The following is a 56425-nucleotide window of genomic DNA, read 5'->3' on the forward strand; positions in this document are numbered from 1 at the left end:
TCGGCGTCCTTCTGGGAGGCGGCGGCGGCGGCGTCGAAGACGACGGCGACCTTGACCTGGCCGGTCAGCGGCGGGGTCGTGAAGCCGACGGTCTTGGCGATGACCTGAACGTCCTTCGCACCGACATCGGCCCAGGCAGGAGCACTGGCCAGCACTCCCAGGGCAAGTAAAAGAGCAGCAGCTTTTCGCACGGAACCCTCCAATTCGGCAATCCGGCGGACGTAACCGGCCGAACATCGACGGCATTCATCTATTACTGCATCGCAATGTAATCAATATTAACGTGTGTTTACTTATAACTCCCCGAACTGCTGCGGCAAATTTGCATCATTAATGATGTCATAATTCTGCGATATCGATCTGCGCTTTCGGGCCGCGGCGCTTCGCAAAATGGCTGAAGCCAGCATGCAAGGCAGCCGCGCCCTGCATGCTGGCTTCAGGCGTGCTCCCGCTCCGGCCGTCCGCTTTAGACGGCCGGAGCGAGGTTCCCTCACCCGCGCACGCGCATCAGGAAGGCATCGACCTCGCGTCCCAGGGAGGAGGACTGCTGCGTCAGGTCCTCCGCCGCGGTCAGGACGTGGTCCGCGCTGTCGCCGACCGTCCGGGCCGCATCGCGGACCTCCGCGATCGTATGCGACACCGCGCCGGTGCTCGCCGCCGCCTGCTGCACGTTCCGGCTGATCTCCTGCGTCGCCGAGGACTGCTGCTCGACCGCGGACGCGATGCCGCTCGCGATCTCGTTCATGTGCGAGATCGTCTCCGTGATCTCGCGGATCGATTCCACCGACTGCTTCGTACGCGTCTGGATCGCTTGGATCTGCCCGCCGATCTCCTCGGTCGCGCGCGCCGTCTGGGTCGCCAGGTTCTTCACCTCGCTCGCCACGACCGCGAAGCCCTTGCCGGCCTCGCCGGCACGTGCCGCCTCGATCGTCGCGTTCAGCGCCAGAAGGTTCGTCTGCCCCGCGATGCCCTGAATGATCGCCACAATGTCGCCGATCCGCTCCGCCAGCTCGGCCAGCTGGCCGATATCGTCGTCGGTCCTGCGGGCGCGCTCGACGGCATCGCGGGAAATCCGGGCGGAATTCTCGACCTGGCGCGCAATCTCGCCGATCGAGGCCGACATTTCCTCGACCGCGGTCGCGACGGTCGTGACGTTGCTGGTGACCTCCTGCCCGGCATTCGCGACCTCGCTCGACTGCCGGTACGCATCGTCAGCCGCTCCGCGCATGGTGCTCGCGCTGGCCTTCAGACCGGCCGAGGCCTCGGAGACCGTCTGCACCACGCGCTTCACACTGGCCTCGAACCCCTCGGCCAGCTCGCTCATGGCGCGCTGGCGCTCGGCCTCGCTCTCGGCGCGCAGCCGCTCCTGCTCGGCCTGCATCTCGCGGACCTTCACGATGTTCTCGCGGAACACCGAGAGAGACCGCACGATCGCGCCCAGCTCGTCGCGCCGGCCCAGCCGGTCGATGTCCACGTTGGTGTCGCCGTCGGCCAGCTTCAGCGTCGCGCTGGCGATCGCCCCGACCGAGCGGCTGGTGTTGTGCCCGATGAGCCAGGTCAGCAGCGCAACCAGCGCCGTCGCGATCGCCGTGATCACGACGAAGGCGGTCACGGTGCTCTCGGCCTGGTCGGCCGATGCGGCGGCACGGCTCCGCGAATCCGCGACGGATGCCGAGACGATCTTGCCCGTAAGCTTGGACAGGTGGTCGAAATTGGCTTCGAACGGCTTCATGAAGGAGACGACGCTGGCGAAGTCGATCTCCATCATGGCCGCGACGAAGGCGGTGGCCTCCTTGTACTTCGTGAGCTCGGCGGTCACGCTCTCGACGTCGGCGACCTGGTCGGGCGAGGCGTAGCCGTCCCGGTACTGCTGGAGATCGGCGATGATGCCGTCCAGCCGCTTCGCCAGCGCGGCGATCTGCTCGGCGCCCTTGCCGCCGGAATCGTTGGCGGCCTGATGGCTGAGGATGCTGAACAGAGCGCCGTTGGCGGCCTGGATGCGAGCCGCGATGTCCGAGAGCCGGATCGCGCCTTCCATGTTGCGGTCGACGATCGTGCGCGACTGCTCGACCTGACCGTTGAGCTGGAGGGTGCCGAAATAGGCGAGCAGGCAGGTGAGCGCGATCGCAACGCCGGGAGCGACGGTGAACTTGAGCGCGAAGCCCCAGCTCGAGAGTTTCAGGCGTTCGAGTGACATGGTTTTCCTCGTCACGTCTCTAGGTCCACCGGACGCCCGGGTGCCGGATTGCACCCGGGCGCCTCCCGGTCTGATCAGAAGTTCGAAGAGAGCGAGAACAGGATCCGCCGCTCCTCGGGGTAGCCCGAGGTCAGGCGCTGCGAGTCCTGGGTGATGTTGAAGCCGGTCGCGGCGAGCTGCACACCCTCGGTGATCTCGTAGCCGACCCGCGCCGCCAGGGTGAGCGAGGACGGGATGTTGGAGCTGCCGACCGTGAGGAAGTCGGACGAGCTCCTCAGCATGTCGGTGCTGGAGATGTACTGGCCGAACAGATTGGCCTCCCACTTGCCGTGGGTATAACCGAGCTCCGCACTGAGCTTGTGCCGCGGCGTGCTGTCCTCATGGTTCACGGCCGTGGCGGCGAAGGCCTCATAGTCGTCCTTCACGACCTCGAAGGCGTAGCCGACCTTCCACGACCAGTCGGAGCCGATCTTGCCGCGCAGCGAAGCCTCGGCGCCGACGGCCTTGGAGTCGCCGACGTTGTCGGTTTCCGAGACGATGGCGAGGGGGCTCGAGACCAAGGGCCGCGAGGCCGAGCGCACGTCCTCGTTGGTCTGGTAGTAGACCGAGGTACGGAGGCCGCCGCCGATTTCCTTGATGGCTCGGTCATAGGCGAGCTCGTAGTTCGTGACGATCGTCGGATCGAGCCTCGGGCTGCCGTAGCTGCCGAAGAAGAAGGGCCCGAAGAACGACGCCTGCATGTTGCCGAACTCGAAGAGGCTCGGCACGCCCACGCCGCGGGCCACCGACAGGCGCACGGTGTCGATGTCGGTCGCCTTGTAGACGAGGCCGCTGTTGAAGCTCGGCTGCGTCAAGCTGCGGTCGTAATCGTCGTTGGTGAAGGGCGCGCTGGCGCCTCCCTGGAACGGACCCGAGCGGTCCAGCCGCAGGTGATCCAGGCGAAGGGCGTTGACCAGGTTCCACTTTTCCGAAATCGCCCAATCCCACATGCCGCCCACGGAGTAGACGTCGTAGGAGACCTTGGCGTCGGTTCCGCTGATATCCTTCAGCTGGTTGTTCCGCCACTCCGCCGAGACGCGGAAGCTGTGGTCGGTGCCGACCTTGAAGAGATCCTGGATTTTGGCGACGCGGACCGTGTTGTTGAAGGCCACGTTGAGGTTGGAGGTGAACGCGTCGACATCGGCCACGTTTTGGTAGGCGGTCGCCTCGACCAGGCCGATACCCGTGTTCGCGGTATAGGTCAGCTTGCCCGACCAGAGTTCGTAGTCGCCATTCGCGTAGAAGTAGCTGTTCACCATTTCGGTGCGGCGCTCATGGACGCCCGTGAACTCCGCGCCGAGCTGCGAGTCGGGCGTCACCTGGGCCAGCACGTTGGCCGCGAGCGAACGCCGCCGGGGCGACAGCGAAAGGGTGTCGCGCTCGCCGGGATCCGTGACGTTGGTATCGAAGTTCTCGGCGTTGTAGCCGCCCGTCGAAAGCCGCACGCCGACCTTCTCGCCGAGCTTGAAGGTCGTGACGGCCGACCCCTCGCGGTAGCCCTGGGTGCCGGTGCGGACGGTGACGTTGTCGACGTCGTCGTAGAGCGGGCTGTAGGTGATGATGTTGACGACGCCGCCGACCGCGTTGAAGCCGAACAGTGCGGTGTTCGGACCCTTCACGACCTCGATCTGGCGGATTTCAGCCATCTGGACCGGCAGCGCGTCCCAGTTCGTCATGCCGTAGTGGTCGAGATAGACCTGGCGGCCATCGACCAGCACAAGCAGGCGCGGATTGAAGGAGCTGTTGTAGCCCCGGACCGAGACTTCCGACTGCGAGACCGCGAAGCGGGCGACATCGAGGCCGACGACGCGCTGCAGGATGTCGGGGATGTTGGTGGCGCCGGTGCGGCGGATGTCGTCGGCGGAGATGATCTCCATGCTCACCGGGGCGTCGCTGGCGCGCTGCGGCTTGCCGGTGGCCGAGGTGGTCACGGGCTCGCCGAAGAGCTGCTCGAGGGAGCCGTAGTCAATGGTCTGGGCGGCCGCCGGCAGGGCGAGCGCGATCGCCGTCGCGGTGCCGAGGACACCGCCGAGGAACTTGTTCATCGAAGTCACCTTCAGGGAATTGGGTGTGGTTCGGAGGGACGCGGCGGCGCCTCAGATCTCCGAGATCATCATGCGGAAGGCCGGGGCGAAGGCGACCGAGGAGGCCTCGGCGGCGGCCTTGTTGACCAGGATCTCGACCTTGGGCTCGCTCTTGACGCCCATCACGCAGCGCCCGGCCTGCACGCAGGCGGCATCGGTCGAGACGCTGAGGACCTTCTTGGCCTTGGCGGCGGCGAAGACCTTGTCGTAATGGGCCGAGAGGCCGGTGGTGACGAAGGCGATGGCGGCGCCGTCGAGCCCGGCCTCGACCTGGTCGACCGGCACCATGACCGGGACCAGGGTGGCGGCCCCGGCGGCGAGCCCCGCGCCGAGGATGCCCTTGAGGGCTTCGGCGTCCTTCTGGGAGGCGGCGGCGGCGGCGTCGAAGACGACGGCGACCTTGACCTGGCCGGTCAGCGGCGGGGTCGTGAAGCCGACAGTCTTGGCGATGACCTGAACGTCCTTCGCACCGACATCGGCCCAGGCAGGAGCACTGACCAGCGCTCCCAGGGCAAGCAGCAAGACAGCAGCCTTCTGCACTGTATTTTCCTCTTTGGGTTACGCCGACCTTTGCCGGCCACGGTTCCACCTCCACCTTTTGTAGTAGCCAATCCGGCTTATTTCAATTTCTATTAAATATTCTGCTTATTACATTCGAAGATTTCTTTGCGAACAGCCCTGTTCTACGCCGTTTCATTGAGCTGGTTTCTTTCCGTCGGCGCCTATTCGCGATTATTTCACCTTTCGCGAAAGGGCGTTTCGGATCGCATGCGCCGGGACGCCGAGGACGGCAGAAGGAAGCAGAGTGGCGACGCCGCCCGGCTGCGTCAGTCCGTGTGGCCGGGCCGCGAGCGGGTGATCGCTTGGCTGAGCAGGATCACCGGCAGGATCCCCACGGCGACGATGGCAAGCGCCGGGGCCGCCGCTTCGGCCAGCCGCTCGTCCGAGGCCAGGCGGTACACCTGGACCGCCAGGGTCTCGAAATTGAAGGGCCGCACGATCATCGTGGCCGGCAGCTCCTTCATCACGTCGACGAAGACCAGCAGGGCCGCCGTCAGCAGGCTGCCCAGCATCATGGGGGCGTGGACGCGCGCCAGGGTCCGCCCCGGCGTGTGGCCGAGAACCCGGGACGCGTGATCCATGCTGGGGCGGATCTTCGCCAGCGAAGCCTCGACCGTGTTCAGCGACACCGCCAGGAACCGCACGAGATAGGCGAAGACCAGGGCGGCGATGGTGCCGCTGAGCACCAGCCCGGTCGAGATGCCGAACTGGCCGCGCATAAGGGCGTCCACCGCATTGTCGATGCGCGCGAAGGGGATCAGCACGCCGATCGCGATCACCGAGCCCGGGATCGCATAGCCCATGGCGGCGACCCGCACCGCCGCCTTCAGCGCCGGCGAGGGGTGCAGGCGCAGCCCGTAGGCGAGCACCAGGGCCAGCAGCACCGCCAGCGCCGAGGTCAGCGCCGCCAGGGTCAGCGTGTGGCGCGCCATCACCCAGAAATCGGCCGGAAGGATGGCTCCCTCCTGCCCCAGCGCAAGCCGCAGGAGAGCCCCCGCCGGGACCACGAAGCCCAGCAGCAGGGGCAGCGCGCAGGCCGTCAGCGCCAGCATCGCGCGGGCGCCACGGAGCGGCTGGCTGGGCAGCCGGCGATAGCGCCCGGTCGTGTGATGATAGCGCGCCCGGCCGCGCGACCAGTGCTCCAGCAGCACCAGCGCCAGGACGAACAGCATCAGCACCGAGGCAAGCTGGCTGGCGGCCGTCGGCGCGCCCAGGGCGAACCAGGTCCGGTAGATGCCGGTGGTGAAGGTGTCGACGGCGAAGTACTGGACCGTCCCGAAATCCGCCAGCACCTCCATCAGCACGAGGGCCAGCCCGGCGACGATGGCGGGCCGGGCCAGCGGCAGCGCGACGCCGACGAAGCTCCGCCAGGGACCGCGCCCGAGGGTGCGGCTGACCTCCAGCACGCAGACCGACTGCTCCAGGAAGGCCGCGCGCGCCAGCAGATAGACATAGGGATAGAGCACGAGCGACATCACCGCGACGGCCCCGCCGAGCGAGCGGATGTTCGGGAACCAGTAGTCCTGGCGGCTCCATCCGAACAGCGCGCGCAGACCGGTCTGCACAGGCCCGACGAACTGGAGCAGGTCGGTATAGGTATAGGCCATCACATAGGCCGGGACCGCCATCGGCAGCAGCAGCGCCCATTCCAGCATCCGGCTGCCGGGAAAGCGGCACATGGTGACGAGCCAGGCCGTGCCGGTGCCGATCACCAGCGTGCCGAGGCCGACCCCGGCGACCAGCAGCGCCGTGTTGGCGACATAGCGCCAGAGCACCGTCGAGGCCAGATGGCTCCACATGCCGCCGCTGGGGGCGAACAGGGTTCCGAGCACCACCAGGACGGGAAGGGTCACCAGCGCCGCGATGGCCAGGGCCGCGAGCGTCCATCCGCTGGGCAGGCGGCGGCGCGGCAGGGCTGCGGCAGGTCCGGGCAGGGTCTCGGTGCTCACCGGCCCAAGGTGGGCCAGGTGAAAACCATTCTCAATGGTGAAATCGCCGCAGCAGGACCCTTCCCGCACCCATGCCGGCAAGCAGTCGCGCCGGGACTTCGAAGTACATCGAAGTCGGCACGCCCGGCCGCCCCACTTTTGTCACGTCGTTTGTCCCCGCCCCGTAAAAGTCCGGAAAGATTTCGGCGGCACCGTCACAACCGGTGCGGGTTTCGCAATCGCCGAGCTCGCGCCGCGATCCCTGACAGTCGAAAGAGAAGATGATGCCGATAGCAAAATACCGGATCGATATCGAAGTTGCGGGCCAGCAGTACCAGGGCTCACCCGTCATGGAGATCTATGCCGACGGCCGGAAGATCGCGTCCGAAGCCGTGACGGGCAAGTTCGTGTGGTGGGACGACCCGGCGAACGCATGGCAGACCTTCTCGTACGACCTGGACGCGCCGTCCCTGGGCCGTATCGAGGTCCGCTTCGTCAACGACCTAGCAGGCATCGACGGGGACCGGAACCTCTTCATCTCCAAGGTCAGCGTCAACGACGTGGTCGTGGGCGGCATGCGCGAGCTGTGGAGCGACGGATCGCGCAGCTTCGACGCCTCGACCGTGCCCCCGCTCGGAAGCGCGCCGCCCACGGACCCGCAGCAGCCCGTGCCCGCCCCGGTCGAGGTGACCCCGACCAATCCGGCGCTCGGCCTGTGGGTCGGCCCCAACGAGCAGTACAAGACCCTGGCCGAGGCGGTCGCCGCGTCCAAGGCCGGCGACACGATCCTCCTGCGTGCCGGTACCTACGAGAACGACTGGATCAACGTCGACCATGCCCTGAGGATCGTGGGCGTCGACGGCAAGGCCCATCTGAAGAGCACCGACCAGATCGACAACGGCAAGGCCATCATCGTGGCCCGCGCCGACCTGCAGATCGAGAACCTGGAATTCTCGGGCGCCTCCGTCTCGGACGGCAACGGCGCCGGCATCCGCTACGAGGCCGGCCAGCTCGTCGTGCGCAACTCGGTCTTCCGCGACAACGAGAACGGCGTCCTCGCGGCCTCGAACAAGACCGGCACGATCACCATCGAGGGATCGAGCTTCCTGCGCAACGGCGCCGGCGACGGCTACACCCACGGCATCTACGTCAACGAGATCGCCAGGCTGACCGTCCGCGACAGCGTCTTCGAGGGCAACCGGATCGGCCACTCCATCAAGAGCCGCGCACTCGACACGCTGGTCGAGGACAACAGCATCAAGGATGGCCCCTTCGGCAGCACCAGCTACGGCGTCGACATCTCCAACGGCGGCACGGCGGTGATCCGGAACAACGAGTTCCACAAGGGCGTCTCGGCGGACAACAGCGCGTTCATCGGCTTCGCCATGGAAGGCAGCCGACCGACGGATTCGCTCCTGGTCGAGGGCAACGTCTTCCGCAGCGACTTCGAGGGTACGACCGCCGTGTTCTCGGGCTCGTCCAGCACGGTGCGGCTGGTCGGGAATGACTGGAACGACCCGGAGATCACCCGCATCTCGAACGGCGCCCATGCCGTCGAGGCGGGCCCCACGCCGAACCCTGGCTCCAACCCCGGCCCCGGCACCGATCCCGTCCCCGGCCCCATTGAGGAGCCCAGCACCTCGACCATCGTGCTGCGCGTCGCATCGGACCACTATCTCGGCGCCGCGCAGTTCAAGGTGACCGTAGACGGCCAGGTGGTGGACCAGGTGTTCACGGCCACGGCCGACCACCGCGCGGGCCAGTGGGGCGAGGTCACGCTCACCGGCGACTTCGGCGCCGACGGCCCGTCGCAGGTCGAGGTGACCTTCCTGAACGACAAGTATGCCGGCACCTCGGCCAAGGACAGGAACCTCTGGGTCGACAGGATCACCGTCGACGGCAGGACCTATGAGGGCGAGTCGGCGCTCAAGAGCCGGGCGGGCCAGGCCATGGACTCCTCCGAGATGCTCGGCCAGACCGGCACCAAGCTGCTCTTCGACCTGACCTCCGTGACGCGGCCGGTGCCGGGCTTCAAGGCGGTCGCGGACTGGGCGTCGGGCGGCGCCGTGGCGCGGACCTTCACCGGGACCAGCCGGGACGATGTCATGAAGGGCACCGATGGCAACGACCGCCTGAATGGCGGCACGGGCGCCGACACCATGACCGGCGGCAAGGGCGACGACACCTACCGGGTCGAGCGCGCCACCGACAGGATCGTCGAGAAGGCGGCCCAGGGCATCGACACGGCCGAGGTGCAGACGACCGCCTACACCCTCCCCGAGCACGTGGAGAACCTGGTGATCGTGACCAGTGCCGGCGCACGCGTCGTCGGCAACGCGCTGGACAACGTGATCCGGGGCGGCTCCGGGGCCGACCGGATCGAGGGCGGCGCGGGAGCCGACCTGCTGTCCGGCGGGGCGGGTGCCGACCGCTTCGTGATCAAGGACGCGGCCCATGGCGGGGACGTGATCCTGGACTTCGAGCGCGGCAAGGACACGCTGGACCTGACCGGCGCCATCAAGGGCCGAGCCGGCGCGTGGATCGACCTGGTCCAGGTCGAGCGCGGCACGGCGGTCGTCATGCGCTCCGGGCACGATGACCTGGGGCTCGCGCTCCTGGAGGGCGTCGATGCGCAGGACCTCAGCGTCTCGGCCGGGCTGGTCGTCTAGAGCGGATCGCGCGGATCCGCTCCGACGCCGCCGGGCCGGCCGGGACCTGACCTCAGCCGTCCGTCGCCCTCGTGATGCCGGCGCTGCGGGAGGTCGGGGCCGGGGCCGCCTCGGAAACCGGCGCCGGCGTCGGCGCCGGCTGCTGGCCGAGTTCGCCCGGGCGCGGCTCGTAGAGCCGTGTCCGCGGTGCCTGGTCGGCGTCCGCGGCCTGGGCGGACTCACCGCCGGGGGCAGCCCCCGCGGCCCGCATCCCGGCCGCGGCGGCGGCCAGGGGCCCGACCGGCCGGGTCCGCAGCCGGTCGTCGGAGATCTCGACGACGCCGAAGGAATCCGCCGCCTCGTCGAAGCGCGTCAGGCCGAGCTCCAGAACCTCGGCCGCCGCGCGCCCGACATCCTCGGCCCCGTGCCGGTCCAGGACATCGGCCAGCTCCGCCGCCGAACCGGCCGGGACACGGGCCACCAGCAGGGTACCGCCGCGCAGGACTCCGTCGGCGTAGACCAGGGCGCGCTCCTCCGGGATGCCCTCGGCCGCCAACCCGCCGAGGAGCCCGCCCGGGGCCGCTCCGACGGGGACGGCGTTTGCGGGTCCCTCGCGCAGGGTCCCCTCCTGCCTCGCGGGCAGCGGGTCGCCGGGGTGGGCGTCGCCCGAGCCCCGCTCCTGGCCGGAGGCCATGCGGAGCGGGGCTTCGGCCATGTCGGCACGGGTGAACAGACCGACCCCGTCGGCACCGAGGCCGAGCGCGCGCAGCGCCTCGACCGCCGCCCGGGCATCCTCGGGCCGCGGGAACAGCGCGGCGACGGTCACATGCGGCGCATCTGGGGTCATGGCGGATCTCCCCTGGGTCTGTCTCGTGGCCATCAACCGGGCCGCCCGGGCGTGGTTCCGGCACGGCGGGCGGACCCTTAGGTCCTGAACCCTCAGGCTGCCCCACCTTTCGGCTCCGAACCCTTAGCAGGCCATGGATCGTGTTGACTTGGCGCGCGCGGTACGAACACCATCGCCGCTGCAAGGCGGGGCACGACCTCCGCCGGAGAACAGGGAGATACCAATGAAAAGCTGGTCCGCCGCCTTCGTCGGCGGCCTGATGGCCGCAACCGCCCTCGCCTCGTCGGGTGCCCTCGGCGCCACACCGCGCGACACCGTGGTGATGGCGAAGCAGATCGACGACATCATCTCGCTCGATCCCGGGGAATCCTTCGAGTTCTCCGGCAGCGAGGCGGTGGGCAACATCTACGACAAGCTGCTGACCTTCGACCTGGCGAACGTCTCGGACATCCGCGGCCAGCTCGCCGAGACCTGGTCGGTCTCCGATGACGGGACGACCTACTCCTTCAAGATCCGCAAGGGCATCAAGTTCCACTCCGGCAACCCGGTCACCGCGAAGGACGCCGCCTGGTCCTTCCAGCGCGCCGTGATCATGGACAAGCAGCCGGCCTTCATCCTGAGCCAATTCGGCTTCACCAAGGACAACGTGAAGGAGCGTATCCAGGCCGTCGACGACGACACGCTGGTGATTCGCACGGACAAGGCCTATGCGCCGACCTTCTTCTTCTACTGCCTGACCGCCTCCGTCGCGTCCGTCGTGGATTCGAAGCTCGCCATGCAGCACGAGAAGAACGGCGATCTCGCGAACGAGTGGCTGCGGACCAACTCGGCCGCGTCCGGCGCCTACAAGCTGCGCCGCTGGGAGCCCAAGGAAAGCTACACGCTGGAGGCCAACGAGGCCTATTGGGACGGCGCGCCCAGGAACAGGCGCGTGGTCGTCCGCAACGTCGGCGAAGCCGCCTCGCAGCGCCTGCTGCTCGAGAAGGGCGACGTCGACTTCGCCCGGAACCTCGAGAAGGACCAGATCGTCGGCATCTCCGGCAACAAGGACCTGAAGACCACCCAGGGCGTGAAGGGCTCGCTCTTCTACATCAGCCTGAACCAGAAGAACGAGCAGCTGCGCAAGCCCGAGGTCATCGAGGCGATCAAGTACCTGATCGACTACAAGGGCATCGAGGAGAACCTCCTGAAGGGCCGCTACCAGGTCCACCAGGCCTTCCTGCCCAAGGGCTTCATGGGCGCGAGCGAGGCGGCGCCGTACAAGCTGGACATCGCCAGGGCCAAGGACCTGCTGGCCAAGGCCGGGCTCGGCAACGGCTTCCAGGTCACGATGGACGTCCGCAACATCTCGCCCTATACGGACGTGGCCCAGGCGATCCAGGGCAGCTTCGCCCAGGCCGGCATCAGGCTCGAGCTGATCCCCGGCGACGGCAAGCAGACCCTGACCAAGTACCGGGCGCGCAACCACGACATCTACATCGGCGAGTGGGGCCCGGACTACCAGGACCCGCACACGAACGCCCAGACCTTCGCCATGAACCCCGACAACTCAGACGAGGGCAAGACCAAGACGCTGGCCTGGCGCAATGCCTGGGACATCCCCGAGATGACCAAGGCGACCGAGGCCGCAGTTGTCGAGCGCGACGCCGGCAAGCGCGCGCAGATCTACAAGGACCTGCAGGCGCAGCACCAGAAGGTCTCGCCCTTCGCGATCATGTTCCAGCAGATCGAGGTGGCGGCACACCGCGCCAATGTCGACGGCCTCGTGATCGGGCCGAGCTTCGACAACAACTACTACAAGAACATCGTCAAGAAGTAGGAAGCCGGCCGCCTTGTCCATCGGACAGAGCCTGCCGGGGACGGGTGCCCTCGCATCCGCCCTCGGCGGCTTCCGCCGGGCCTACGGCCTCGTCGGAAGCGTGATCCTGACCCTGCTCGGGCTGCTCGTGATCACCTTCGTGATCGCGCGCGTGGTCCCGATCGACCCCGTCCTCGCGGTGGTCGGCGACCGCGCGACGCCCGAGCTCTACGAGCGCACACGGCTCGAGCTCGGCCTCGACCGGCCGCTCTACGTCCAGTTCTACCTCTACCTCCGCCAGGTCCTCTCTGGCGACCTCGGCAATTCGGTGCTGACTTCGCGCCCGGTGATCGAGGACGTCGCCCGGTTCTTCCCGGCGACGCTGGAGCTCGCGACCGCCGCGACCCTGCTGGGCGTCGTCGTCGGCGTCCCGATGGGCGTCCTGGCCGCCGTCCGCCGCGGGAGCTGGCTGGACCATCTCGTGCGCGTCGTGGGGCTTGCGGGATATTCGATCCCGGTGTTCTGGCTCGGCCTCGTCGGCCTGCTGCTCTTCTACGCCGAGCTGGGCTGGGTCGAGGGGCCGGGGCGCCTCTCCGTGGGCTACGAGGACATCGTGGACCCCGTTACGGGCGTGATCCTGCTCGATGCCGCGCTCGCCGGGGAATGGGACGTCTTCCGGGACGCCTTCGCCCACCTGATCCTGCCGGCCTCCGTGCTCGGCTACTTCTCTCTGGCCTATATCAGCCGCATGACGCGGAGCTTCATGCTCGACCAGCTCAGCCAGGAATACGTCACCACGGCCCGGGTGAAGGGCGTCAGCGAGGCCCGCATCATCTGGCGCCACGCGTTCCGCAACATCACCGTGCCGCTCGTCACCGTGATCGCGCTTTCCTACGCCCACCTGCTCGAGGGCTCGGTGCTCACCGAGACGGTCTTCGCCTGGCCGGGCCTCGGCGCCTACATCACGAGCTCGCTCCTGAACGTCGACATGAATGCCGTGCTCGGCGGGACCCTCGTCGTGGGGCTGGCCTTCGTGGGCGTGAACCTGCTGTCCGATCTGCTGTACCGGGTCCTAGACCCGCGCGCCCGATGACCGCGGCGGCGAACCGGCCTGCCGGCCTGCGGGCCTGGCTTCGCGAGGAGGCGCCCTCCTCGCGCCTGCAGGCCAACCTCGTCCAGCTCTATGCGGGCTGGCGGGCGCTGCGCCGGAACCCGCTGGCCATGATCGGGCTGGCGATCATCCTGGTGCTGCTGGCCGTCGCCGCGCTGGCGCCCTGGATCGCCCCCTTCGACCCGCTGCACCAGGATCTCGCCAACCGACTGACGCCGCCCGGCGGGGCGCATCCGCTGGGCACCGACGATCTCGGCCGCGACATCCTCTCGCGCATCCTGCATGGCGCCCGCATCACCCTGACCATCGTCGTGCTCGTGGCGGTGGCTGTTGCCCCGCTGGGCCTCGCGATCGGGTGCCTCGCGGGCTATTTCGGAGGCTGGGTGGATTCGGTCCTGATGCGGATCACCGACGTCTTCATGGCCTTCCCGCGGCTGATCCTGGCGCTGGCTTTCGTGGCCGCGCTGGGCCCGGGCATCGAGAACGCGGTGCTCGCCATCGCGATCACCAACTGGCCGCCCTACGCCCGCATCGCGCGGGCCGAGACCCTCACGATCCGCCGCAGCGACTTCATCGCCGCCGCGCGCCTGCAGGGCGCCTCCTCCCTGGGGATCATCTGGGGCCATGTGGTGCCCCTCACGATCTCCTCGGTGATCGTGCGGGTCACGCTGGACATGGCGGGGATCATCCTGATCGCGGCGGGCCTCGGATTCCTGGGCCTCGGCGCGCAGCCGCCCTCGCCGGAATGGGGCGCCATGATCGCGGGCGGGCGCAAGTACATCCTGGACCAGTGGTGGGTCGCGACCATGCCGGGCATCGCGATCTGCGTGGTCAGCCTGGGCTTCAACCTGCTGGGCGACGGCCTGCGCGACGTGCTGGATCCGAAGCAGCGATGACCGCAACACCCCTCCTGGAGGTCGAGGATCTCCGCGTTCGCTTCCACACCGACAGCCGTACGGTCGAGGCCGTGCGCGGCATCAGCTTCGCGCTCGGGCGCGAGAAGCTCGGAATCGTCGGCGAATCCGGCTCCGGCAAGTCGCAGACCGGGCGCGCGATCCTGCGGCTGACGCCGCCCTCGGCCGAGGTGACGGCGCGCCGGCTCGCCTTCGACGGCATCGACCTGCTGGCTGCGACGCCGCGCGCCATGCGCCGGATCCGCGGCGCGCGCATCTCCATGGTGATGCAGGATCCCAAGTTCTCGCTGAACCCGGTGATGACCGTGGGCGAGCAGATCGCCGAGGCGCACCGGGTGCACCGCCGCGCCGGCCGGCGCGAGGCCCGGGAGAAGGCGCTGGAGATGCTGGATGCGGTGCGCATCCGCGATCCGCGCCGCGTCTACGACCTCTACCCGCACGAGGTCTCCGGCGGCATGGGCCAGCGCGTGATGATCGCGATGATGCTGGTCCCCGACCCCGACCTGCTGATCGCCGACGAGCCCACCTCGGCGCTCGACGTCACGGTCCAGATGCAGGTGCTGGCGATCCTGGACGACCTCGTGAGCCGGCGCGGCATGGGCCTGATCTTCATCAGCCACGACCTCGACCTCGTGGCTTCCTTCTGCGACCGGGTGCTCGTGATGTATGGCGGCCAGATCGTCGAGACCTGCCGCGGCGGCGCGCTGCACGAGGCGAGCCATCCCTACACCCGCGGGCTGCTCGCGGCCCTGCCCCAGGTGGACCGGCCGCCGCGCGACCTTCCCGTCATCGCGCGCGACCCGGCATGGCTGCTGCCGCTTCCACCGGAGGGCCGGCCATGATCGAGGTCCGGGACCTGGAGGTCGGCTTCGGCACGGGGAATGACCTGATCCGGGCGGTGCGCGGCGTCTCGTTCCGGGTGGGCGAGGGCGAATCCTTCGCGCTGGTCGGCGAATCTGGCTCCGGCAAGTCGACGGTGCTGCGCGCGATCTCGGGCCTGAACCCCGACTGGTCCGGGGCGATCGCGGTGGCCGGCGAACCACAGGGCCCCCGCCGCAGCCGCGCGTTCCACAAGCACCTGCAGATGGTCTTCCAGGACCCCTACGGCTCGCTCCACCCCCGCCACACCGTCGACAGGATCCTCGCGGAGCCCGTGGCGATCCACCGGCTCGGCGAGGCCGACCGGCGCATCGAGCGCGCCTTGGCGGATGTCGGCCTCGGCCAGGGCTTCCGCTACCGCTACCCGCACCAGCTCTCGGGCGGGCAGCGCCAGCGGGTGGCGATCGCCCGCGCCCTGATCCTGGAGCCGCGCGTGCTGCTGCTGGACGAGCCCACCTCGGCGCTCGACGTGTCGGTGCAGGCCGAGATCCTGAACCTGCTGCGGCGCCTGCGGGCGGAGCGCGGCTTGACCTTCCTGCTGGTCACCCACAACCTTGCCGTGGTGAACCAGATGTGCGAGCGGCTGGCCGTGATGAAGGGGGGCGAGATCGTCGAGGAGATGACGGCCGGCGACCTGCGCGAGGGCCGGACGCGCCATCCCTATACGGCGCAGCTCCTGCGGGCGAGCCGGGGCTATTCCCGCGCCGCGGCCGCGGCGGTCCTGGATGCATGACGGACGTCGTCCAGACCTTCCTGCTGGCCTTCTCGGCGCTGTTCTCGATCGTGAACCCGATCGGCGCGGCGTTCATCTTCAGCCAGGCGACGACCGGCCGGACCCATGACGAGCGCAGCCTGCTCGCACGCAAGATCGCGATCTACTCGGCGCTGATCCTGCTGGGCGCCCTGTGGGGCGGCACCTACATCCTGGCCTTCTTCGGCATCAGCCTGCCCGCCCTGCGCATGGCGGGCGGCCTCGTGGTCGCGACCAGCGCCTGGAGCCTGCTCTACGCGCCCGAGCAGACCGAGGCGCGCAAGGAGGAGCAGGCTTCCCATGCCGAGGGCCTGAACGACGTCGCCTTCTTCCCGCTGACCATGCCCTTTACCACCGGGCCGGGCTCCATCTCGGTGGCTATCGCGCTGGGCGCCAATCGCCCGACGGGCGGCGACCTGGTGCCCTTCTTCGCCGCCACCTCGGCGGCGGCGCTGGCGGTCGCGGCGCTCGTCTGGCTCGCCTATACCTGGGCGGGCGACGCGGTCCCGTTGCTGGGGCGCGCCCGGGCGCGCGTGTTCACGCGCCTCTCCGCCTTCATCCTGCTGTGCATCGGCTTCCAGATCGGGCTCAGCGGGCTAACGGACTACGTGCAGAGCCTGCGCTGAGGCCCGCCGGCGCCGGTCGCCCGCGTTGCTGTTGCAACACATATTCGTCAGCCTGAAAAGCTGATGTAACCGCGACGCCCTATGATCGCGCCCGGAACCATCAAGGGGCGCGCCATGCAGCCCATGGCCTGTCGGATCAGACCTGCGAAGCGGTACGAGATCCCCGAGATCGAGCAGTGTTGCGTCGAGGCCAATCTCCAGTATGGACGCGATGTCTCGCCAGATCTGTTCGACCCCTTCATCAAGGGGATGGAGAACCTCAACCACTACTGGAACGATACGCAGGTCCTCGTCGCCGAGACGTCGGGCCGGATCGTCGGCAGCATCCAGTATTGCCGCGACGCGAGCACCGAGGGACTTGGCTGGCCGCCGCACTGGGCGGGGTTCCGCAAGCTCGCGGTGCGTCCTTCGGCCCGCGGCCACGCGATCGGCCGCATGCTGATCGAGGGATGCCTGGCCCTGGCGGCCGAGGACGGGGCTTCGGCGATCGGGGTCCATGCCTCGTTCTTCATGGCGGCCGCCCGCCACACCTACGAGAAGATGGGGTTCCAGCGCTGCCCCGAATACGACGTCCGGGCCTCCGTCATGAGCGGGAGGAATGCCAACTCCGCGGACTTCATCATCTTCGCATACGGCAAGGAGATCCGGGCCCGGCTCTGAAGGCCGCGCCGGGGCCCGCGGCGCGGGGGCGGGGTGCTTCTAAAACGCGTAGCGGATGCGGCAGTACGGCAGGTCCCGGGCCAGCAGGTCGCGGAAGACCGCGATCATGCGGGCCTTGGCGGCGGCGCGATAGCGCAGGTTCACGGCGCCGTTCCCAGAGACCTTCGCCTCCTGCCACCGGGGCGTCCACAGCACGTCCTCTGCCCGGGGGTGCCAGCGCAGGTTCACTTCGTGCAGGGCCTCGTTGTGGGTCAGGAAGATCACCTCGGCGGCCAGCTGGGCACGCGCGGGCCCGTCCAGCGCCGCATCGACCTGCCGGAAAAGCTCCGCATAGTCCGCGGTCCAGCCCTCGTAGACCACCACCGGGCTGAAATTCAGGTGGACCTCCCAGCCCGCGCGTACGAAATCGGCCACGGCGGCGATCCGGTCGGACACCGGGCTCGCGCGGACGTCGAGCAGGCGCGCGAGCCGCGCCGGCATCAGGCTGAACCGGATGCGCATGCGGCCCGCGGGGTCGTAGGACAGCAGGTCGCGGTTCACGTATTTGGTCGCGAAGCTGCCCTTGGCGCCCGGCAGGCGACGGAACAGCGCCGTCAGGTCGCGCAGGTTCTCGGAGATCAGGGCGTCGACCGAGCAGTCGCCGTTCTCGCCGATGTCGTAGACCCAGCACGAGGGATCGACCTGGTTGGCCTCCGCCTTGGGGCCGAGCCGACGGGCGTGGCGGTCGATGGAGGCGGCGATGGCCTCGATGTTCACGAAAGTCGTGATCGGGTTGGCGTAGCCCTTGCGCCGCGATACGTAGCAGTAGGCGCAGGCCATGGCACAGCCGTTGGAATGCGAGGGCGCGATGAAGTCGGCGCTGCGCCCGTTCGGCCGGCAAGCCAGCCCCTTCTTGATCCCGAGCACGAGGACCGTGCGCTTGTTGCGCACCCAGGCGTCAACGGCATCCGTGTCGCCGTGCAGCGCCGGGATGTTCCAGTGCGAGGCCACGGGAACGCGCTCGGCCTCCGGGAAGCGCTCCAGGATGGCACGGCCGCGCGGATGGGCCGCGGCCGCCTCCTCGACGAAGATGCGCGCGACCTCCAGTGGCGGGGGCGCCGGACCGGCGCCTTCATTGGACAGGGGCAGTAGCATCGGGAATGGGTTGCGATCGTCCTAACGCTGTCGCGCGGCATGCAAGGAAGTGGAGGCTACGGCCCGGATGTCCAGGCCGGACCGCCTGTAGGTGACATTCCGAACAATCATCGGTTTGCTCATTCTTTCGTCTGTATGCGATATTCGCCGTTCGGGACCGACACCGCACAAACTCTGCAAAGGGCGTTCATGCCAAACCTCATCGTCCCGTCACGGCCGGACCGCCGCCCGTCGCATGGCTGAGCGGCACGGCCGGAGGATCGCGGCAGCATGACCGTGACGCCCGCGGGCGTGGACGAGACCAGCGCGGCCTGGATGCGCCACGAGCGGATTGCCGCCATCGCGCGCTTCACGCCTGCGCTGGCGCTGGCCCATGTCGTCAACAGCGGGCTCGTGGTCGCGGCGCTTTGGGGCCATGTTCCCGCCGCCGCCGCCCTGGCATGGCTGCTCGGGCTATGGGCGCTGGTCGCGCAGCAGGTGCGGCGCTGGTTGCGCCGGCGGGGCGGCAATGCGCCACCGCCGGCCGGGCCGGGCTCGCTCGGAAAGGCGCGTCGCTATGCCGGCCTGTACGGCGCCTGGTGGGGCGGGGGATCGATCCTGTTCCTGGGCGACGCGACGGATTCCGCGACCTTCTTCATGCTGACGGTGCTGGCCGGGATCGGCGCCGGCGCGGCCGCGGCGCTGGCGCCGGTGCCGAGCGCCGCGGTCGTCTTCATCATGGTCAGCGGCCTGCCCACGGTGGCGCGGCTCGCCTTTACGGGCGAGATCACCCAGCTCGCCTTGGCCGGCATGGTCCTGACATACATAATCGTCCTGCTGCTGGTCGTCCGAACCCTGCACGAAGGCTTTCGCGAGGATGCCCGGCTGAAGGTCGAGAACCGCCGGCTGGTCGCCGAGCTGCGCATCGCCCAGTCCGAGGCGGAGCGGGCCGCCGCCGCGAAGGACCGGTTCATCGCCATGGCCAGCCACGACCTGCGCCAGCCATTGCAGGCCATGGCCCTGATACTGCCGCTGCTGCGCGGGCGCCTGGACGATCCAACCGCCAGCGGCCTGCTCGACAGCGCCGAGACGTCGCTTGGCAACGCCATCGGGCTTTTCGACGCGCTGCTCGACACGGCTACGCTGAAGCAGGGCGAGATCCGGCCCGACCTCCAGCGCATCTCGGTCGAGGAGCTGTTCGAGCGGCTGCGGGCCGACCTGGAGCCGATCGCGCGCGAGCGGCGGCTGGAGCTGCGCTTCGTGCGCTGCCGGCGCGTCGTCTTCACCGATCCGAAGCTGCTGGAGCGCATGCTCCGCAACGTCGTGCTGAATGCCCTGCGCTATACCGAGGCCGGCCGGGTGGTCGTCGGCTGCCGCGGCGCCGGCGCGGCGCTGCGGATCGATGTCTGCGATACCGGCCCGGGCATCGTGGAAACTGACCGGGACAGGGCCTTCGAGCCCTTCGAGCGGCTGGGACGCTCGGACCGGACGGACGAGGTCGGGCACGGCCTTGGCCTCGCGGTCGTCAAGGCGACGGCCGAGCTGCTGAGCTATCCGATCGCGCTGCGCTCGCGGCCGGGACACGGCACCTGCTTCTCGGTCCAGGTGCCACTTGCCGCGGGTGCGGAGCGCGCTTAGCCGGCGCGGCCGTCCGCGTGAGGCCGCGGCCTCGGCCCGGGGAAATGCGCACAGGAAAATGGGGAAGAATGCTGCCGGGACATGGGGCCCGGCGCGGCCGCCTCAGGCGACAGCCTCTTCGACCCGGCGATCGGCCAGGCACTGGGCCGTCGCCAGCAGGACGCGGGAGAGGCGCTCGTGGGAAACGGGCTTCACAAGGACGGCTGCCGCGATGGATTTCGCGGCATCACTCAGCAGGTCGGGCGTCCCGGTGACGAACAGCGGCACGACGCCGAGCTCGGCGTGAAGGGTCAGGGCGAGCCGGTCGCCCGTAGGCCCGTCGGCGAGCCGCAGGTCGATGATCGCGATGGCCGGTGGGTTCGCCCGCGCAAGGCGCAGCGCGGTGACCGAGTCCTCCGCGCTTTGGGACACCTGCAGACCGCACTCCATGGCAACCAGACGGTAGGCCATGGCGATCAGGGGCTCGTCTTCCACGATCAGTATCATGATCCGGCTCCAAGTCAGCGGCGACCGTTCGCAAGATCGCGCCGAACCATCACCCGCATTGATGTATACATTGGACAGCTGTCCCGTACACCGGGCTATGCGCGGTGGGCCCGAGTTGTCACAACCGTGTCCGGATCCTGGCGGGCGCGCCCGATTCCCGGCGGGAAGACGGCAGGAGCACCGGGCGGGGCCGGCCGTGCGGCGACGGCCGGCCCCGCTTTGGTCAGAAACCGTACCGGACGGTAAGGACGACCTCGTGGACGTTCAGCTTGCTGTCGATGTCGCCCAGGGGCGAGGTCGCCTGCACGTCGCCCAGCCGCGCATAGCGGTAGCCGACATCCGCGGAAAGGTTCGGGGTCACCTGATATCCGACACCGAACATCGCCTGCCAGGCGAAATTGTACTCGTCGTCGCCGAAGACGCCGTCTTCCGGCGTGATGAGCTGGTCGTTGACCTCGACCCGGCTGAGGCCGACGCCCGCGCCCACATACGGCTTGAAGCCCGCCGGAAGAGAAACGACCGGGAGCTGCTCCAGGTCGTAGTAGACGTTCAGCATGAACGCCTTGTTGTCGATCTTGGAATCGAAAGTGTCGCCTTCGACGATGTAGCGGTCACGCCAGTCGATGGTGACGTCGGCGCGCAGGTTCCGGTTGAGCCGATATCCCACGCCCAAGCCCCAGAGCGGCGAATAGTCGATCTCGTCCTGGGCGGACCAGGAATAGCCAAGGCTGCCGCGGACGTAGATGCCCGCGCTGGCGTCGGGGCTGGTCAACGTGGTCATGGTTGACTGGGCCTGGGCCGCGCCAGCGGCACCGAGCGCGATGGCACCGGCGGCGAGGGCGAGTGAGATACGGTTCATCGGTTCCATCCTCTTCTAAACTCTGCGCGCCGCGGAGCGACGACATGCGGAGGATGAAACCCGCGCCGGCCCGGCGCGAGCCCTTCCATGATCCCCATGGTTAAGGAATAATTAACTGTTGCGGATCTGCAACGATCCTGGACTGCCGCGCCACATCCCGGCCAGCCCCGCCAGAAGCCCCGGGCCCCTGCCCCACCGTCCCGCCCCCGGCCCTCACCCCAGGACGAAGGGCTCCAGCCGAATCGAGCCTTCAATCCGGCCGCCGGCAGGGAGCACCGTGCCGCCGACGCTACCGGGGCCAAGCTGGCGCAGGTTCAGCCAGTCCGTGCAGTTGCTGACGGGCTCCACCACGAAGAGATCCTCGTCCGCGGGGGTATAGGCGACGAGGAACCGGAACGGTTCGCCCGCGCTCAGGCGCAGCCCGGCGCGGCGCTCGGGCCACCGGATCTCCGCCCGTCCGTCCCATCCCGTGAAGTTGTTGTCGAGGACCCAGGCCGCGACCGGCAGCCCGTGGCCCAGCCGCTCCACCACCTCGTTGCGTTCGAGCAGCGTCGGCATCACCTCGGCATCGGTCGACCAGATGGCGTCCACCGACGCTGTCACGCTCGCCTGCGGCGTACGCGGGAAATAGGGATGATGTCCGAAGCCCAGGGGCATGGGCCGGTCTCCCCTGTTCTCGACGGCGAGGCCGATGTTGAGCCCGTCAGGATCCAGGGCGAATGTCTGGCGCGCGCGAAAGCGCCAGGGCCAGGCGCCGGGCGGGTGGTCCAGGACGAGTGCAAGCCGGCCCGCCGCCGCATCCTCGACCGTCCATGGCATCTGCCAGGCCTGCCCGTGGATGGCATGGGGCGAGCGCGCGAAGTTGCGCGGCAGGTGGACGCCCAGCCCGTCGAAGTCGAAGCGGCCGTCGCGGATGCGGTTGCAGAATGGCACCAGGGGAAAGCTCGCCATGCTCAGCGGGTCGCCCCGGGCGAGGCCTGTGGCCGTCACGGGGCGCAGCCAGTCCATGCGCCGCCCCGCGACCGATCCGTGAAAGGCGGCGATCGAGCCGCCGATCGCCGGCGCCACCTCGACGGTCAGGGGACCGGCCGCGATCGTGACGATCGCGGCCCCCTGCCCCGTCCCCGGCCCGGCCCCCTCGGGAGCGCCGGTCAAAAGGCGAAGGCCTGGTAGCTTTCGTCCTTGCCGACCTCGTCGAGGGTTTCGACGACACGGTTGTAGCGCAGCAGGTGCCTGGCCCGCGGGGACAGGCGCTCGTGCACCTCGCGCGGGATCGTGATCGACACCTCGGGCCGGAACAGCCAGCGCCGGCTGTAGCCGATCACCACCATGGGACGGGGATTGTCCGTCACGTTCGGCGTGCCGCGATGCAGGTGCCGCACGTCGCGGATCATTACGTCGCCCAGACGCATGGTGTAGGGCTCCAGCGCGATCTCGCCGGACTGGATCCGGCGCAGGCCCTCGTCACGGGTCATCATGTGGGTACCGCGGGCGATCTCGATGGGCCCCATCTCGGGCGGCACGTCGCAGAGCGGGAAGTTCACGGCGAGCTGGTAGGATGGCGTCTCCGCCTCGATCTCGGGGAAGAGCGGCGGCGTGTCGCGGTGGACCTCCTGGTAGTCCGAGCCCTTGAGCGGCGTGTCGGTGGCGAGCTGGCACATCACGGGGTCCTTGCCCACGATGCGCTCGACGAGCCCCAGGACGTCCTCGTCCTCGAAGATCGCGGGATCGGCGAAGATGCCCTGGAAGGGCAGCGTCACGTAATAGCGCGCGCTGCCGCGGTTCTGCAGATGCCCCTCGCGGGCGATGTGCTCGTCCAGCAGCGGTCGGAAGGCCTCGGCCCAGGCCTTCAGCTTGTCCACAGGGAAATGCTCCCTGAGGATCACGAAGCTGTCGCGCCTGAAGTCCTCGGCCAGGCGGTCCAGGGCAGCGGCGTCGTAGCGTCCGGGCATGGTGCGCACTCCATTGGTATCGGGCATGGGTTCAGCTCGCCCGCCGTCCCGTCAGCCTGCTCTGGAGCACGACGACGACCAGCAGGACGAGGCCGCGTACCACCGACTGCCAGTAGGCGCTCAGGCTGATGGAGCCGCGGCCGTTCTCGAAGTTCAGGATGTTGAAGATCAGGCCGAGCAGCAGGACGCCCGAGAGCGTCGCGCCGACCGAGCCGACGCCGCCCGTCAGCAGCGTCCCGCCCACCACCACCGCGGCGATGGCGAAAAGCTCCCAGCCGATGCCCTCGGTAGGTTGGCCCGCGCCGAACTGGGAGGCCAGCACGACGCCGGCAAGCCCGGCCAGCGCCCCCGACAGGGCGTAGACGCCGAGCTTCACGCGGTCGACCGGCAGGCCCATCAGCCGCGCGGCCTCCTCGTTGTCGCCGATGGCGAGGACGGTGCGCCCGAAGCCCGTGTAGTTCAGCATGACGGAGCCCAGAGCGAAGGCTGCGGCTGCGAGCAGCGCCGGAATCGGCAGGCCCAGCAGGTCGCCCTGCCCGAGCTCGACGAACAGCCCGTCCCAGGAGACGGAGACCGACTGGTTGTCGGCCAGCAGCAGGGCCGTGCCCTGGGCCGCCAGCATGGTGGCCAGCGTCGCGATGAATGGCAGGATGCCGAGCCGGACGATCACCAGGCCGTTCAGGAGGCCGGCCAGAAGCCCCGCCCCGACCCCGCCCAGCAGCGCGGGCGTCAGGCCCAAGGGGCTCAGCAGCGCCGAGACGACGCTGGCCATGGCGGCCACCGCCCCGACCGAGAGGTCGATGCCCCCGGTCATGATCACGAAGCACATGCCGAGCGCCACCAGGGCGAACATCGAATTGTAGCGCAGCACGCTCAGCACGTTGTAGGCGCCGAGGAAGTTCTCGTAGCGCAGCGCCCCGAACAGGATCAGCAGCAGCAGCGCGGCCAGCACGCCCTGCCGTGCGAGCCCGCTCCAGACGCGCGCGCGCCGGTCGGCGCCGGGCCGGCGCTCCATCGCATCGGCGGTCATCGTCCCTCCCCCTGGCGCTGAATCCATACGGCCAGCAGGATCGCCGCCGCCTTCACCACCAGGGCCGCCGCGTCCGGCACGCCGTTGGCGAGCAGCGTGTAGCGCAGGAGCTGGATGATCAGCGCGCCCAGCAGGGTGCCGACGACGCTGGCCCGGCCGCCGGTCAGCAGCGTGCCGCCCACCGCGACCGCGGCGATGGCGTCCAGCTCCATGCCGAGTCCGATCAGGTTGGCGTCGGACGAGGAATTGATGGCGATCACCACCAGCCCCGCGAGGCCCGAGAGCAGGCCACTGATGGCATAGACCGCAAGCTTGACGCCCGTCACCGGCACGCCGGCCAGGCGCGCGGCCGGCTCGTTCCCGCCGGTCGCCAGCACGTGGCGCCCGAACACGGTCCGGCGCAGGATCCAGGCCGCCAGGGCCACGATCGCCACCATCAGCACGGCCTGGACCGGCAGGCCGAGGATCCGCCCGAGGCCGATCCACTGGAAGGACGGGTTCGAGAAGGTCTGCAGGTTGCCGTTGGTCATCACCTGGGCGATGCCGCGCCCGGCGATGAACAGCACCAGCGTCGCGACGATGGGCTGGATCGCGAAACGCGTGACCAGCACCCCGTTGAAGAGGCCGAAGAGCCCCGCCGCCAGCACCGGCAGCACGAAGGCCAGCGCCACCGCGAGGCCCGGGTCCAGAGGCCCGGTCAGCGCCCCGCTCAGGATCAGCGGGGCGAGCGCCCCCGCGATCGCCATCAGCGAGCCGACGGACAGGTCGATGCCGCCCGTCGCGATCACCAGGGTCATGCCGGTCGCGACGATCACGATGGTCGCGACCTGGGTCAGGTTCACGAAGAAGGTCTGCCAGGTCAGGAAGTTGGGCGTGAAGAGCACGTTGAAGGCCAGCAGCAGGACCAGCGCCAGCGGCGCCCCCCAGCCGCGGGCAAGCGCCTTGATGCGCCGCCGCGTGCGCACCGCCGCCGCCTCGCCGGGCCGTTTCTGCAGCGTGATCTCAGCCACCGCGGGCCTCCGCGCCGCCCCCGGATACGCCCCCGGATCCGGTCCCCGATCCGGCCGCGGCTGCCGGGGCGCGCCCCGGCGCCGGCTCGCCCCCATCGGCCATGGCGTGCATCACGGCATCCTCGGTCAGCGCGTCGCCCTCCAGCTCGGCAACGCTGCGGCCATCGCGGAGCACCACGACGCGGTCGGCCCCCTGGACGAGTTCCTCGAGCTCCGAGGAGATCATCAGCACTCCCAGCCCGCCATCCGCGAGTTCCTCGACCAGGGACAGAATCTCGGCCTTGGCGCCGACATCGATGCCGCGGGTCGGCTCGTCCAGGATCAGCAGCTCGGGATCCGTGCACAGCCAGCGCGCCAGCAGCACCTTCTGCTGGTTCCCGCCCGAGAGCTCGCGGATGCGCTGCTCGGGCGAGGCGCATTTGATGCCGAGGCGTCGCACGAACTCGTCCGCGATGCGCTGCTGGCGCGCGGTGTCGACGACCCCGGCCCGCGCCAGGTGCGGCAGCAGGGCGAGCGTCATGTTCTCGCGCACGGACATGTCGGGGATGATCCCTTCGGCCTTGCGGTCCTCGGAGCTGAAGCCGATGCGCGCCCGGATGGCCTCGCCGGGTGCGCGAAAGCGGGCGGGCGCGCCCTTGTGGCGGATCAGGCCGCCCTCGGGCGCATCGGCGCCGAAGAGCATGCGCGCGACCTCGGTCCGTCCGGAGCCCAGCAGCCCGGCAAGACCGACGACCTCGCCCCGCCGCACGGAGAGCCCCGCGTCGCGCACGCGGTGGCCGCGGCGCAGCCCCTCGACCTCCAGCAGCGGCGCGCCGCCCGCGCGCTCGGTTCCGTGGATGCCGCGTGCCTCGCTCTCGGTGAGGCGGCGGCCGAGCATGGCCATCACCAGGTCGAGCTTGCCGAGCTCTCCCATGCGGCTCTGCGCGACCGTGCGACCGTCGCGCATCACCGTGACCCGGTCGCAGACGGCATAGAGCTCGTCCAGCCGGTGGCTCACGAAGATGACGGAGACGCCGCGCGCCTTCAGGCGCCGGATCACGCCGAACAGCACCTCGACCTCGCGGTCGTCCAGGGACGAGGTCGGCTCGTCCATCACGACCAGCTTCGCATCGGTCGAGACCGCCCGGGCGATGGCCACCATCTGCTGGACCGCGATGCTGCAGCGCCCGAGCGGGAGCGTCACGTCCACGTCGATGTCGAACTGACGGAGCAGGGCCGCGGCATCCGCGTTCATGCGCGACCAGTGGATCAGGCCCAGGCGGCGCGGCTCACGCCCGAGGAAGACGTTCTCGGCCACCGAGCGGTACCGCACCAGGTTGATCTCCTGGTAGATCGTGCTGATGCCCAGGCGCTGGGCCTCGGCCGGGCTCGCCGGGGCGATCGCCGAGCCGTCGAACTGGATGGACCCGGCGTCGGGCCGGTGGGCGCCGGTCAGGATCTTGATGATGGTGGACTTGCCGGCGCCGTTCTGGCCGATCAGGGCGTGGACCTCGGCCCGGCCGACCGTCAGCTCGGCGGCGGTGAGCGCGGGAACCCCGGAGAAGCTCTTGTCGATACCCCGCATGGCCAGCAGGGGCGCGGCGTCCACCACGGCGGACCTCGAATTTCCGGAAAGGGGCGGGCGGGCACCTGGACGCCCACCCGCAGTTTCACCAGAGAAGCTCAGTAGGCGCTCGCCACCGACTCCGCGGCGTTCGAGGCCTCGTAGAAGTTGTCGGGAACCTTGATCCAGGGATCGATCTTCTCCCCCGCGGCATAGCGCCTGGCGGTCTCGAAGGCCTTGGGCCCGAAGCGCGGGTTGCTCTCGACCACCGCCCCGATCTTGCCGTCGACGATCCCCTGCAGGGCATCCCGGGTGCCGTCTATCGAGACGACGGTGATGTCCTTTCCGGGCTTGCGGCCGGCGGCCTCGAGGGCGGCCAGGGCGCCGATCGCCATCTCGTCGTTGTGGGCGTAGACGGCCGTCGCCTGCGGGTTCGCCTGCAGCAGCGTCTCCATCACCTGCCGGCCCTTGTCGCGCACGAAGTCGCCGCTCTGCGAGGCGACGATCTGCATGCCGGGATTCTTGGCGATCACCTCGGCGAAGCCCTTGCGCCGGTCGTTCGCCGGCGAGGAGCCCACGGTGCCCTGCAGCTCGATGATCTTGGCATTGCCGCCCGTGGACTTGACCAGCCACTCGGCCGCACGGCGCCCCTGGTCGATGAAGTCGGAGCCGATGAAGGTGACGTAGTCGCGGCCGGGCTTGGCCTGGGTCTCGTCGACGCGGCGGTCCAGCAGGATCACCGGGATTCCGGCCCGCTTGGCCTTCATCACCGCGGCCACCAGGGGCTTCTCCTCGCGCGGGGCGAGAAAGATCAGGTCGACGCCCTGGGCGATCATGCTGTCGACGTCGGCGACCTGCTTGGCGGCCGAGCCGGCGGCGTCGGTGTAGACGAGCTGCCAGCCCTGCTTCTGCGCCTCGGCCTTCATGCTCTCGGTCTGGGCGATGCGCCAGGGATTGTTGCTCTCGGTCTGCGCGAAGCCGACCTTGTAGGCCTGCTTCTGCTTCATCTTCGGCAGGTCCTGGGCGGCGGCGGCGGCGAGCGTCGCCGCCGTGAGCGCCAGCCCCATGGTCAGGATGCGCAGCGGATGCTTGATCATCGGGTGGATCCTCCTGTGCGAGACCGCGTCTCCGCCGGCTTTTGCCGGTCTGCTTGCGCGACTGACTGTCGCTGCAGCGAACGCTTGCACAGCTAATTTGAGCAGTCAATAGTTGCTAAAGTGATTTGCAGGCCCAGCCACAGGGCCACGCAAACTCTTGTCCGGCGGCTCATCCGAACGTGGAGGGGCAGGTGCTAATTATTAGCAGGGAAGCCGGGATGACGGGATCCGCCGCCTCCCCTAGAATCGCGGCCGTGAACGTCGAGGGAGGACACGGGAGTTGAACGATGATCGCCGCCGCCGGCGGCCGACCATGATCGACGTCGCGAAGCTGGCCGGCGTGTCCCAGTCCAGCGTCTCCCTCGTGCTGAACAACATGACCGGCGCGCGCATCTCGGAAGCGACACGCCGGCGAGTCCGGGCCGCAGCCCAGGAGATCGGCTACCAGCTCGGCCCGCGCGGGCGCGAGCCGCTCCCCCCGTCGGGACCGGTCGCGAGGACGCTGATCGGCTATCTCGTCGACGAGATCTCCACCAGCCCCCATCCGGTCCAGTCGGTGGACGGCGCGCGCGACGCGGCCTGGGAGCACGACTGCGTGCTCGCGGTCTTCGCGACGCGGGGCGATTCCGAGCTGGAGGAGCAGGTGCTGCGCGCCCTGGTCGCCAACCCGGCTCTGGTCGGCGTCGTCTACTCGACGATCTTCACGCGCAAGGTGGAGGTGCCGGCGCTCCTGGGCGCTGTGCCGACCGTGCTGCTGAACTGCTACGACGGCGCGCGCGCCCTTCCCTCCGTCGTCCCGGGCGAGGTCGCGGGCGGCCATACCGCGACCGAGCACCTGATCCAGGCCGGCCACCGGCGCATCGGCTTCATCAACGGCGAGCCCTGGATGGACGCGGCGCGGGACCGCTTCAAGGGCTACCGCCAGGCGCTGGCGACGGCCGACCTGCCCTTCGATCCCGCGCTGGTGCGCGACGGCGACTGGTCGCCCAGCACCGGCTACGCGCACACCCTGTCCCTGATGCGCGAGAAGCGGCCGCCGACGGCGATCTTCTGCGCCAACGACCTGATGGCCGTGGGCTGCTACGAGGCGCTGAAGGAGCTGGGCCTGCGCATCCCGACCGACGTCGCCGTGATGGGCTACGATGACCAGGAGATCGCCCAGCACGTGCGTCCGGCCCTGACCACCGTGCTGCTGCCGAACTACGAGATGGGCCGCTGGGCGGTGGAGCATCTGGTCGCCGATGCGATCCACGGCCGCGCGCCGCGCCTGCTGCAGGTGAAGATGGACAGTCCGCTGGTCGCACGGGACTCGGTCCGCCCGGTGGCCCAGCGCCCCGCGGAGGACGCGCCGCCGGCGGAGGCGGCGCGTCCGGACCGCTCTCTGCCGGACCGCCCGCTCGAGGCCGGGCGGGCCTGAGGTACGGCCCCGCCACCCGGGGACGAGAGGCCGAGCGCGAGGACGCCGGAGCGGCAGGAGTGCCACCCGCATGGCCGGCATGGACTTCCGAAGGCATGCCCCGGCCGAGCGCCCCGCGGATCCGGCCCTTACAGAAGACCATCAGCGACCAGATCGGGCCGGCCCGGCGCAGCAGGGCGGGGGCCGCAGCCGTCGCGCGGCCCTGAGCGCAGGGCGCCCTGGCCCGCCCCCTCGGCCCCTCCTTGAGCGCCCCCCTCAGCGGCCCGCTCAGCCGCCCCAGGTCCGCTCCAGCACGGAGACCCAGTTCTCCCAGCAGAGCTTGCGCAGGCTCGGCTCGTCCCAGCCGTGGCGGCGCAGCGCCTCGACCACGGCCGGAAGGCCTGTCACGTCCTGGATCTCGTCGGGGACCGTGGCGCCGTCGAAGTCGGACCCGAAGCCGACGCCATCGATTCCGACCTTCTCGACCAGATGGTCGAAATGGCGCAGGAGCTGATCGAGCGGCGTCGCGGCATCCATGCGTCCGTCGGGGCGGATGAAGGAGGTCGCGAAGTTGACGCCCACCATGCCCCGGCTCTCGCGGATCGCGGCGAGCTGGTCGTCCGTCAGGTTGCGGGCGTGCGGGGACAGCGCATGGGCGTTGGAATGGGTCGCCACCAGCGGCGCGTCGCTGATGCGCGCCACGTCCCAGAACCCCTTCTCGTTGAGGTGCGAGAGGTCGACCAGGATCCGCTTCTCGTTGCAGGCCCGGACCAGCCGCACGCCCGCCTCTGTTAGGCCGTCGCCGGTATCGGGCGATGAGGGATAGCGGAAGGGAACGCCGTGGCCGAAGGCCGTGGGCCGGCTCCAGACCAGCCCCAGGGAGCGCAGCCCGGCCGCATGCCAGACCTCCAGCGCGTCCAGGGAGGTGTCGATCGCCTCGGCGCCCTCGAAATGCAGAACGGTGGCGAGCACGCCGTCCCGGATGCTCTGCCGGATCTCGGCCGCCGTGCGGCAGATCCGGACGGCGCCGGCCGCCTCGCGCTCGATCCGGAACAGGATCGCCGCCATGGCTTCCGCCACCGGCCGCGCGGCGGCGGGGTCGAGCGGCAGCGGCAGCGGCACGTCGTAGGTCGCCTGCCGCATCAGGTGATCGACGTGGCCGAAGTCCGGGGAAGGCAGGAACACGGCGAAGAGGCCGCCGGCGAAGCCGCCCTTGCGCATGCGCGGCAGGTCCAGATGCCCTTCGCCGTCGCCCGCGACGAAGGCCCGGGCCGCCCCGCCTCCCTTGGGCAGCAGGCGCAGGAGCACGTCGTTATGGCCGTCGAAGATCGGGAATGCGGTCATGATGGCTTCCGGGCGGGGTTCCGGTCGGGGTTCCGGTCGGGGATCCTGGCTGGCGGGCCGGCACGTGACCGACCCGGCGGGCAGACGCCAGCGTTATCCCATCGCAGAGCCGCCGTCATCCCTCCTCCTGCGCCGCTCCTGCCATGCCGGCCTATGCCGGACGGGCCGGCGCAGCACCCCGGTCCGGCCCCTGTTGTCCGGAGGCACGAGGAATGCCGGGGAGCAAAGGACTGCGCATGCGGACGGAGCGGGTGGAGAACCTCGTCGACTATGTGGAGCTGATCGCCGGGCTCGCCGAGTACACCGTGAACTTCCGCGGCGCCAAGGATCCCGTTGAGGACATGAAGCCCAGCATCGTGCGGTCCTGGGAACGGAACCGGCGGATCCGCGCCGACCAGGGCCTGGAGCAGCGCCTGTCGCTCTGGGACTACGAGGAACGGCTGGTCGAGGCCTTCAAGCGCCAGGCGCTTCCCTTCCTGGAGGCCGTGCCCCAGCAGCACCTGAACTGGCTTGCGGTGGCCCAGCACCATCACCTGCCCACGCGCCTGCTGGACTGGACCCGCAACCCGCTGATCGCGCTCTATTTCGCGGTCAGCCAGCGCAGGACCTACCAGCCCGTGGCCGATTGGTGCGACGCCTACGTCTTCGCTTGGCAGGTCAGCGACAACCCGGATTCGCCGCGCCTGACCCTGCCGCTGGACGCCATCGCGGCCATGCGGCCCCAGGGAGAGGGGATGATCGGCGCCGACAGGCCATCCGAGCCCGACACGGTCATGCTGTTCAGCCCGCCCATCATCTCGTCCCGGATCTCGTCCCAGGAGGGGCTGTTCAGCTTCCAGGCCCGGCTCTCGCCGACCTCTTTCCCCGACCTCGCCGAGAAGGCCGGCCTGAACGTGATCCGCATCCAGATCCGCGGCCCCGCGCGGCTCGGCATCCTGAAGCACCTGAACCGGCTCGGCGTCGAATCGGGAAAGCTGTTCCCCGACCTGCCCGGCCTCAGCGCCCATCAGCGATGGGTCGCCGAATGGCTGTGGTAGCGCGCGGCTACTTCGTCCCGAACATGCGATCGCCCGCGTCGCCCAGCCCGGGGACGATGTAGGCCATCTCGTTCAGGTGGCTGTCCAGCGAGGCGCAAAAGACCTTGACCTCGGGATGCGCGGCGCTGAAGACGCGCGCGCCCTCGGGCGCGGCCACCAGCGCCATGAAGCGGATGTTCTGGTCCTCGACCCCGTGGCGGTTCAGCACGTCGCAGGCGTGAACGGCGGAATGGCCGGTCGCCAGCATCGGGTCCACCAGGATGAACAGCCGCCCCTCGGCCTCCGGCAGCTTGACGAGGTACTCGACGGGCTTCTTGGTCTCCTCGTCGCGGTAGAGGCCGATATGTCCCTCGCGGGCCGAAGGCATCAGCTCGTGCAGGCCCTGGGCCATGCCCAGCCCCGCCCGCAGCACAGGCACCACGGCCACCTTCTTGCCGGCGATCACGGGCGCGTCCAGGGGCGCCAGCGGGGTCTCGATCCGCTCCGTCGTCAACGGGAGGTCCCGGGTGATCTCGTAGCCCATCAGCAGAGAGATCTCCTTCAGCAGCGTGCGGAACCCGTTGGTCGAACGCTGCCGGTCCCGCATATGCGTCAGCTTGTGCTGAATCAGCGGGTGGTCGATCACGTACAGGTTGGGATAGTCGGGATGCTTCTTCATGGCCGGCCGCATGGTGCAAGGGAACGCGGCGCGAGCATACCGGCGCCCGCCGGCCGAACCAAGGGCCGAGGGTGGGGTGGGGCGTGGCGGAGGCACAGGTTCACGGCCTGACCGCGCAGGCGTCCGGATATGCGAAAGCGCCCAGCCGGAGGCCGGGCGCTTCGCTGAAAACCGGAAGCGATCCCAGGACGGCCCGAGGGCCGTGCGGGGTCAGGCCGTGGCGCGGGCCGCCAGGCGCTTCTCGATCGCGCGCTTCACCTTGCGGGCGTCGGCCGAGAGCTCGACCGCCTTGGCATCCGCCATGAAGGCGTCGAGGCCACCCTTGTGCTCGATGGTGCGGATCGCGTTGGTCGACACGCGCAGCCGAACCGAACGGCCCAGGACCTCGCTCAGGAACGAGGTTTCCTGAAGGTTGGGTTCGAAGCGGCGGCGGGTCTTGTTGTTGGCGTGGCTGACGTTGTTGCCATACATCACGCCCTTGCCGGTCACGGCGCAACGTCGTGCCATGGGAAAGGTCCTTGTCACAATGAACCGGTTGCCGGACGGGGGCCCGGCCGGCGGAGCCGCGTTTATAGGGAAGGCCGGGCACGCCGTCAAGGCGCCCGCGACAGGGAATGCGCACCTGTCGCGGTTCCGTCCTCTCCCGGTCACGCGCGGCCGGTCGCTCCCTGCCGTCCCTATCTGAAGGCTTCGGTCACGAGACGCAGGCCGAGCAGCCCCAGCACCGCCGCGGCCGCGCGGTCGAGCCAGGTCTTGGCGCGGAGATAGACCGCCTGGGGCCCCGCCGCCGAGAAGGCGACGGCCACAAGCGTGTACCAGCCGGCCTCGATGGCGAAGACCATCGGCAGAAGGACCGCCCAGGCCCAGGGGGGCGCGCCGACGGGCAGCAGGGCCGCGAAGATGCTGGCATAGAAGATCGCGGTCTTGGGGTTGCTGAGCTGGGTTCCCAGCGACAGCCAGAAGGATTGCAGGACCGGAACCGGAGGGCCGTCACCGCCGCCCGCCATGCGCAGCGGCTCGCCCGCGCCCTGCCAGATCCGCCAGCCGAGATACAGCAGATAGGCGCCGCCGAGCAGCCGAACCCCGAGATAGAGCCATTCGACCCGCGCCAGCAGGGCCGTCAGGCCGAGCACCGCCAGCGTCGCGAAGACGACCCCGCCGGTTCCCATGCCGAGCGCGGCGGCGATCCCGTGGCGCCGGGAATGGGCGACCGACGTGCGCGCGACCATCACGAAGCTGGGCCCCGGGCTCGCGGCGCCGATCGCGAGCGTCGCCAGAACGCCCGCCAGCGAGAGCCAGACCTCCATGCCACCCTCCCCTGATGCGGTCAGGGATCCACGCTAACACGGCCGGGCGGCCCCGCCCTACGCCCTGCGCGACCTATCTCACATCCGGACAACTGGCATAGGATCTCCAGGCAAGCGGCGAGGGGCGGCTGGGTTCGGGCAAGGGATTCCGGGCCCGAACCCTGCACCCCCGGACAGCCGCCCGAAGAGAAACGACCTCGACATTCAGGGAGCCACGTCATGAGAACCCTTGCAGCGGCCGCACTCGGTCTGGCCTGTCTTCTTGCCGCGCCCGCGGCCGGATCCCAGGACCTCGTGAGGCGCGGCGAATACCTCGCCCAGATCATGGATTGCCAGGGCTGCCACACCAGCGGCGCCATGGCCGGCATGCCGGACCCGAAGCTGCACCTGGCGGGATCGCCGCTGGGGTTCGGCATCCCGGATCTCGGGATCTTCTACCCGCCCAACCTGACGCCCGACGCCGAGACCGGGCTCGGCTCCTGGACCGAAGCCGACATCGTGCGGGCCGTGCGCACCGGCATCCGCCCGGACGGGCGGCAGCTCGCGCCGGCGATGCCCTGGCGCTCCTACGCCGCGCTGACCGACGGCGACGCAGAGGCGCTGGCGGCCTATCTGAAGAGCCTGGCGCCCGTCAGCCACAAGGTCCCGCCGCCGACCGGGACCAAGGACAAGCCCCCTGCCCCCTTCCTGGGTCTCGTCGTCCCGCAGTAGATCCCGCGGAACCGCCTTCCCCGGGCGACAAGCCCGGGGAAGGCTTGCGCGGGGCCGGGAGCCGGCAGTTCGGCGACCTGCATTCAGCCCCGATGCGCCGGGGACAGAATGGTCTCGGGGGACGTATGATGTTCGCCCGAAATCTGGCAGGCATCGATGGCCTGGGGGTGCTCGATGGCCCCATCCGAGACCGCGATCCAGCAGGCTGCGCGTCACGTCGCGGAGGGCGAGGCCCGGGTCGCCCGCCAGCGCGAGATCATCGCGGAACTTGTCCGCGACGGCCATGACGAGGCGGCCGCACGTGCCGAGAGGGTCCTGACCAACCTGCTCGAGACCCTGCGTCTGGCGCACGAGCATCTGGACAGGGAGCGTGGACAGGCGCGCGAGGCTCCCTGATCTGGCTGGCGTGAGCCATGGATGCCTTCGTGCCGATCGATCGCGATGCGCGTGCCGAAAGACTGAATGGCACAGCGCCCGGATCCGACCTGAAGACCCTCCTGGGGCAATCCAGGAGACTCATCCTTCCGCGCTGGGACGATCGGCCGGGGCCGCTGTTGGCGGACGAGGTATCAACCAGGCAAAGGACCCGGCGCGAAGGCCCCGGGCTAGCTCGTCCAGGGCGTTCGGACGGCCCCGACAGGGCCGGTGCGCCGATTTCCGGGCCATGACAGAATCGCTCCCTGACGAGGCGTCCGGGTCCAGGACACAGACGGCCCGCCTGCGGACCCTGGTGGCCCAGCGGAACCGGACCATCCTGAAGCTGACGGCGCGCCTGCGGCCCCTGCAGGACCGCGTCCGGGAGCTGGAAGCCGAGGCTGCCGGCCTGCGCCGCCAGCTCGCCGAGGCGGCACGGCGCGAGAACGAGCTTCGACGGACCATGGGCCGCGCGGACAGCGAACGCGGGGAGGCGGAGCAGGCCCTGCACCTGTCCTACGAGGAGCTGGAGGGACTCGCGGTGCAGGTCGAGGAGCAGAACTCGCAGCTTCTCGCGGCGAACGCCCGGATTGCCCAGATCCTTCGCGACAACCAGGCCCTTCTGGCCGAGGTCCACCATCGCGTCAGGAACAACTTCCAGGCCATCGTCAGCTCGATCCGCCTCAAGCTGCGCCGGGCGGATCCGGCGGCCCGGGCGCCGCTGATCGATGTCCTCGGACGGATCCACGCCATGGCCCTGGTCCACGAACTGCTGTTCGGCGAGGGAGCTCCCTCCACGGTCCAGCCGGGGCGATATCTTTCCTCGCTCTGCCGGCGCCTGGCTGATCTCGCGCGGGCCGATCTCCTCGTTTCGGTGGAGGCTGACGACATCGAGCCCGTCGACCCCGAGACGGCGCTGTCCATGGGCACCATCGTCACCGAACTGGTCGTCAATGCCTTGAAGCACGCGTTTCCGGAGGATCGGCCCGGAACCGTTTCCGTCGCCCTCAGGGGGCGGGGGATCTGGGATGAGATAATCGTGCACGACGACGGCATCGGCCTGAGCGCCGGAAGATGCGACTCCAGGGCCGGCGTCGGACTGGTGCTGGTCCGCAAGATGGCGTGGCAGATCGGAGCCGATGTCACGATCGAGGAAGGCAATGGGACGACCGTCTCCATTTGCCGACAGGGCGGGCGAAACCATGGACTAGCCAGCCCGGCCCAACACCGGCCGAACGGAGATCGCCGGCCGCCGCGACGAGAATGACCATCCTGGGACCGGGGCCGGAGAGACACTTCCGAGACGGGCCGCCCCTTCCCGCTCCCGATTCCCGGCCGCCAGGCCTCAGCCCCGTGCGGCGAGGAATTCCGCAAGCAGGCGCCGCGCGGCGGCCGCGGGCGCCAGGCGGCCGTCCCCCACCTGAACCTCGATCCCGGCGAGATCGGCCCGAACGGCGGGTTGGGCTCGGAAGGCCTCCAACAGCGTCTCCTGGATCTCGGACCACATCCAGGCCCGGGCTTGGCCGGCGCGGCGCTCGGCGATGGCGCCCGAGGCGCCGAGCTGGGCGCGGTAGCGCTCCACCGTCTCCCAGACCTCGGCGATGCCGCGCCCCTCGGTCGCCGAGCAGCTCATCACCGGCACGCGCCAGCCCGAGACCGGGGGGCGCAGCAGGGCCAGCGCGTGGCGGTACTCGGCCACCGCGTGGCGGGCCGCCGATTCCAGCGCGCCGTCGGCCTTGTTCACGACGATCAGGTCGGCCAGCTCGACGATCCCCTTCTTGATGCCCTGCAGCTCGTCCCCGCCGCCCGGCAGCAGCAGCAGCATGAAGAGGTCGACCATGTCGGCCACCGCCGTCTCGGACTGGCCGACGCCGACGGTCTCGACCAGCACCGCATCGAAGCCCGCGGCCTCGCAGACCAGCATGGCCTCCCGCGTGCGGCGCGCGACGCCGCCCAGCGTCCCGCCCGAGGGCGAGGGGCGGATGAAGGCGGCCTCGTGCCGGGACAGGTTCTCCATGCGCGTCTTGTCGCCGAGGATCGACCCGCCCGTGCGCTGGGACGAGGGATCGACCGCCAGAACGGCGACACGGTGTCCGCGGCCGATCAGGTGCAGGCCGAAGGCCTCGATGAAGGTGGACTTCCCGACCCCCGGCACGCCCGAAATGCCGAGCCGGACCGAGTTGCCGGCATGGGGCAGCAGCTCGGCCAGCAGCGCCTCGGCAGCCGGCCGATGGTCATGCCGCGCCGATTCCACCAGCGTGATGGCGCGCGCGAGCGCCCGGCGGTCGCCGGCGCGCAGGCGCGATGCGAGGGTGGAGGGATCCGGTGCCGTCATCCCCGGCACCCTACAGCCGGCGCGGGTGGCGCGGAAGGCCCGGCGCTCGCGGTTTCAGGGCGCCGCCACCCGCTCGATCTCCAGCGGCGCGCCGCTGCCGGGGCCGGCGGCACGCCGCAGGGCCTCCTCCATCGCGCGCTCGCCGGCCCGCCACCGGCGGGCGACCGAGGCCGCGACGAAATCGAAGCTGCGGGGTGCCCCCTCCTCGCCCCCGGGCGGGCAGGTCATCAGCATCACCCGGTGCCGGCCCGCGCCATGTGCGCGCGCGGCGAACAGCCGGCCGTAGAGGTCGAGCACCGTGCGCGTCTGGTTCGCGAAGAACAGCTCCTGCCTGCGGTTGGCCGCCGCCATCAGGGAATCCGGCCGCGGCGCCTCGGCCGGGAACAGGTCGAGCGCGAAGCACAGGCGCGTCTCGTCGCCGGGATCCTCGTCAAGGACGATGTCCACCGGCAGGTTCGCGCTGAAGCCGCCATCGCCGAGCAGCCGGCCCTCGACCTCCACCGGATGGAACTCCGGGATGAAGGCGGCGCTTGCCATCACGTGCTCGGGGCCGATAGGACGCCTGCGGCTGTCGAACAGGACGCGCTCGCCGGTCTCCAGGTCGGTCGCGACGATGGTCAGGCGTACGGGCCCCGCGTTCAGCAGATCGAAATCCACGAGGTCCTCGAGCGTGCGCGCCAGCGGCGCCAGATCGAAGTACCCGACCTGCCCCGCGGCCGAGGACGGGATCGCGGGCCAGGTCGCAAGGCGCGGAACGAAGGCGGCGGGCCGCCCGAGCAGCGCCGTCCGGGCAAGGCCGCCGAGCCGCGCCAGCGCGTCCGGGACGGGCCAGAGCATGGCGCCCTCGGGGCCGGGGGCCGGCTGGGCCAGCAGCTCCCACAGGCGGCGCAGGCGCGGCACCCGGTCCTCCGGCCGGTTGCCGGCGATCACGGCTCCGTGCACGGCCCCGATCGAGGTGCCGACCACCCAGTCGAGCGAAATCCCGGCCGCGTCCAGCGCCGCGTAGCCGCCGCCCTGGAAGGCGCCGAGCGCATTGCCGCCGGCCAGCACCAGGTTCACGCCCCGCTTCATCGTCCCGCCCGCCGGTCCATCCGATCCCCGCAGCGACGCCCCTTCTTCAAGGGGAGAACGGGCCGGCGGCCGGCATCAACGCTTGCCCTATGCCTTTGGGACAGATCCCCTGCCCGACCGCGGGGTAGGGACGTGGCGGCGGCGTATCCCGCGTGCCCTTCGTCCGCCCGAGCTGTTGCGGCCTTGGCCCCGCTTGGCGGGCGCGACCGCCCACGGGAACGACCATGCCGACTCCGCCCTCGAAGCCTGCCGCACGCCTCGCAGCCCTTCCGGCCCGCGCCGCCGGTGCGATCCTCGCGGCCGGCCTCCTGGCCGGCGGCGCGACGGCACAGGTGGCCCCGCCGGGCGCGCCGCCGCCCGCGGTGACGGTGGCCCCGGTGGAGACGGGCTCGGTCGCGCCCTCGGCCGAGTTCGTCGGCCGGATCGAGAGCGTCGCCACCTTCGAGGCGCGCCCCCGGGTCGAAGGCACGGTGCAGCAGGTCGCCTTCCAGGAAGGCGCCGATGTGGCCGAAGGGCAGCTTCTCTACGTGATCGACCCTGCGCCCTACGAGGCCCAGCGCACCGCCGCCAGGGCCCAGCTCGCCCGTGCCCAGGCCCAGCTCCGCGAAGCCGAGCAGGCTGCCGCCCGGGCCGAGGCGCTGGGCGCCCGCGGCAACGTCGCGGAGGCGACGCTCGAGCAGGCGCGCGCCGCACAGGCCTCGGCCGAGGCCGACGTGCTGGCCGCGCAGGCCCAGCTCCAGCAGGCCGAGCTGAACCTGTCCTACACGCGGATCACCAGCCCCATCGCCGGGCGCATCGGCGCCACTGCCATCACGCCCGGCAACCTGGTCACGCCGCAGACCGGCGTGCTGGCCACCGTCATCCGCCTGGATCCCATTCGCGTGACCTTCGCGGTCAGCGACCGCCAGGTCCTCCAGATCATGCAGGAGACAGGCGCCAGCGCCCCGGCCGAGCTGGTGGAGCGCTTCGTGCCGACGCTGCGGCTCGCCACGGGGGATCTCTACGGTCATCCCGGCCGGGTCGAGTTCCTGGACAACCGGGTCGATCCCCGCACCGGGACCATCCAGGTCCGGGCGCTGTTCCCGAACCCGAACCGGCTGCTGTTGCCGGGCCAGTATGCGAGCGTCATGGTTCGTCCCGAGCGCGTCGCGCGCAGTCCGGTGGTGCCCGTCAGCGCCGTCCAGCGCGACCGCGAGGGCGCCTACGTGCTGGTTCTGGGTCCCGGCAACGTGGTGCAGCCCCGGCGGCTCACGCTCGGCGCGCAGTCCGGCGGCGTCTTTGCGGTCGAGCAGGGCCTGGCCGCGGGCGAGACCATCGTCGTCGAGGGCCAGCAGAAGGCGCGCGCCGGGGCGCCGGTGACCCCGGTGCCCGCCCAGCCACCCTCGACCGCCGCGGCGGGCGCGACCGAGGGCACCCAGGCCGGACCCGCCGCGACAGGCGGCGCCGGCCCGCAGAGCCCCCCGGGCGCGCTCGGCAATGCCGAGACGGCGAACCCGCCCGCGAACCCGCAGCAGGACGGCACCGGGACGGGCTCGGGCACCAGCGGCGGCGCCCAGCCCGGCGGCGGCAGCGGCCCGGGCACCGGCGGCGCTGGCGGCGCGGGCGGCGGAACCGGCGGGTCGGGCTCCAGCGGCGGCGCGGGCTGAGGCGGATCCCATGTTCTCGCAGATCTTCATCCGCCGGCCGAACCTGGCCATCGTGATCTCGCTGGTCCTGGTGGTCGCGGGGCTGCTGGCGCTGCGCGTGATCCCGGTCGCCCAGTTCCCGCCGATCACGCCGCCCGCGGTGCAGGTCAGCGCCTCTTACCCCGGCGCCAACGCGCAGGTGGTGGCCGAGACGATCGCCGCCCCGATCGAGGCGCAGGTCAACGGCGTCGACGGCATGCTCTACATGTCCTCGACCAGCTCGGATGCCGGAACCTACAGCCTGACGGTCAGCTTCGAGGTCGGAACCGACCCGGATCTCGCGTCCATCAACGTGCAGAACCGGGTGCAGCTCGCCAATGCGAGCCTTCCCTCGGCGGTTGCGCGCCAGGGCGTCACGGTGCGCAAGCAGTCCTCGAACATGCTGCTCTCCGTGAACCTCTACTCGCCCGACGACCGGTACGATGCGCTGTTCATCAGCAATTACGCCAACCTGAACATGCGCGACGCCATCACGCGCATCGCGGGCGTGGGCGAGGCCCAGGTGCTGGGCGCGCAGACCTACAGCATGCGCGTGTGGATGTATCCCGACCGTATGGCGGCCCTGGGCGTCACCGCGGACGATCTGATCGCCGCGCTGAACGCGCAGAACGTCCAGGCGCCGGCCGGGCAGATCGGCGCGCCGCCCATCGGGGACGACCAGCGCCAGCAGCTCACCGTTCTGGCCCAGGGTCGGCTGGACGACGCCGAATCCTTCCGGGACGTGGTGGTGCGCGCGGGCGAGGGCGGCGCCCTGGTGCGCGTACGCGACATCGCCGACGTGGAGCTGGGTGCGCAGACCTACACGGCCTCGGCCAAGCTGAACGGCCGCCCCTCCGCGACGCTGGTGGTCTACCAGTCGCCGGATGCTAACGCGCTGGACGTCGCGAACAGCGTCAGGGCCGAGGTCGAGCGGCTGGCCCAGCGCTTCCCCCAGGGGCTGGAGCACGCGATCGTCTTCGACACGACGCGCTTCGTGGTCGCCACCATCGAGGAGATCGTGCTGACGCTGGCCATCACCTTCGTCCTGGTGGTGGCGGTCACCTACCTGTTCCTGCAGGACCTGCGCTCGACGCTGATCCCGACGCTGGCGATCCCCGTCTCGCTGATCGGCACCTTCGCGGTGCTGCTCGTGATGGGCTACAGCGCCAACACGATCAGCCTCTTCGCCCTGGTCCTCGCCATCGGGCTGGTGGTGGACGACGCCATCGTGGTGGTCGAGAACGTCCACCGCGTGATGGAGGAGGAGCCCGGGCTGGACCCCGCGGGAGCCGCCTCGCGCGCGATGCAGCAGGTGACGGGCCCCATCGTCGCGTCCACGCTGGTGCTGGCCGCCGTCTTCGTGCCGGTGGCCTTCCTGCCGGGCATCACCGGCCAGATCTACCGCCAGTTCGCGGTCACCATCACGGTCAGCTTCCTGATCTCGGGGATGGTCTCGCTGACGCTGAGCCCGGCGCTGTGCGCGCTGATCCTGCGGCCGGGGCACCAGCCCTCGCGCCGCGGGCCGCTGGGCGCCTTCAACCGGCTGGTCGAGCGGACGCGTGGAGGATACGGGCGCCTCGTCGGCCGGCTGGCACGGCGCATGGGCGTCGTGGCCGGCGCCCTGCTGCTGGTCTTCGCGGGCTCGGCCCTGGCGCTGCGCACGCTGCCGACAGCCTTCCTGCCCTCCGAGGATGCCGGCTACTTCTTCGTCAACGTCCAGCTTCCCAGCGCAGCCTCGCTGAACCGGACCGAGCAGGTCCTGGACCGGGTCGCGGGCATGCTGCACGAGACGCCCGGCGTCTCGGACGTGATCACGGTCGCGGGGTTCAGCCTGCTCGGCGGCGGCGGGTCCAATTCGGGCCTCGCCATCGTGGTGCTCGACCCCTGGGGCGAGCGCGGGGACGAACGCGGCGTGCAGGCCATGATCGCAGGGCTGATGCCGCGCTTCTTCTCGGTGCCCGAGGCGAACATCGTCGCCTTCAACCCGCCCTCGATCCCCGGGCTGGGCGCGACCGGCGGCTTCGACCTGCGCCTGCAGGCGCTGGCCGGCCAGTCGCCCCAGGACCTCGCCGCGGTGTTGCGCGGCGTGCTGATGGCGGCGAACCAGGATCCCCAGCTCCAGGCGGTGTTCTCGACCTATGCCTCGGACGTGCCGCACCTCTTCGTCGATCTCGACCGCACGCGCGCGGCGACGCTGGGGGTGGCGCCCGCCGACGTCTTCGGCGCGCTGCAGGCCCATCTGGGCTCGGCCTATGTCAACGACTTCAACCTGTTCGGCCGCGTCTACCAGGTGCGGGTCCAGGACGCGGCGGCCTATCGCGAGCAGGCCAGCGCCATCCAGCGGCTCTACGTCCGCTCGCAGGCCGGCGACATGGTGCCGCTTTCCAGCCTGGTGACCGTCAGCACCACCCTCGCTCCGGATTCGGTGGGCCGGTACAACCAGTTCCTCGCCGCCTCCGTGAACGGCCAGGCGGCGCCGGGCGGCACCTCGGGCGATGCGATCGCGGCCATGACCCGCGTGCTCGACCAGGCCCTGCCCGAGGGCTACGGCTACGAATGGTCCGGCCTGTCCTTCCAGGAGGTGCAGGCGGGCGGCCAGACGGCGCTCGTCTTCGCGCTGGCCCTGCTCTTCGGCTTCCTGTTCATGGTCGCGCAGTTCGAGAGCTGGACGCTGCCTGCCGCCGTGGTGCTCTCGGTCTCGGTCGCCCTGCTGGGGGCGCTGGGCTCGCTGCTGATCACGGGCACGGCGCTCGATATCTACGCGCAGATCGGCCTCGTCCTGCTGATCGGCCTTGCGGCCAAGAACGCGATCCTGATCGTCGAGTTCAGCCGCACTCGGCTCGAGCACGGGCTCGGCATCGCCGAGGCGGCGGTCGAGGGCGCGCGCGCCCGCTTCCGCGCCGTCCTGATGACCGCCTTCGCCTTCATCCTGGGGGTGGTGCCGCTGCTGGTCGCGCACGGCGCGGGCGCCGCAAGCCGCTGGTCCATCGGCGTCACGGTCTTCGGCGGCATGGTGCTGGCGACGGTGGTCGGCATCGTCTTCGTGCCCCTGCTCTTCGTTCTGGTCGAGCGGCTGGTGGCGCGGTTCAGGAGGCGCGCTCCGGCAGCCACCGCGGGGCAGCGCTCGGAGGGAGCCGGCGCATGACGGGCAGTGAGGCCATCGCGGGAAAGGTCGTGGTGATCACCGGCGCCAGCAGCGGCATCGGCGAGGCCACGGCGCGGCATCTGGCGGGGCTGGGCGCGAAGGTGGTCCTGGGCGCGCGACGCCGCGACCGGCTGGAAACCGTGGCGGCCGATATCCGCGCGGCTGGCGGGATCGCCGAGGCGCTGGTCACCGACGTGGCCCGGCGCGAGCAGGTCGTGGCGCTGGCGGCCCTCGCCGAAAGCCACTTCGGCCGGATCGACGTGATGGTCAACAATGCGGGGCTGATGCCGCTCTCGACCCTCGACCAGCGCCGGGTCGAGGACTGGGAGCGCATGATCGACGTGAACCTGAAGGGTGTGCTCTACGGCATCGCGGCGGCGCTGCCGGCGATGCAGCGGCAGGGCGGCGGCCATATCGTCTGCGTCTCGTCCACGGCCGGGCTGCGGGTGCGGCCGACGATGGCGGTCTACTCGGCCACCAAGTTCGCGGTCCGCGCCATCGCCGAGGGGCTGCGCCAGGAGGCGACGGCCCACAACATCCGCAGTACCGTGATCTCGCCGGGACCGGTCGACACCGAGCTGCCGAACAGCGTGACCGACCCAGAGGCCGCCGAGGCGACGCGCGCCGTGCATGCGCGCATGGCGATCCCCGCCCTGTCGGTCGCCCAGGCGATCGCCTTCGCCATCGCGCAGCCGCCGGAGGTGGACGTGAACGAGATCGTGCTGCGCCCGACCCTGATGTCCTGAGCCGCGATGCGCCGCCCATGAGACCGAGCCGTCCCGCCCCCTGCGCCCTCGCCTTCCTGGCCGCCCTGGCGATCGCGCCGCTGCCGTCGGCGGCCCAGACGGCAGCGGCTCAGGCCGCAGCATCCCGAACCGCAGCATCCGAGACCGCAGCCGCCCAAACGGCCCCGCAGGCAACCTACGGGCCGGAGCTCCAGGGCTTTGAGTATCCCTTCCCGGTCGAACGCTTCGCCCTGCCCTCCCAGGGGCAGGAGCTGGCCATGGCCTACATGGACGTGGCGCCCGAGCGGCCCAACGGGCGCACGGTCGTCCTTCTGCACGGCAAGAACTTCTGCGCGGCGACATGGGAGGGGACGATCCGGGCCCTCCTGGCCGCCGGCTACCGGGTGATCGCGCCGGACCAGATCGGCTTCTGCCGGTCCAGCAAGCCCCAGCGCTACCAATTCAGCTTCCACCAGCTCGCGGCCAACACGAACGCGCTTCTGAAGGCGCGGGGCATCGAAAGGGCCACCGTCGTCGGGCATTCCATGGGCGGCATGCTCGCCGCGCGCTATGCCCTGGCCTATCCCGGGGCGGTCGAGCGGCTGGTCCTCGTGAACCCGCTGGGGCTCGAGGACTGGGGCGCCAAGGGCGTTCCCTATGCCAGCATCGACGAGACCTACCGGACCGAGCTGCGCACGAGCTTCGAGAGCATCAAGGCCTACCAGCAGAAGTTCTACTACGCCGGCGGCTGGAAGCCGGACTACGACCGCTGGGCCGGCATGCTCGCCGGCATGTATGCCGGCCCCGGCAGGGAGGCCGTGGCCTGGAGCCAGGCGCTGACCTCGGACCTGATCTACACCCAGCCCGTCGTGCACGAGTTCGGGCGGATCCGGACGCCGACCCTGCTGCTGATCGGCATGAAGGACCGAACCGCCCCCGGCGCGAACCGCGCGCCGCCCGAGATCACCGCAGGCCTCGGCGACTATCCTGTTCTCGCGCGCGCGGCGGCGCAGGCGATTCCCGGCGCAAGGCTGACCGCCTTTCCCGATCTCGGCCACGCACCGCAGATCGAGGCGCCGGACGTCTTCCACGGGGCGCTGCTGGAGGGGATCGGGCGCGGCGGGTGAGACGCGCGCCGCAGGGACGCCGTGAGGGCGCCACGGCGGGATCCTCACGCTTCCATGACGGCGTCCTTACGCCCCGCTTATGCCGGCGGCGGAAATCCGCGTGGAGCCCTTACGGCCCCCGGGCCGAAGATCACGGCATCGGAAACCCCCTGGGTACGCAACGATGCTCGATATCGCCTTCATGGGACTGGCGCTCGCGTTCTTCGCGGGATGCTGGGGCCTCGTCCGCGCCTGCAACCGCATGTGACGGGAGGCACGGATGAGTTTCGACCTGATCCTCGGCGGGATCGCGGCCGCGGGCCTAATGGCCTATCTCGGCTACGCGCTGATCCGCCCGGACCGCTTCTGAGAGACGCCGATGGATGCCAACGGCCTTCTCCAGATCTTCGTCTACTGCCTGCTGATCGTAGCGCTTGCGCCCTTCGTCGGACGCTATCTCGCGACTGTCTTCGCTGGCGGGCGGACGCCCGCGGCCGCCATCCTCGGCCCGGTCGAGCGCGGCATCTACCGCCTGTGCGGGATCCGCGCCGGGCTTGAGCAGCACTGGACGGGCTATGCGGGGTCGCTGCTGGCCTTCAACATGCTCGGCGTGCTGCTGCTCTTCGCGCTGCAGCGGATCCAGCACATCCTGCCCCTCAATCCCGCGGGGGTGCCCGCGGTACCCGCGGACCTGGCCTTCAACACGGCCGTCAGCTTCGTCACGAACACCGACTGGCAGGCCTATGCCGGCGAGGCGACCCTGTCCTACCTGACGCAGATGGCGGGGCTGACGGTCCAGAACTTCGTCTCGGCGGCGACCGGCATCGCCGTCGCCGTCGCGCTGGCACGGGCCTTCGCGCGCCGGTCGGCGGGCACGGTCGGCAACTTCTACGTCGACCTGACCCGCGCTGCGCTCTACGTGCTGCTTCCGGCCTGCATGCTCGGGACCCTGATGCTGGTCTGGCAGGGCGTCCCGCAGAACCTGCAGGCCTACACGCTTGCGACGACGCTCGAGGGCGGCCAGCAGGTGATCGCGCAGGGGCCCGTCGCATCCCAGATGATGATCAAGCACCTGGGCACCAACGGCGGCGGCTTCTTCGGCCAGAACGCGGCCCATCCCTTCGAGAACCCGACGCCGCTGACCAACATGGTCCACATGATCGCGATCTTCGCGATCGGAGCGGGCCTAACCAACGCCTTCGGCCGGATGGTGGGCGACATGCGCCAGGGCTGGGCGCTGCTGGCCGCCATGGGCGTGCTCTTCCTGGCCGGGGTGCTCGCCGCCTACTGGGCGGAGTCGCAGGGGAATCCGGCGCTGTCGGCGCTCGGGATCGCGGGCCCGGTCAACCTGGAGGGCAAGGAGGTGCGCTTCGGCATCGCGACCTCCGTCCTCTTCGCCGTGATCACCACGGCGGCGTCCTGCGGGGCGGTCATTGCCATGCATGACAGCCTGATGCCGCTCGCCGGCATGGTCTCCCTCGTGAACATGATGCTGGGCGAGATCATCGTCGGCGGCGTTGGCGCCGGCCTCTACGGCATGCTGCTGTTCGTCGTGCTCGCGGTCTTCATCGCGGGCCTGATGGTCGGCCGCACGCCCGAGTATCTCGGCAAGAAGGTCGAGGCCAGGGAGGTGAAGCTGGCCCTGGTCGCCGTGCTGGCGCTCGCCTCGGGCATACTCGGCCTGGCCGCCCTGGCGACGGTGCTGCCGGCCGGCCTCGTCTCGGTCCAGGATGCCGGGCCGCACGGGCTCAGCGAAATCCTCTACGCCTATGCCTCGGCCGCGGCGAACAACGGATCCGCCTTCGCGGGCTTCGGGGCCAACACGCCGTACCAGAACGCCATGCTCGGCCTCGGCATGCTGGTCGGCCGCTTCCTGGTGATCGTGCCGGTGCTCGCCATCGCTGGCGCGCTGGCGGCCAAGAAGACCGTGCCCGCCTCGGCCGGCACGCTGCCGACGCACGGCGTGCTGTTCGTCGGGCTGCTGGTCGGCGTGATCGTGATCGTCGGCGGGTTGACCTTCTTCCCCGCCGTCGCCCTGGGCCCGATCGCGGAGCACCTGCTGACGGGCGCCGCCCTCTTCTGAGGCCGTCCGCCCCGGCCCCTCCGCGGGCCCCGTCCCCCACCAGCCCCTTCGAGACACCGGACACCTTCCGATGATCCACCGCACGCAAGAAATCAGCCTTCTCGACGGCAGGATCGCCCTTCAGGCGCTGGGCGCCGCATTCCGCAAGCTCGCCCCGGGCGAGCTCGCCCGCAAGCCCGTCATCTTCGTGACGGCGGTCGGCGCTCTGCTGTCGACCGTCCTCTTCCTGCGCACGCTGCTCGCCGGCGGCGCGCACACGGTCGTGATCGGCCAGATCTCGGCCTGGCTGTGGTTCACGGTGCTCTTCGCGACCTTCGCAGAGGCGATCGCGGAGGGCCGCGGCAAGGCCCAGGCGGCCAGCCTGCGTCGCACCAGGGCCGAGACGACGGCCCGCAGGATCGCGTCGCCCGATGCGTCGGACTGGGTGGCGGTCCCCGCCGCCAGCCTGCAGGCGGGCGATCTCGTTCTCGTCGAGGCCGGCGAGGTGATTCCCGGCGACGGCGACGTCGTGGCCGGCATAGCCACCGTCGACGAGAGCGCCATCACGGGCGAATCCGCGCCCGTGATCCGGGAGAGCGGCGGCGACCGTTCGGCGGTCACGGGGGGAACCCGCGTCGTATCGGACCGCATCGTCGTCGCCATCACCGCCGAGCCCGGGCAGAGCTTTCTCGACCGCATGATCGGCCTGGTGGAGGGCGCGAAGCGCCAGAAGACGCCGAACGAGATCGCGCTCGACATCCTGCTGGTTGGGATGACGATCGTCTTCCTGCTGGTCGTGGCGACGCTGCCGGCCTTCGCGCACTATTCGGGAGCGGTCATTCCCGTGGTGTTCCTCGTGGCCCTGCTGGTCACGCTGATCCCGACCACCATCGGCGGACTGCTCTCGGCGATCGGCATCGCCGGGATGGACCGGCTGGTGCGCTTCAACGTGATCGCGAAATCGGGCCGCGCGGTCGAGGCCGCGGGCGACGTCGACACCCTGCTCCTGGACAAGACCGGCACCATCACGCTGGGCAACCGCCAGGCCGCGGAGTTCATCCCGGTCCAGGACGTCAGCGAGCGCGACCTGGCCGAGGCCGCGCATCTCGCCTCCCTGGCCGACGACACGCCGGAGGGCCGGTCCATCGTCGCGCTGGCCCGCCAGCGCTTCGGCCTGACCGCGGGAGATCCCGCCGGCCTGACCTTCGTGCCCTTCACGGCCCAGACGCGCATGAGCGGCGTGGACATGGACGCGGCCGGCGCGGCCGGCTTCGCCGAGGTCCAGGACCGCCCCAGGTCCAGCTCGATCCGCAAGGGCGCGCCCGACGCCGTCCTGGCCCTGCTCGACCAGAGGGCGCCGCGCGACCTGACCTCCGCCGTCGAGCGCGTCGCCAAGGCGGGCGGAACGCCGCTGGTCGTCGCCCGGGACGGCCGGGCGCTCGGCGTCGTCTTCCTCAAGGACATCGTCAAGCCCGGGATCCGGGAACGGTTCCAGACGCTGCGCGCCATGGGCATCCGGACCGTGATGATCACCGGAGACAATGCCATGACCGCCGCCTCCATCGCGGCCGAGGCCGGCGTCGACGACTTCCTGGCCGAGGCGACTCCCGAGCGCAAGCTGGAGCTGATCCGGGCCGAGCAGGCCAAGGGCAAGCTCGTCGCCATGTGCGGCGACGGATCCAACGACGCCCCCGCGCTGGCCCAGGCGGATGTCGGCGTCGCGATGAACACCGGCACCCAGGCGGCCAGGGAGGCCGGCAACATGGTCGACCTCGACAGCGACCCCACCAAGCTGATCGAGATCGTGATGATCGGAAAGCAGCTCCTGATGAGCCGCGGCGCGCTGACCACCTTCTCCATCGCCAACGACGCGGCGAAGTACTTCGCGATCATCCCCGCGCTGTTCGTGGCCAGCCATCCCCAGCTTCAGGCGCTGAACGTGATGGGCCTTTCGAGCCCCGAGAGCGCGATCCTCTCGGCCATCATCTTCAACGCGCTGGTGATCGTCGCCCTGATCCCGCTCGCGCTGAGGGGCGTGCGCTACAGCCCGGCCGGCGCGGCCAGCCTGCTGCGCCGCAACCTCCTGGTCTACGGGCTCGGCGGACTGGCCGCGCCCTTCGCAGGGATCAAGGCCATCGACCTGCTCGTCAACGCTCTCGGCCTCGCCTGAGGAGAACGCCATGATCCGCGAACTGAAGCCCGCGCTGCTCCTCCTGCTGGTGATGACGCTCCTGACCGGCCTTGCCTATCCGCTGGCGATGACCGGCATCGCGCAGGCGCTGTTTCCGGCCCAGGCCGGCGGCAGCCTGATCGAGCGCGACGGCAGGGTGGTCGGCTCGCTGCTGCTGGCCCAGCGCTTCGAGCGTCCGGAATATTTCCATCCCCGCCCCTCGCTGGCAGGCGCCGGATACAACGCCGCGGCCTCCGGCGCATCGAACCTGGGACCGACCAGCGTCAGGCTGGCCGCCGACGTCGCGGCCCGTGTGGAGGCGCTGAGGGTCGAGAACCCCAATGCCCATGGCGCCGTCCCGGCCGAGCTCGCGACCGCATCGGCGAGCGGCCTGGACCCTCACCTCTCGCCGGCCGGCATCGAGTACCAGCTTCCCCGGGTCGCGAGGGCCCGCGGACTGCCCGAGACCCGCATCCGGGAGCTGGTCGCCGCGCACACGCAGGGCCGCGATCTCGGCTTCCTGGGGGAGCCGCGGATCAACGTCCTCGCGCTCAACCTGGCGCTCGACGACCTGACCGCCGCGGCGTGGCCATAGGGCCCGTGCGGGGATCGCGCCATGGCTCAGAGGAGGTTCGAGGAGCTGGACCCGGTCGAACGGAGCGCCCTGATGCTGGAGGCGCGCGAGCAGATGATCCGCGCCTTCGGCGGCGGCCTGCCGGCAGAGGAGCAGACCAGGATTATCGCGGCCTATCTGCGGCGCCGGGGCGTGCGCTACGATCCCGCACCGCAGAGGCCGGGAGCCTAGCGCCGCATGGGCACGAAAGAAGACGCGAGGCCATCCCCCGACGCACTCCTGGAAGCGGCGTCGCGGGAAGGGCGAGGCCACCTGAAGGTGTTCCTCGGGGCGGCGCCGGGCGTGGGCAAGACCTACGCCATGCTGGAGGCCGCCCGGGAGCGGCGCCGCGACGGATCCGACGTGGTCGCGGCCGTGGTCGAGACGCACGGGCGGAGCGAGACCGCGGCGCTGCTGCAGGGTCTCGAGACGCTCCCGCCGCGGGTGCTGGAGCATCGCGGCCGCACCTTCGAGGAGATGGACCTCGACGCCGTGCTGGCGCGCCGCCCGGACCTCGTCCTCGTCGACGAGCTCGCGCACACCAACGTGCCCGGAAGCCGCCACCCGAAGCGATGGCAGGATGTCGAGGAGATCCTCGCCGCGGGGATCGACGTCTACTCGACGCTGAACGTCCAGCACCTCGAAAGCCTCAACGACGTCGTCGAGCGCATCACCGGCGTGCGCGTGCGCGAGACGCTGCCGGACGACGCTCTGCAGCGGGCCGACGAGATCGAACTGATCGACCTGCCGCCGCAGGACCTCCTGCGGCGGCTGCGCGAGGGCAAGATCTACCTGCCGGAGCAGGCACGCCGGGCGGCGGAGCACTTCTTCTCGCCGGGCAACCTGACGGCGCTGCGCGAGCTGGCGCTGCGCAGCGCGGCCGATCGGGTCGACGCGCAGATGCTGACCTACATGCGCTCGCACGCCATCAGGGGGCCGTGGCCCGCGCGCGAGCGCATCATGGCCTGCCTCGGCGACGACCGGACGGCGCTGCGGATCGTGCGCACTGCGAGGCGGGCGGCGGAGCGGCGCCAGGCGCCATGGCTCGCGGTCTATGTCGAGACGCACCGCCATCACACGCTTCCAGAGGCGGCCAAGGACCGCATCGCCGAGGCGCTGCGCCTTGCCGAGCAGCTCGGCGGCGAGGCCACCGTGGTGCATGGCGAGGACGTGGCGGCCGAGTTGCTGGATCTCGCCCGCGCGCGCAACGTCTCGCAGATCGTCGTCGGCCATGTGCCGAAGTTCCGCCCATTGTTCCCCTGGCCGTTTTCATGGCTCCGCGGGCGAAGCACGGCGCGCGCCCTGCTGGAGCGGGCCGCGGGTATCGACGTGCTGGTCGTCACCGGGGAGGAGGACGGGCAGACGGCCTGGCCCGCGCGACGGCCGCGCCCCGCCGCGTCCCCCGCATGGCGCGGCTACGCGACGGCGGTGGCGGCCTGCGCCGTGGCGACCGCGATAGGCCATGTGCTCGACCGCTACCTTGCCCTGCCCGACATCTCGCTGGTCTATCTCCTGGCCGTCCTGCCGGTGGCGGTTCGCCATGGCCTGCGGCCGTCCATCTTCGCCTCGCTGCTGGGCTTCCTGGGCCTCAATTTCTTCTTCACGGAGCCGCTCTACACCTTCGCCGTATCGGACAGCGGGAACGTCCTGACGATCGTCTTCTTCCTCGTCGTGGCGGTCGTCACCAGCAACCTCGCGGCGCGGGTGCGCGCGCAGGTCGAGGCCACGCGCAGCTCGGCCCGGCGCACCGCCGCGCTCTACGATTTCAGCCGGAAGGTCGCGTCCGCGGCGACCCGCGACGACGTACTCTGGGCCATCGTCCATCACGTGGCCGCGGTGGCCCGGGGCCGCTCGCTGGTCCTGCTGCCGCGCGAAGGCGGGCTGGCTGTCGAGGCGGGCTACCCGCCGGAGGACCGCATCGACGACAAGTCCATGGCGGCGGCCGAATGGGCCTGGGCGCACGAGGAACCCGCGGGCCGCGGCTCGGCGACGCTGCCGAGTTCGGACTGGCTGTTCCGGCCGCTCAGGACCGGCCGCGGCGCGATCGGCGTGCTCGGCATCAGGACCGAGGGCACAGCCGCCATCCTGCCGCCGGAGGAGGAGCGCCTTCTCGCGGCCCTGGCGGATCAGGCTGCGCTCGCGATCGAGCGCACCACCCTCGTCTCCGACGTGGAGCGGGCGCGGATCGCGACGGAGCGCGAGCGCCTGCGCGCGGCGCTGCTGTCCTCCCTGTCACACGATCTGCGCACGCCCCTGGTCTCGATCCTGGGTGCCGCCAGCAGCCTCACGACACTCGGCGCGACGCTCGACGAGGACAGCCGCCACGAGCTGGCGCGCACGATCCAGGACGAGGCCGAGCGGCTGAACCGCTTCGTGCAGAACCTGCTGGACATGACCCGGCTCGGCTCGGGCGCGCTGCGGCCCAGGACCGACTGGGTCGACCTGCGGGAGGTCGTCGGCTCGGCGCTCGAGCGGGCCGCGAAGCTGCCGGGCCCCCGCAGGGTCAGGCTCGACATCGACCCCGCGCTGCCCCTGCTCAGGCTCGACCCCGTCCTGATGGAGCAGGTCCTGTTCAACCTGCTGGACAATGCCCGCAAATACGCGCCGCCCGAGACGCCGGTCACGGTCTGGGCGCGGCTGCGCGGGGACAACGCGGTGCTGGAGGTCTGCGACCAGGGCCCCGGCATCCCGCCCGAGGCGCGGGAAAGCGTCTTCGACATGTTCTACCGGGTGAATGCCGGCGACAGCCGCACGGCGGGTACCGGACTGGGGCTGGCCATTTGCCGCGGGATCGTGGAGGCTCACGGCGGAAGCATCTCGGCGCAGCCGGGTCTCCACGGGACGGGCACCTGCATCGTCGTCACCCTTCCGGTGCACGGGACCGACGGGACGGCCGAGGCGACGCAGGCCCCTTAGAAGGGATTCCGGCGCAGGGCCATGGCGAAGATTCTCGTCGTCGACGACGAACCCCAGATCCGCAAGTTCCTGCGCATCAGCCTGGGAGCCACGGGATATGAGGTGCTGGAGGCGGCCGACGGCCGGAGCGGCGTCGCCGCGGCGCTGTCGGACGGGCCCGACCTTGTGATGCTGGATCTCGGCCTGCCCGATCTCGACGGCCAGGAGGCGATCACGGCGATCCGCGCGGCATCGGACGTCCCGATCCTTGTGCTGTCCGTGCGCGCGGAGGAGACCGACAAGGTCGAGGCCCTCGATCGCGGCGCCGACGACTACGTCGTCAAGCCCTTCGGGATCGGCGAGCTGCTGGCCCGCGTGCGGGCCTGCCTGCGCAGCCGGCGCCGGGATGCCCGTCCCGGGCAGGTGCGGTTCGGGGACGTGACCGTCGACCTGGCCCGGCGCATCATCACACGTGGCGGCGCCGAGATCCGCCTGACACGCCGGGAATACGAGCTTCTGGCCCTGTTGGCGGGACGGCCCGGCCACGTCCTGACCCACGGCCAGATCCTGCGCGAGGTCTGGGGCAAGGCCCATGAGAAGGACACGGCCTATCTCAGGGTCTATGTGAACCAGCTCCGGCAGAAGCTCGAACCCGATCCCGGCCATCCCGTCCTGATCGTGACGGAGCCCGGCATCGGGTACCGCCTGCGCGTTTCGGAGGAGGAGGCCTGAGCGCCGGGGAAACCCTCGGGCCGGCCTCTCAGCCCGGCCCGGCGATCCCGTCGTAGAGGAGCTTCAGCCCCGTCGCCATCAGCAGGACGTAGGCGGCCTTGTAGAACAGCGCCTCGGGGACGCGGCGGGTCAGCCAGACGCCGGCCCAGATGCCGAGCGGCGCCAGGGGCGACAGGATCAGAGTCGCCGTCAGGTTCGAGAGGTTGAGCTGGCCCAGCCAGTAGTACGGGATCAGCTTCACGTAATTCACGACGGCGAAGAACACGACCGTCGTGCCCGCGAACAGCATCTTCTCCAGGCGCAGCGGCAGCAGGTAGATCATCACGGGCGGCCCGCCCGCATGGGCGAGCATGCTGGTGAAGCCCGACAGCGCCGACCAGAACCCGCCCTGCAGGGCCGAGGGCCGCGCGGCGGCGTCGGGCCGCAGCCTTCCCTTGGCGCGCAGCCAGTTGTTCAGCGCGAAGAGCACCGCGATCGCGCCGACCAGGATGCGCACGCCATCGTCCGAGAGATGCCCGAAGGTCAGGGAGCCCAGCGCGATTCCCGCGATGGCGCCCGGCAGCATGACCCGGATGTGCTCGCGGCTCCAGCAGCGCCGGAAGGCCCAGAGGCCGAACAGGTCCATCAGGCACAGGATCGGCAGCATCAGCGCCGCCGCCTGGGCCGGCGAGATCACCAGGGCCAGCAGCGGCACCGAGAGCACGCCCAGCCCCGACAGCCCGCCCTTGCTGATCCCGGCGACCAGCACCGCGGGGACCGCGATGGCGAAGAAGGCGAGGTCCATCTCCATGGCGAATCCCGTCTGCGGCCGCGGCGGGACCCGCGCGCCCGAGCCCGTGGATTTACCCGGTCCCGGGATCGGCCGCCACTGGCGCAAGGGTGGCCTGAGCCCCGCCCGGCGCCGCCCTGCCATGCGGCCCGGGATGGGGGAGCCTGCCTTCGGAGACGGATCCGGATCGGCCGGGTGCCTGAACCCGGGCGCCCTCAGCTCATCCAGTTGCCGCCATCGACGTTCAGGGTCTGGGCGACGATGTAGTCGGCGTCGGCGGAGGCCAGGAAGACGGCGGCTCCCACCATGTCCTCGGGCGTGCCCATGCGGCCATAGGGGACGGAGGCGCCGACTTGGCGCTTCTTCTCGCCGATCGGCAGGCCCTCGTAGCGCGCGAAGAGCGCGTCGACATGGTCCCACATGGGCGTGTCGACGACGCCCGGCGCGATGCCGTTCACGTTGATCCCGTGCCGGATCAGGGCGAGGCCCGCGCTCTGGGTGATGCTGATGACGGCGGCCTTGGACGCGCAGTAGACCGCAACCAGCGCCTCGCCGCGGCGGCCGGCCTGGCTCGCGAAGTTGATGATCTTGCCGCCCCGGCCGCGCTCGACCATGTGCGCCGCCACCGCCTGCAACGTGAAGAGCAGCCCCTTCACGTTGACGGCGAACTGGCGGTCGAAGCTCTCCTCCGTTATCTCCAGCAGCGGGGCCATGTCGAAGATGCCGGCGCCGTTGACCAGGATGTCGATGCCGCCCGCGGTGGCGACGGTCCGCGAGACCGCCTCGTCGATGGAGGCGCGCTGCGTCACGTCCAGGCGCAGCCCGAAGGCGCCGCCGCCGATCTCGGAGGCAAGGGCCGCGGCGTCGGCCTCGAGCACGTCCGCCACGGCCACCCGGGCACCCTCGGCGGCGTAGCGGCGGCAAATCGCGGCGCCGATGCCGCGGGCGCCGCCGGTCACGAGCGCGACCCTGTCCCTGAGCTTCATGTCCGGTCTCCTCGGTTCGGGCCCCGCGGTTCGGGCCCTCTGTTCGCCCCAGGCCTCAGCCGGCGCGCTGAGTCTCGGCGCGGCGGATGTCCGCCAGCGGATGGCGGCGGGCGCGCTCGACGGCGAGTCCCGCCTCGTCGAACAGGTGGCAGGTGGCGGGGTCGAGCCGGACGGCGATGCGCTCGTGCACGCGGGTCGGGATCTCCCCGTCGGCCTGGATCACGATCATCTCGCCATCGGCCAGGCGCGTGTAGAGGTAGGTCTCGCCGCCCAGCCGCTCGACCACCATCACCTCGCCCGCGATCTCGCCGGATTCGGCGGGGCGCAGGTGCTCCGGACGGACACCGAGCGTGACGCTGTCGCCCGGCCGGACGCGGCCGGGGGCTACCGGCACCTCGACCGTCGCGCCGCCGGCCAGGCGCACGCTGGCACCGCCGGCCTGCGCCGCGGCCACGACCGCCGGCAGGAAGTTCATCTTGGGACTGCCGATGAAGCCCGCGACGAAGAGGTTGCGGGGGTGGTGGTAGAGCTCCAGCGGGGAGCCCGCCTGCTCGACGATCCCGCCCTGGAGCACGACGATCTTGTCGGCCAGGGTCATGGCCTCGACCTGGTCGTGGGTGACGTAGATCATGGTGGCGGCCAGCTCCTCGTGCAGGCGCGCGAGCTCGATGCGCATCTGCACGCGCAGCGCCGCGTCCAGGTTCGAGAGCGGCTCGTCGAACAGGAACACCCGTGGCTTGCGCACGATGGCCCGGCCGATGGCGACGCGCTGGCGCTGCCCGCCCGAGAGCTCGCGCGGCTTCCTGTCCAGCAGCTTGTCCAGGTGCAGGATGCGCGCCGCCTCGACGACCTTGGCGCGGCGCTCGTCCTTGGGCACGCCGGCGAGGCGCAGCGAGAACGCCATGTTGTCGGCGACGCTCATATGCGGGTAGAGCGCGTAGGACTGGAACACCATGGCGAGCCCGCGGTCGGCGGGCGGCACGTCGTTGACGCGCTGCCCGTCAATGACGAGGTCGCCCGACGTGATCTCCTCCAACCCCGCGATCATGCGCAGCAGCGTGGACTTGCCGCAGCCCGAGGGCCCCACGAAGACGCAGAACTCGCGGTCGTCGATGGAGAGGTCGACGCCCTTGATGACCTCCAGCGCCCCGTAGCTCTTGCGGACGCCCTTGAGCTGCAACGTCGCCATGCGGTCCTCCCCGGGTTTCTTCCCCTGTTCGCGCGCTACTTCACGGCCCCGAAGGTGAGGCCGCGGACGAGCTGGCGCTGGCTCATCCAGCCGAAGACCAGGATCGGCGCGATGGCGACGGTCGAGGCCGCCGAGAGCTTGGCCCAGAACAGCCCCTCTGGCGCCGAGAAGGACGCGATGAAGGTGGTCAGGGGCGCCGCCGCCGAGGTCGTGAGATTCAGGCTCCAGAACGCCTCGTTCCAGCACAGGATGATCGAGAGGAGCGCCGTCGAGGCGATGCCGGGCAGCGAGAGCGGCATCAGGAGCAGCCAGACCTCCTGGCGGG

The 56425-nt window shown here is 70.4% G+C and carries 50 protein-coding genes (1 of these 50 cut by a window edge); 25 read left to right on the top strand and 25 right to left on the bottom strand.

The window, feature by feature from the left end; translation table 11 throughout:
• The 5 genes from JUB13_RS24575 to JUB13_RS24595 all read right to left on the bottom strand — a co-directional run.
• Window positions 1–191, bottom strand: a 191-nt coding sequence (locus tag JUB13_RS24575; RefSeq protein WP_207483735.1) for a hypothetical protein, incomplete at its 3' end; no start/stop codon positions are given.
• Between the two features lie 299 nt (window positions 192–490).
• On the bottom strand, window positions 491–2197 hold the full coding sequence (locus JUB13_RS24580) for a methyl-accepting chemotaxis protein (protein ID WP_207483738.1): 1707 nt from the start codon (window positions 2195–2197) through the stop codon (window positions 491–493).
• 74 nt (window positions 2198–2271) lie between these two features.
• Complete coding sequence (locus JUB13_RS24585) at window positions 2272–4281, bottom strand: TonB-dependent receptor plug domain-containing protein (RefSeq protein ID WP_207483751.1); 2010 nt, start codon at window positions 4279–4281, stop codon at window positions 2272–2274.
• A gap of 51 nt (window positions 4282–4332) precedes the next feature.
• Window positions 4333–4860 (bottom strand): YfiR/HmsC family protein, encoded by a 528-nt coding sequence (locus JUB13_RS32125; protein ID WP_207483754.1) that lies wholly within the window; start codon window positions 4858–4860, stop codon window positions 4333–4335.
• A gap of 287 nt (window positions 4861–5147) precedes the next feature.
• Window positions 5148–6830: an ABC transporter permease gene (locus JUB13_RS24595; RefSeq protein WP_328703005.1), complete on the bottom strand. Its 1683-nt coding sequence runs from the start codon at window positions 6828–6830 to the stop codon at window positions 5148–5150.
• A gap of 260 nt (window positions 6831–7090) precedes the next feature.
• Between JUB13_RS24595 and JUB13_RS24600 the strand changes: the two genes are divergently transcribed.
• Window positions 7091–9478, top strand: coding sequence for a carbohydrate-binding domain-containing protein (locus tag JUB13_RS24600; protein WP_207483757.1), 2388 nt, complete (start codon window positions 7091–7093; stop codon window positions 9476–9478).
• 52 nt (window positions 9479–9530) lie between these two features.
• Here JUB13_RS24600 and JUB13_RS24605 read toward each other — a convergent pair whose 3' ends face one another.
• Complete coding sequence (locus JUB13_RS24605) at window positions 9531–10304, bottom strand: hypothetical protein (protein WP_207483760.1); 774 nt, start codon at window positions 10302–10304, stop codon at window positions 9531–9533.
• Between the two features lie 223 nt (window positions 10305–10527).
• Here JUB13_RS24605 and JUB13_RS24610 point away from each other — a divergent pair, with 223 nt between their 5' ends.
• The 7 genes from JUB13_RS24610 (at window position 10528) to JUB13_RS24640 (ending at window position 17043) form a co-directional block, all read left to right on the top strand.
• Window positions 10528–12123, top strand: a complete 1596-nt coding sequence (locus tag JUB13_RS24610; RefSeq protein WP_207483761.1) for an ABC transporter substrate-binding protein — start codon at window positions 10528–10530, stop codon at window positions 12121–12123.
• Window positions 12124–12223: 100 nt separating this feature from the next.
• A complete protein-coding gene (locus JUB13_RS24615) occupies window positions 12224–13195 on the top strand; it encodes an ABC transporter permease (protein ID WP_328703010.1) in 972 nt (323 codons plus the stop codon).
• Window positions 13192–14109, top strand: a complete 918-nt coding sequence (gene nikC, locus JUB13_RS24620) for a nickel transporter permease (protein WP_207483764.1) — start codon at window positions 13192–13194, stop codon at window positions 14107–14109. The genes JUB13_RS24615 and nikC overlap by 4 nt, the downstream gene beginning before the upstream one ends.
• The gene (locus JUB13_RS24625) at window positions 14106–14969 is read left to right on the top strand and encodes an ABC transporter ATP-binding protein (protein WP_207483767.1); all 864 of its coding nucleotides are present in this window, start codon (window positions 14106–14108) and stop codon (window positions 14967–14969) included. The genes nikC and JUB13_RS24625 overlap by 4 nt, the downstream gene beginning before the upstream one ends.
• On the top strand, window positions 14966–15739 hold the full coding sequence (locus JUB13_RS24630) for an ABC transporter ATP-binding protein (RefSeq protein WP_207483770.1): 774 nt from the start codon (window positions 14966–14968) through the stop codon (window positions 15737–15739). The genes JUB13_RS24625 and JUB13_RS24630 overlap by 4 nt, the downstream gene beginning before the upstream one ends.
• Window positions 15736–16383: a MarC family protein gene (locus tag JUB13_RS24635; RefSeq protein ID WP_207483772.1), complete on the top strand. Its 648-nt coding sequence runs from the start codon at window positions 15736–15738 to the stop codon at window positions 16381–16383. Before JUB13_RS24630 ends, JUB13_RS24635 begins: the two co-directional genes overlap by 4 nt.
• Window positions 16384–16464: 81 nt before the next feature.
• A complete protein-coding gene (locus tag JUB13_RS24640; RefSeq protein WP_207483775.1) occupies window positions 16465–17043 on the top strand; it encodes a GNAT family N-acetyltransferase in 579 nt (192 codons plus the stop codon).
• Between the two features lie 39 nt (window positions 17044–17082).
• Here the strand turns inward: JUB13_RS24640 and JUB13_RS24645 are convergent, their stop codons facing one another.
• Complete coding sequence (locus JUB13_RS24645) at window positions 17083–18177, bottom strand: spore photoproduct lyase family protein (protein WP_207483778.1); 1095 nt, start codon at window positions 18175–18177, stop codon at window positions 17083–17085.
• Window positions 18178–18447: 270 nt separating this feature from the next.
• Between JUB13_RS24645 and JUB13_RS24650 the strand changes: the two genes are divergently transcribed.
• Window positions 18448–19794 (top strand): sensor histidine kinase, encoded by a 1347-nt coding sequence (locus JUB13_RS24650; protein WP_207483781.1) that lies wholly within the window; start codon window positions 18448–18450, stop codon window positions 19792–19794.
• 102 nt (window positions 19795–19896) lie between these two features.
• On the opposite strand, the gene JUB13_RS24655 is transcribed toward JUB13_RS24650, so the two are convergent.
• From JUB13_RS24655 to JUB13_RS24690, 8 genes are all read right to left on the bottom strand, one after another.
• A complete protein-coding gene (locus JUB13_RS24655) occupies window positions 19897–20280 on the bottom strand; it encodes a response regulator (protein ID WP_207483783.1) in 384 nt (127 codons plus the stop codon).
• Between the two features lie 223 nt (window positions 20281–20503).
• On the bottom strand, window positions 20504–21139 hold the full coding sequence (locus JUB13_RS24660; RefSeq protein WP_207483786.1) for an outer membrane protein: 636 nt from the start codon (window positions 21137–21139) through the stop codon (window positions 20504–20506).
• A gap of 213 nt (window positions 21140–21352) precedes the next feature.
• On the bottom strand, window positions 21353–22294 hold the full coding sequence (locus tag JUB13_RS24665; RefSeq protein ID WP_207483789.1) for an aldose 1-epimerase: 942 nt from the start codon (window positions 22292–22294) through the stop codon (window positions 21353–21355).
• On the bottom strand, window positions 22291–23118 hold the full coding sequence (locus JUB13_RS24670; RefSeq protein ID WP_207483790.1) for a phytanoyl-CoA dioxygenase family protein: 828 nt from the start codon (window positions 23116–23118) through the stop codon (window positions 22291–22293). The genes JUB13_RS24665 and JUB13_RS24670 overlap by 4 nt, the downstream gene beginning before the upstream one ends.
• Window positions 23119–23122: 4 nt before the next feature.
• Window positions 23123–24121, bottom strand: a complete 999-nt coding sequence (locus tag JUB13_RS24675) for an ABC transporter permease (protein WP_207483793.1) — start codon at window positions 24119–24121, stop codon at window positions 23123–23125.
• Complete coding sequence (locus JUB13_RS24680) at window positions 24118–25131, bottom strand: ABC transporter permease (protein ID WP_207483795.1); 1014 nt, start codon at window positions 25129–25131, stop codon at window positions 24118–24120. The genes JUB13_RS24675 and JUB13_RS24680 overlap by 4 nt, the downstream gene beginning before the upstream one ends.
• Window positions 25124–26719, bottom strand: a complete 1596-nt coding sequence (locus tag JUB13_RS24685) for a sugar ABC transporter ATP-binding protein (protein WP_328703006.1) — start codon at window positions 26717–26719, stop codon at window positions 25124–25126. Before JUB13_RS24685 ends, JUB13_RS24680 begins: the two co-directional genes overlap by 8 nt.
• A gap of 74 nt (window positions 26720–26793) precedes the next feature.
• Entirely contained in the window at window positions 26794–27771 is a 978-nt protein-coding gene (locus tag JUB13_RS24690; protein WP_207483798.1) for an ABC transporter substrate-binding protein, read from the bottom strand.
• A gap of 280 nt (window positions 27772–28051) precedes the next feature.
• Between JUB13_RS24690 and JUB13_RS24695 the strand changes: the two genes are divergently transcribed.
• A complete protein-coding gene (locus JUB13_RS24695) occupies window positions 28052–29188 on the top strand; it encodes a LacI family DNA-binding transcriptional regulator (protein WP_207483801.1) in 1137 nt (378 codons plus the stop codon).
• Window positions 29189–29455: 267 nt separating this feature from the next.
• Here the strand turns inward: JUB13_RS24695 and JUB13_RS24700 are convergent, their stop codons facing one another.
• Window positions 29456–30511, bottom strand: a complete 1056-nt coding sequence (locus JUB13_RS24700) for a dipeptidase (RefSeq protein WP_207483804.1) — start codon at window positions 30509–30511, stop codon at window positions 29456–29458.
• 212 nt (window positions 30512–30723) lie between these two features.
• On the opposite strand from JUB13_RS24700, the gene JUB13_RS24705 reads away from it, so the two are divergent.
• The gene (locus JUB13_RS24705) at window positions 30724–31548 is read left to right on the top strand and encodes an FRG domain-containing protein (RefSeq protein ID WP_207483807.1); all 825 of its coding nucleotides are present in this window, start codon (window positions 30724–30726) and stop codon (window positions 31546–31548) included.
• A gap of 7 nt (window positions 31549–31555) precedes the next feature.
• On the opposite strand, the gene upp is transcribed toward JUB13_RS24705, so the two are convergent.
• The 3 genes from upp to JUB13_RS24720 form a co-directional block, all read right to left on the bottom strand.
• Complete coding sequence (gene upp / locus JUB13_RS24710) at window positions 31556–32206, bottom strand: uracil phosphoribosyltransferase (RefSeq protein ID WP_207483810.1); 651 nt, start codon at window positions 32204–32206, stop codon at window positions 31556–31558.
• 210 nt (window positions 32207–32416) lie between these two features.
• Complete coding sequence (gene rpmB / locus JUB13_RS24715; RefSeq protein WP_207483813.1) at window positions 32417–32713, bottom strand: 50S ribosomal protein L28; 297 nt, start codon at window positions 32711–32713, stop codon at window positions 32417–32419.
• 170 nt (window positions 32714–32883) lie between these two features.
• Window positions 32884–33513: a LysE family translocator gene (locus tag JUB13_RS24720; protein WP_207483816.1), complete on the bottom strand. Its 630-nt coding sequence runs from the start codon at window positions 33511–33513 to the stop codon at window positions 32884–32886.
• Window positions 33514–33732: 219 nt separating this feature from the next.
• Here JUB13_RS24720 and JUB13_RS24725 point away from each other — a divergent pair, with 219 nt between their 5' ends.
• The 3 genes from JUB13_RS24725 to JUB13_RS24735 all read left to right on the top strand — a co-directional run bounded on the left by JUB13_RS24725 (window position 33733) and on the right by JUB13_RS24735 (window position 35905).
• A complete protein-coding gene (locus tag JUB13_RS24725; protein ID WP_207483819.1) occupies window positions 33733–34224 on the top strand; it encodes a c-type cytochrome in 492 nt (163 codons plus the stop codon).
• 174 nt (window positions 34225–34398) lie between these two features.
• Complete coding sequence (locus JUB13_RS24730; RefSeq protein ID WP_207483822.1) at window positions 34399–34620, top strand: hypothetical protein; 222 nt, start codon at window positions 34399–34401, stop codon at window positions 34618–34620.
• A 268-nt stretch (window positions 34621–34888) separates the two neighbouring features.
• Entirely contained in the window at window positions 34889–35905 is a 1017-nt protein-coding gene (locus tag JUB13_RS24735) for a sensor histidine kinase (protein ID WP_207483824.1), read from the top strand.
• A gap of 78 nt (window positions 35906–35983) precedes the next feature.
• Here the strand turns inward: JUB13_RS24735 and meaB are convergent, their stop codons facing one another.
• Window positions 35984–36973 (bottom strand): methylmalonyl Co-A mutase-associated GTPase MeaB, encoded by a 990-nt coding sequence (gene meaB / locus JUB13_RS24740; RefSeq protein WP_207483826.1) that lies wholly within the window; start codon window positions 36971–36973, stop codon window positions 35984–35986.
• Between the two features lie 54 nt (window positions 36974–37027).
• A complete protein-coding gene (locus tag JUB13_RS24745) occupies window positions 37028–38044 on the bottom strand; it encodes a patatin-like phospholipase family protein (protein ID WP_207483828.1) in 1017 nt (338 codons plus the stop codon).
• Between the two features lie 224 nt (window positions 38045–38268).
• Here JUB13_RS24745 and JUB13_RS24750 point away from each other — a divergent pair, with 224 nt between their 5' ends.
• The 11 genes from JUB13_RS24750 to JUB13_RS24800 all read left to right on the top strand — a co-directional run bounded on the left by JUB13_RS24750 (window position 38269) and on the right by JUB13_RS24800 (window position 53156).
• A complete protein-coding gene (locus JUB13_RS24750) occupies window positions 38269–39690 on the top strand; it encodes an efflux RND transporter periplasmic adaptor subunit (RefSeq protein ID WP_207483830.1) in 1422 nt (473 codons plus the stop codon).
• A gap of 10 nt (window positions 39691–39700) precedes the next feature.
• Window positions 39701–42853 (top strand): efflux RND transporter permease subunit, encoded by a 3153-nt coding sequence (locus JUB13_RS24755; protein ID WP_207483832.1) that lies wholly within the window; start codon window positions 39701–39703, stop codon window positions 42851–42853.
• Window positions 42850–43599 (top strand): SDR family oxidoreductase, encoded by a 750-nt coding sequence (locus JUB13_RS24760; protein WP_207483834.1) that lies wholly within the window; start codon window positions 42850–42852, stop codon window positions 43597–43599. The genes JUB13_RS24755 and JUB13_RS24760 overlap by 4 nt, the downstream gene beginning before the upstream one ends.
• A gap of 17 nt (window positions 43600–43616) precedes the next feature.
• Window positions 43617–44705: an alpha/beta fold hydrolase gene (locus tag JUB13_RS24765; RefSeq protein ID WP_207483835.1), complete on the top strand. Its 1089-nt coding sequence runs from the start codon at window positions 43617–43619 to the stop codon at window positions 44703–44705.
• A gap of 259 nt (window positions 44706–44964) precedes the next feature.
• The gene (gene kdpF / locus JUB13_RS24770; protein ID WP_207483837.1) at window positions 44965–45054 is read left to right on the top strand and encodes a K(+)-transporting ATPase subunit F; all 90 of its coding nucleotides are present in this window, start codon (window positions 44965–44967) and stop codon (window positions 45052–45054) included.
• 9 nt (window positions 45055–45063) lie between these two features.
• The gene (kdpA, locus tag JUB13_RS24775; protein WP_207483839.1) at window positions 45064–46767 is read left to right on the top strand and encodes a potassium-transporting ATPase subunit KdpA; all 1704 of its coding nucleotides are present in this window, start codon (window positions 45064–45066) and stop codon (window positions 46765–46767) included.
• A gap of 70 nt (window positions 46768–46837) precedes the next feature.
• Entirely contained in the window at window positions 46838–48916 is a 2079-nt protein-coding gene (gene kdpB / locus JUB13_RS24780; RefSeq protein WP_207483841.1) for a potassium-transporting ATPase subunit KdpB, read from the top strand.
• 10 nt (window positions 48917–48926) lie between these two features.
• Entirely contained in the window at window positions 48927–49511 is a 585-nt protein-coding gene (gene kdpC, locus JUB13_RS24785; protein WP_207483843.1) for a potassium-transporting ATPase subunit KdpC, read from the top strand.
• A 21-nt stretch (window positions 49512–49532) separates the two neighbouring features.
• The gene (locus JUB13_RS24790; RefSeq protein WP_207483845.1) at window positions 49533–49721 is read left to right on the top strand and encodes a hypothetical protein; all 189 of its coding nucleotides are present in this window, start codon (window positions 49533–49535) and stop codon (window positions 49719–49721) included.
• A 6-nt stretch (window positions 49722–49727) separates the two neighbouring features.
• Complete coding sequence (locus JUB13_RS24795; protein WP_207483847.1) at window positions 49728–52445, top strand: sensor histidine kinase; 2718 nt, start codon at window positions 49728–49730, stop codon at window positions 52443–52445.
• A 21-nt stretch (window positions 52446–52466) separates the two neighbouring features.
• Complete coding sequence (locus JUB13_RS24800) at window positions 52467–53156, top strand: response regulator (RefSeq protein WP_207483849.1); 690 nt, start codon at window positions 52467–52469, stop codon at window positions 53154–53156.
• A 28-nt stretch (window positions 53157–53184) separates the two neighbouring features.
• Here the strand turns inward: JUB13_RS24800 and JUB13_RS24805 are convergent, their stop codons facing one another.
• The 4 genes from JUB13_RS24805 to JUB13_RS24820 all read right to left on the bottom strand — a co-directional run.
• Complete coding sequence (locus JUB13_RS24805; protein ID WP_207483851.1) at window positions 53185–53946, bottom strand: sulfite exporter TauE/SafE family protein; 762 nt, start codon at window positions 53944–53946, stop codon at window positions 53185–53187.
• Between the two features lie 194 nt (window positions 53947–54140).
• On the bottom strand, window positions 54141–54911 hold the full coding sequence (locus JUB13_RS24810) for an L-iditol 2-dehydrogenase (protein ID WP_207483853.1): 771 nt from the start codon (window positions 54909–54911) through the stop codon (window positions 54141–54143).
• Between the two features lie 55 nt (window positions 54912–54966).
• Entirely contained in the window at window positions 54967–56100 is a 1134-nt protein-coding gene (locus tag JUB13_RS24815; RefSeq protein ID WP_207483855.1) for an ABC transporter ATP-binding protein, read from the bottom strand.
• A gap of 35 nt (window positions 56101–56135) precedes the next feature.
• Window positions 56136–56425: the end of a carbohydrate ABC transporter permease gene (locus tag JUB13_RS24820; protein ID WP_207483857.1), read on the bottom strand. The gene runs 532 nt beyond the window's last position; only the last 290 of its 822 coding nucleotides appear in the window; its start codon lies off the right edge, out of view; its stop codon occupies window positions 56136–56138.

The organism is Arenibaculum pallidiluteum (assembly GCF_017355985.1).
In the GTDB taxonomy this organism is placed as follows: domain Bacteria; phylum Pseudomonadota; class Alphaproteobacteria; order Azospirillales; family Azospirillaceae; genus Arenibaculum; species Arenibaculum pallidiluteum.

Bases quoted from the DNA above. Each gene is read 5' to 3' on its own strand.
- JUB13_RS24580 (WP_207483738.1), bottom strand. From the start codon at position 2,197: ATGTCACTCGAACGCCTGAAACTCTCGAGCTGGGGCTTCGCGCTCAAG.
- JUB13_RS24585 (WP_207483751.1), bottom strand. From the start codon at position 4,281: ATGAACAAGTTCCTCGGCGGTGTCCTCGGCACCGCGACGGCGATCGCG.
- JUB13_RS24600 (WP_207483757.1), top strand. From the start codon at position 7,091: ATGATGCCGATAGCAAAATACCGGATCGATATCGAAGTTGCGGGCCAG.
- JUB13_RS24605 (WP_207483760.1), bottom strand. From the start codon at position 10,304: ATGACCCCAGATGCGCCGCATGTGACCGTCGCCGCGCTGTTCCCGCGG.
- JUB13_RS24610 (WP_207483761.1), top strand. From the start codon at position 10,528: ATGAAAAGCTGGTCCGCCGCCTTCGTCGGCGGCCTGATGGCCGCAACC.
- nikC (WP_207483764.1), top strand. From the start codon at position 13,192: ATGACCGCGGCGGCGAACCGGCCTGCCGGCCTGCGGGCCTGGCTTCGC.
- JUB13_RS24625 (WP_207483767.1), top strand. From the start codon at position 14,106: ATGACCGCAACACCCCTCCTGGAGGTCGAGGATCTCCGCGTTCGCTTC.
- JUB13_RS24630 (WP_207483770.1), top strand. From the start codon at position 14,966: ATGATCGAGGTCCGGGACCTGGAGGTCGGCTTCGGCACGGGGAATGAC.
- JUB13_RS24635 (WP_207483772.1), top strand. From the start codon at position 15,736: ATGACGGACGTCGTCCAGACCTTCCTGCTGGCCTTCTCGGCGCTGTTC.
- JUB13_RS24640 (WP_207483775.1), top strand. From the start codon at position 16,465: ATGATCGCGCCCGGAACCATCAAGGGGCGCGCCATGCAGCCCATGGCC.
- JUB13_RS24645 (WP_207483778.1), bottom strand. From the start codon at position 18,177: ATGCTACTGCCCCTGTCCAATGAAGGCGCCGGTCCGGCGCCCCCGCCA.
- JUB13_RS24650 (WP_207483781.1), top strand. From the start codon at position 18,448: ATGACCGTGACGCCCGCGGGCGTGGACGAGACCAGCGCGGCCTGGATG.
- JUB13_RS24655 (WP_207483783.1), bottom strand. From the start codon at position 20,280: ATGATACTGATCGTGGAAGACGAGCCCCTGATCGCCATGGCCTACCGT.
- JUB13_RS24660 (WP_207483786.1), bottom strand. From the start codon at position 21,139: ATGAACCGTATCTCACTCGCCCTCGCCGCCGGTGCCATCGCGCTCGGT.
- JUB13_RS24670 (WP_207483790.1), bottom strand. From the start codon at position 23,118: ATGCCCGATACCAATGGAGTGCGCACCATGCCCGGACGCTACGACGCC.
- JUB13_RS24675 (WP_207483793.1), bottom strand. From the start codon at position 24,121: ATGACCGCCGATGCGATGGAGCGCCGGCCCGGCGCCGACCGGCGCGCG.
- JUB13_RS24690 (WP_207483798.1), bottom strand. From the start codon at position 27,771: ATGATCAAGCATCCGCTGCGCATCCTGACCATGGGGCTGGCGCTCACG.
- JUB13_RS24700 (WP_207483804.1), bottom strand. From the start codon at position 30,511: ATGACCGCATTCCCGATCTTCGACGGCCATAACGACGTGCTCCTGCGC.
- JUB13_RS24705 (WP_207483807.1), top strand. From the start codon at position 30,724: ATGCCGGGGAGCAAAGGACTGCGCATGCGGACGGAGCGGGTGGAGAAC.
- upp (WP_207483810.1), bottom strand. From the start codon at position 32,206: ATGAAGAAGCATCCCGACTATCCCAACCTGTACGTGATCGACCACCCG.
- rpmB (WP_207483813.1), bottom strand. From the start codon at position 32,713: ATGGCACGACGTTGCGCCGTGACCGGCAAGGGCGTGATGTATGGCAAC.
- JUB13_RS24720 (WP_207483816.1), bottom strand. From the start codon at position 33,513: ATGGAGGTCTGGCTCTCGCTGGCGGGCGTTCTGGCGACGCTCGCGATC.
- JUB13_RS24725 (WP_207483819.1), top strand. From the start codon at position 33,733: ATGAGAACCCTTGCAGCGGCCGCACTCGGTCTGGCCTGTCTTCTTGCC.
- JUB13_RS24730 (WP_207483822.1), top strand. From the start codon at position 34,399: ATGGCCCCATCCGAGACCGCGATCCAGCAGGCTGCGCGTCACGTCGCG.
- JUB13_RS24735 (WP_207483824.1), top strand. From the start codon at position 34,889: ATGACAGAATCGCTCCCTGACGAGGCGTCCGGGTCCAGGACACAGACG.
- meaB (WP_207483826.1), bottom strand. From the start codon at position 36,973: ATGACGGCACCGGATCCCTCCACCCTCGCATCGCGCCTGCGCGCCGGC.
- JUB13_RS24745 (WP_207483828.1), bottom strand. From the start codon at position 38,044: ATGAAGCGGGGCGTGAACCTGGTGCTGGCCGGCGGCAATGCGCTCGGC.
- JUB13_RS24750 (WP_207483830.1), top strand. From the start codon at position 38,269: ATGCCGACTCCGCCCTCGAAGCCTGCCGCACGCCTCGCAGCCCTTCCG.
- JUB13_RS24755 (WP_207483832.1), top strand. From the start codon at position 39,701: ATGTTCTCGCAGATCTTCATCCGCCGGCCGAACCTGGCCATCGTGATC.
- JUB13_RS24760 (WP_207483834.1), top strand. From the start codon at position 42,850: ATGACGGGCAGTGAGGCCATCGCGGGAAAGGTCGTGGTGATCACCGGC.
- JUB13_RS24765 (WP_207483835.1), top strand. From the start codon at position 43,617: ATGAGACCGAGCCGTCCCGCCCCCTGCGCCCTCGCCTTCCTGGCCGCC.
- kdpF (WP_207483837.1), top strand. From the start codon at position 44,965: ATGAGTTTCGACCTGATCCTCGGCGGGATCGCGGCCGCGGGCCTAATG.
- kdpA (WP_207483839.1), top strand. From the start codon at position 45,064: ATGGATGCCAACGGCCTTCTCCAGATCTTCGTCTACTGCCTGCTGATC.
- kdpB (WP_207483841.1), top strand. From the start codon at position 46,838: ATGATCCACCGCACGCAAGAAATCAGCCTTCTCGACGGCAGGATCGCC.
- kdpC (WP_207483843.1), top strand. From the start codon at position 48,927: ATGATCCGCGAACTGAAGCCCGCGCTGCTCCTCCTGCTGGTGATGACG.
- JUB13_RS24790 (WP_207483845.1), top strand. From the start codon at position 49,533: ATGGCTCAGAGGAGGTTCGAGGAGCTGGACCCGGTCGAACGGAGCGCC.
- JUB13_RS24795 (WP_207483847.1), top strand. From the start codon at position 49,728: ATGGGCACGAAAGAAGACGCGAGGCCATCCCCCGACGCACTCCTGGAA.
- JUB13_RS24800 (WP_207483849.1), top strand. From the start codon at position 52,467: ATGGCGAAGATTCTCGTCGTCGACGACGAACCCCAGATCCGCAAGTTC.
- JUB13_RS24805 (WP_207483851.1), bottom strand. From the start codon at position 53,946: ATGGAGATGGACCTCGCCTTCTTCGCCATCGCGGTCCCCGCGGTGCTG.
- JUB13_RS24810 (WP_207483853.1), bottom strand. From the start codon at position 54,911: ATGAAGCTCAGGGACAGGGTCGCGCTCGTGACCGGCGGCGCCCGCGGC.
- JUB13_RS24815 (WP_207483855.1), bottom strand. From the start codon at position 56,100: ATGGCGACGTTGCAGCTCAAGGGCGTCCGCAAGAGCTACGGGGCGCTG.